Origin of the sequence: Pseudomonas sp. SG20052 (assembly GCF_031766055.1) — a bacterium.
Classification (GTDB): Bacteria; Pseudomonadota; Gammaproteobacteria; order Pseudomonadales; family Pseudomonadaceae; genus Aquipseudomonas; species Aquipseudomonas mandelii.
Genome location: NZ_CP134498.1, coordinates 6,527,174 through 6,583,390 on the forward strand (window position 1 = coordinate 6,527,174; position 56,217 = coordinate 6,583,390).

The window sequence follows — 56,217 nt, forward strand, 5'->3', positions numbered from 1 at the left end:
TGCCGGTGGTGCAAAACACCGATCTGCTACTGCGCGGCGCCTTGTTCACCCTTGAACTGACGGCCATCGGCGCAGTGCTGGGTGTGGGGTTGGGCATCGTCGGGGCGCTGGTGCGGGCGTGGAACATTCGCCCGTTCTCGGCGATCTTCGGGGTCTACGTCGAGTTGATCCGCAATACGCCGTTTCTGGTGCAGCTGTTTTTCATTTTCTTCGGCTTGCCGTCGCTGGGAGTACAGATTTCCGAATGGCAGGCGGCGGTGCTGGCGATGGTGATCAACCTCGGCGCCTACTCGACCGAAATCATCCGCGCCGGTATCCAGGCGATCCCCCGAGGACAGCTGGAAGCCGCTGCGGCCTTGGCGATGAGTCGATTCGAAGCGTTCCGCCACGTGGTGCTGCTGCCAGCGCTGGGCAAGGTCTGGCCGGCCCTGAGCAGCCAGATCATCATCGTCATGCTCGGCTCGGCGGTCTGTTCGCAAATCGCCACCGAAGAATTGAGCTTTGCCGCCAACTTCATTCAGTCGCGCAACTTCCGCGCCTTTGAAACCTATGCCCTGACCACGCTGCTGTACCTGTGCATGGCGCTGCTGATCCGCCAACTGCTGAACTGGATCGGCCGCCGCTATATATCGAGGAGCAGCCAATGAGCGATTTCACCTTCTGGGACATCGTGCGCAACCTGCTCACCGGCCTGCAGTGGACCCTGGCGTTATCGCTGGTGGCGTTTATCGGCGGCGGGCTGATCGGCTTGCTGATCATGGTCATGCGCATCTCGAAAAAGCCTCTGCCGCGTAACATTGCCCGCACTTACATCGAGCTGTTCCAGGGTACGCCGCTGTTGATGCAGCTGTTTCTGGTGTTTTTCGGCGTGGCGCTGGCCGGTGTGGAGATTTCGCCGTGGATGGCGGCGGCGCTGGCCCTGACGCTGTTTACCAGCGCCTATCTGGCGGAGATCTGGCGCGGCTGCGTCGATTCGATTCCCAATGGTCAGTGGGAAGCCTCGTCAAGCCTGGCGCTCAACCCGCTGGAGCAACTGCGCTACGTGATTCTGCCGCAAGCGCTGCGGATCGCCGTGGCACCCACCGTGGGCTTCTCGGTGCAAGTGGTCAAAGGCACCGCCGTGACCTCAATCATCGGCTTCACCGAACTGACCAAGACCGGCGGCATGCTCGCCAACGCGACCTTCGAACCCTTCATGGTCTACGGCCTCGTCGCCCTCGGCTACTTCCTGCTTTGCTACCCCTTGTCCCTCAGTGCGCGCTACCTGGAAAGGAGACTGCATGCCTCTGCTTAGAATTTCCGCCCTGCATAAATATTACGGCGACCACCATGTGCTCAAGGGCATCGACCTGAGCGTCGAGGAAGGCCAGGTGGTGGCGATCATCGGCCGCAGCGGCTCGGGCAAATCCACCTTGCTGCGCACCCTCAACGGCCTGGAGTCGATCAACGACGGCGTAATTGAGGTCGACGGCGAATACCTCGATGCCGCTCGCGCCGATTTGCGCACCTTGCGGCAGAAAGTCGGGATGGTGTTCCAGCAGTTCAACCTGTTCCCGCACCTGACCGTGGGCGAGAACGTGATGCTCGCGCCGCAAGTGGTGCAGAAAGTGCCGAAGGCCAAAGCGGTCGAGCTGGCGCGGGAGATGCTGGAGCGGGTCGGGCTGGGCGAGAAGTTTGATGCCTTCCCGGACCGGCTGTCGGGCGGGCAGCAACAGCGCGTAGCGATTGCCCGGGCGTTGGCAATGTCTCCCAAAGTCTTGCTGTGCGACGAAATCACGTCAGCGCTGGACCCGGAATTGGTCAATGAAGTGCTGAGCGTGGTCCGGCAACTGGCCAAGGAAGGGATGACGCTGATCATGGTCACCCATGAAATGCGCTTTGCCCGGGAGGTTGGGGATAAGTTGGTGTTCATGCATCAGGGCAAGGTGCATGAGGTGGGGGATCCGAAGATTCTGTTTGCGAACCCGCAGACGGCGGAGCTGGCGAACTTCATCGGCACAGTTGAAGCAGCAGGCTAACCCTTTTGTGGCGAGGGAGCTTGCTCCCGCTGGGCTGCGCAGCGGCCCTAAAAATTATCACCTCGTTTTCACTGGATCGCATGTGCAGGTTTTGCGACTGCTGCGCAGTCGAGCGGGAGCAAGCTCCCTCGCCACAGGAACTCATGCCGTCCGTGCTCTGGATCAAGGCTTTGAACGCTGCGCGTTGGCGGCAGCGTTTGATCGTGGCAGGATGTCGAGGTTATCGACCGAGACCCCATGACCATGCCGCAATCCCAAGCCAAGAATCTGTCCCTGATCGCCGCAATCGACCTGGGCTCCAACAGCTTTCACATGGTCGTGGCCAAGGCCCAGAACGGCGAAATCCGTATTCTCGAGCGCCTCGGGGAGAAAGTTCAGCTGGCCGCCGGCATCGACGAAGAGCGTCAGCTCAACGAAGAATCCATGCAGCGCGGGCTCGATTGCCTGAAGCGTTTTGCCCAACTGATCAACGGTATGCCGCCCGGTGCCGTGCGGATCGTCGGCACCAACGCCCTGCGTGAAGCCCGCAACCGCGGTGAATTCATCCGCCGCGCCGAAGAAATCCTCGGCCACTCGGTGGAAGTCATCTCCGGCCGTGAAGAAGCGCGCCTGATCTACCTCGGCGTGTCCCACACCCTCGCCGACACCCCGGGCAAACGCCTGGTGGCCGACATTGGCGGCGGCAGTACCGAATTCATTATCGGCCAGCGCTTCGAACCGCTGCTGCGCGAAAGCCTACAGATGGGCTGCGTCAGTTATACCCAGCGTTATTTCAAGGATGGCAAGATCACCCCGGCCCGCTACGCCCAGGCGTACACCGCAGCGCGGCTGGAGATCATGAGCATCGAACACGCGCTGCATCGCCTGACCTGGGATGAAGCCATCGGCTCCTCGGGCACCATCCGCGCCATTGGCCTGGCGCTGAAGGCGGGCGGTCATGGCACGGGCGAGGTCAACGCCGAAGGCCTGGCCTGGCTCAAGCGCAAACTGATGAAGCTGGGCGATGTCGAGAAAATCGACTTCGAAGGCATCAAGCCTGACCGCCGCGCGATTTTCCCCGCCGGCCTGGCGATTCTCGAAGCGATCTTCGACGCCCTCGAACTGCAACGCATGGACCACTGTGAAGGCGCCCTGCGCGAAGGCGTGCTCTATGACCTGCTGGGCCGTCATCACCATGAAGACGTCCGTGAGCGCACGCTCAGCTCGTTGATGGAGCGTTATCACGTCGATCTGGAACAAGCGGCGCGGGTCGAGCGCAAAGCCCTGCATGCCTTCGATCAGGTGGCCAAGGATTGGGAACTGGATGACGGCGTCTGGCGCGAACTGCTCGGCTGGGCGGCCAAGGTCCATGAAGTGGGCCTGGACATCGCTCATTATCAATACCACAAGCACGGCGCCTACCTGATCGAGCACTCGGACCTGGCCGGGTTCTCCCGTGAAGACCAACTGATGCTCGCGTTGTTGGTGCGCGGTCACCGACGCAACATTCCCCGGGACCGGTTTGCCGATTTCGGCGAGGACGGGATCAAGCTGATTCGCCTGTGCGTGCTGCTGCGCTTTGCGATCCTGTTCCATCACATCCGCGGCACCCAGGAAATGCCGCAGGTCGTCTTGCACGCCAAACGCGACAGCCTCGATGTGTTGTTCCCTGAAAACTGGCTGGACGAAAACCAACTGACCCAGGCCGACTTCGCTCTCGAAGCGGAATGGCTCACCCGAGTCAGCTTCACGCTGAACGTGCGCTAAAAACCGCAGCGAACACATTCCCTGTGGCGAGGGAGCTTGCTCCCGCTGGGGTGCGAAGCGCCCCCGTCTATCCCTGAAAAGAAGGGGACTGCTACGCAGTCCAGCGGGAGCAAGCTCCCTCGCCACAGGTAGGAAGCTGAAACCAAAAAGGGCGATCCATGTGGATCGCCCTTTTTTTGCCCAACCGAATCTGCGTCAGCGAACGGCGAGAATCGGGCTGCCCAGTCGCTCCAGCAAGGTCGCCTGCGCGCTGCGCGGGTTCTGGTTGCCGGTCGGCGTGTTGCGGATGTAGCGACCGTCCGCCTGCAGGCTCCAGCTGTGGGTATTGTCGGTCAGATAAAGCTCCAGCTCTTTCTTGACCCTCATGATCAGCTTCTTGCCCTCGACCGGGAAGCAAGTCTCTACGCGCTTGTCGAGGTTGCGCTCCATCCAGTCGGCGCTGGACAGGAACATCTGCTCTTCACCGCCATTGAGGAAGTAGAACACCCGGGTGTGCTCCAGGAAACGCCCGATGATCGAGCGCACATGGATGTTGTGCGACACCCCGGCGATACCCGGACGCAGGCAGCACATGCCGCGCACCACCAGATCGATACGCACCCCGGACTGACTGGCCTTGTACAGCGCGCGGATGATCTTCGGATCGGTCAGCGAGTTGAATTTGGCGATGATGTGCGCCGGTTTGCCATCGAGGGCGAACTGGGTTTCCCGGGCAATCATGTCGAGCATGCCCTTCTTCAACGTGAATGGCGCGTGCAGCAGCTTCTTCATGCGCAGGGTTTTCCCCATGCCGATGAGCTGGCTGAACAGTTTGCCGACGTCTTCGCACAAGGCGTCGTCCGAGGTCAGCAAGCTGTAGTCGGTGTACAGACGGGCGTTGGCCGCGTGATAGTTGCCGGTACCCAAGTGGGCGTAACGCACGATCTCGCCGGCTTCGCGACGCAGAATCAGCATCATCTTGGCGTGGGTCTTGAAGCCCACCACGCCGTAAATCACCACCGCACCGGCCGCTTGCAGACGGCTGGCCAGTTGCAGGTTGGACTCTTCGTCGAAGCGCGCACGCAACTCGATCACCGCGGTGACTTCCTTGCCGTTACGCGCGGCATCCACCAGCGCATCGACAATTTCCGAGTTGGCGCCGGAGCGGTACAAAGTCTGGCGTACCGCCAATACATGCGGGTCCTTCGCGGCCTGGCGCAGCAGGTCGACCACGGGAGTAAAGGACTCGAACGGGTGCAGCAGCAGGATGTCCTGCTTGCTGATCACGCTGAAGATGTTCTCGCTGTTCTGCAGCAGTTTCGGGATCTGCGGGGTGAACGGCGTGTATTGCAGCGCTCGCTGACTGTCCAGGCCGGTGATGCTGAACAGGCGGGTCAGGTTGACCGGACCGTTGACCTGATACAGCTCGGTCTCGTGCAAGTTGAACTGCTTGAGCAAGTAGTCGGACAGGTGTTTCGGGCACGTGTCGGCCACTTCCAGGCGCACCGCGTCACCGTAGCGACGGGAGAACAGCTCGCCACGCAGGGCGCGGGCCAGGTCTTCCACGTCTTCGGTATCGACCGCGAGGTCAGCGTTTCGGGTCAGGCGGAACTGGTAGCAGCCCTTGACCTTCATGCCCTGGAACAGGTCATCGGCGTGTGCGTGGATCATCGACGACAGGAACACATAGTTGTCGCCCGAGCCGCCCACTTCTTCCGGCAACTTGATCACGCGCGGCAGCAAGCGTGGCGCGGGGATGATCGCCAGACCGGAATCGCGACCGAAGGCGTCGATGCCTTCGAGCTCGACGATGAAGTTCAGGCTCTTGTTCACCAGCAACGGGAACGGGTGCGTCGGGTCGAGGCCGATCGGGGTGATGATCGGCGCGATCTCGTCGCGGAAATAGCGGCGCACCCAGGTCTTGATCTTGGTGGTCCAGTGACGCCGACGGATGAAGCGGACCTGATGTTTTTCCAGTTCCGGCAACAGAATGTCATTGAGGATCGCGTACTGACGGTCGACGTGACCGTGTACCAGCTCGCTGATGCGGGCCAGAGCCTGATGCGGTTGCAGACCATCGGCACCGGCCTGCTCACGGGCGAAGGTGATCTGCTTCTTCAGGCCAGCCACGCGAATCTCGAAGAACTCGTCCAGGTTGCTGGAGAAGATCAGCAGGAACTTCAGCCGCTCCAGCAACGGGTAGGACTCATCCAGCGCCTGTTCCAGCACGCGGATGTTGAACTGCAGTTGCGAGAGCTCGCGATGGATATACAGGCTGCTGTCATCCAGACCGGGAATGGCAATCGCTGGCGCCGCTGTTGCGGTTTCGGCCACCGCCGCGGGTGGAGCGGGTTCCAGCTCCGGCGGCGTCTCGGCGATTTGCTCGACCACGGGTTGAGCTTCTTTTACGGCAACTTCAGTGAGTCCTTCGGTATTCATGGAATGTTCCTGGGAGGGCTATTTCTGCTCTCGTAACAATTGAGCGGCGCGCACGGCAAAGTAAGTCAGGATGCCATCAGCTCCTGCACGTTTGAAAGCGGTCAGGGATTCGAGGATAACCCCTTCGCTCAACCAGCCATTTTGGATGGCCGCCATGTGCATGGCGTATTCACCGCTGACCTGATAAACAAAGGTCGGCACTTTAAATTCTTCTTTGACCCGGTAAAGGATGTCCAGATACGGCATGCCTGGCTTGACCATGACCATGTCCGCGCCTTCTGACAAGTCCGCCGCCACTTCGTGCAGGGCTTCGTTGCTGTTGGCCGGGTCCATCTGATAGGAGGCCTTGTTGGCCTTGCCCAGGTTCAGCGCCGAACCTACCGCATCGCGGAACGGGCCGTAATAGGCGCTCGCGTACTTGGCAGAGTAAGCCATGATCCGCACGTTGACGTGATCGGCCAGCTCCAGCGCTTCGCGGATGGCCTGGATGCGACCGTCCATCATGTCCGACGGGGCCACTACCTGTGCGCCGGCCTCGGCGTGGGATAGCGCCTGCTTGACCAGGGCATCGACGGTAATGTCGTTCTGCACGTAGCCCTCTTCGTCGAGAATGCCGTCTTGGCCGTGGGTGGTGAACGGGTCCAGAGCGACGTCAGTGATCACACCCAGTTCCGGGAACTGCGCACGCAAGGCGCGGGTGGCGCGTTGGGCGATGCCGTTCGGGTTCCAGGCTTCGGCGGCGTCCAGGGACTTGAGCTCCGGGGGCGTGACCGGGAACAACGCCACTGCCGGAATCCCCAGTTCGACCCACTTGGCCGCTTCTTCGAGCAACAGATCGATGGTCAGACGCTCAACCCCCGGCATCGACGCGACTGCTTCGCGACGGTTTTCACCGTCCAGCACGAACACCGGCAGGATCAGATCGTCGACGGTCAGAACGTTTTCACGGACCAGTCGACGCGAAAAATCATCACGGCGATTGCGACGCAGGCGGGTTGCAGGAAACAAACGGTTGGCGGGGGTAAAGCTCACGGCAGACTCCTGAGCCCGCTGGCGTGCGAGCGTGACAGTTATAAGCGGCCATTATGACCGTGGTATTACAGTTATGTGCACCCCTGCGGCAGGTAGTCGCATTCCATTGTCCTTGTAGGAAATGTTCACGTCGAGACACATTTGGACACTTTCATGAATGTTCACGAAGGGTTAGGCTGCGCGTTCATTTCGCCAGCATCCAGACAATGCTCCAACAATTTCTTCAGGAATTCGGCTACTTCGCCCTCTTTCTCGGCACGTTCTTCGAAGGCGAAACCATCCTGGTGCTCGCAGGCTTCCTCGCGTTCCGCGGATACATGGACATCAAGATCGTCACGATCGTGGCGTTCTGTGGCAGTTATGCCGGCGATCAGCTGTGGTATTTCCTCGGGCGAAAACACGGTCGCAAATTGCTGGCGCGCAAACCACGCTGGCAACTGATGGGTGACCGGGCGCTGGAACATATCCGCAAACACCCGGACATCTGGGTGCTGAGTTTCCGCTTCGTCTATGGATTGCGCACGGTCATGCCGGTGGCGATCGGCCTGTCGGGATATCCGCCGGGGCGTTATCTGCTGCTCAACGGGATTGGTGCTGCGATCTGGGCGACCGCACTGGCCGCAGCGGCGTATCACTTCGGCGCGGTGCTTGAGGGCATGCTGGGCAGCGTCAAGAAGTACGAGCTGTGGGTGCTTGGTGCCCTGCTGGTACTGGGCCTGGGCCTGTGGCTGCGCCGGCGTTTCAAGAATGCCCGTCTGGCGAAGAAGATCTACGCCGACGAGCAAGCCGAGCTGGCCAAGGCCGCCGAGACTAAGACGCCAACCGAGTGAAGCGGTCCCTGCAACAGTAGAGACCGATGCCGCTGAGCAAGCTGTAGCTGAACAGGCCGATCCAGCCCACCGCGCTGGCCGGCCACAGCCCGACTACCGGCGCCAGCCACACCAGCGGCACATTCGATGCCAGGCGCAGCAGCTCCAGTTTCAACGCCTGCGGGCGATTCTCCAGGGCCATGCCCAACGTAAACAAGCCGAATGCCACTGCGCCCCAGCCCAACACCAGCGCGGCAGTCGGCAAACGTGGCTCAAGGTTCATCAAATAGCTGCCCAGCGCGATGTAAACGCAGAACTGCAACGCCACATACACCTGCTGACGCCCGTCCAGCGGCACCTCGAATTTGCGGAACTGACTCAGGTCCGGTTTGTTCATCGGGTACTTGGCCGCCACATCCGCCGGCCGCCAGCCGGTGCGCATGAACCAGATCCGCAGCTTGTCCCATGTGCTTTCAGCCCGTCGCGCGTCATCCCAAAGCTGTGCGTAAAACTGCACGTTCGCCCACAACGGATTCCAGCTTGCCAACGGCGTGGTCACGCCGAAAATCACCGGCTCGTTGTCGTCCTCTTCCTGGAACGAGCCAAATAGACGGTCCCAAATAATGAACACCCCGCCGTAGTTGCGATCCATGTAGAGAGCGTTCTGTGCATGGTGAGCCCGATGATTGGACGGCGTGACAAAGAACCACTCGAACCAGCCGAGCTTGGGAATGTGTTTGGTATGCACCCAGAACTGATAGAGCAAGTTGAGTGCGGCAACGCTGATGAACACCAGCAACGGCACGCCGAGCACCGCCATCGGCAGGTAGAAAATCCAGCTCAGCAGAAAGCCGGTACTGGTCTGGCGCAGGGCCGTGGAGAGGTTGTAGTCCTCACTCTGGTGATGCACCGAGTGCGCGGCCCAGAGGATGTTGCGCTCATGGCCCATACGGTGCAGCCAGTAGTAGCAGAAGTCATAGAGGACAAAGGCAAACACCCAGACCCAAACGCTGTCGGCCGACAGTTCGAACAGCGCCAGGTGCTTGAGGGCAAACGCATAGGTCACCAGGCCGACACCTTTGGTCAACAGGCCGGTAGTGGTCGACAACACCCCGGTGCTGATGCTGTTGATCGCGTCCGCCAGCCGATAATTGCTCAACCCGCGCCAACGGTCCGCCAGCAGCTCGACGGCAATCAGCACAAAGAAAAACGGCACCGCATACAGAATGAAGTCCATTGACGCGCCCTGATCGGAATCTTGAGGACAGATGCTAGGTGTAGCCGCGAATTAACCCTATGGCAACGAGTGACAAATTAGTGGACATTTAACGCCATGAATCTGGAGAAAAACCCATGAGCAAAAAAATTGCAGTGATACTTTCCGGCTGTGGCGTGTACGACGGCGCCGAGATCCACGAAAGCGTGATTACCTTGCTGCGCCTGGACCAGCGTGGCGCCGAGGTGCAGTGCTTTGCCCCCAATATCTCGCAATTGCATGTGATCAATCACCTGACCGGCGACGAAATGCCCGAGTCACGCAACGTGCTGGTGGAATCGGCGCGGATCGCCCGGGGCAACATCAAGGACATTCGTGAGGCGAGCGTAGAAGACTTCGACGCGCTGATCGTGCCGGGCGGGTTTGGCGCGGCCAAGAACCTGTCGAACTTCGCCATCGAAGGCGCCGGTTGCACCGTTCAACCGGACGTCCTGGCGCTGACCGAAGCGTTTGCCGAAGCGGGCAAACCGGTGGGGTTGATGTGCATTTCGCCGGCGCTGGCGGCGAAAATCTATGGGCCAGGCGTGACCTGCACCATTGGCAGCGACGCCGATACCGCTGCCGCCATGAACAAGATGGGCGCCACTCACCAGGATTGCGCAGTGAGCGACATCGTCGAAGACAAGGCGCGCAAACTGGTCTGCACCCCGGCTTATATGCTGGCGCAGAGCATCAGCGAAGCCGCCTCGGGGATCAACAAACTGGTCGACCGTGTCCTCGAACTGACCCACGAAAACGACGTTTAACGCGGTCAAATTGTGGGAGTGAGCCTGCTCGCGCCCACCTTTGATTTGAGTAAGGCTCAGGCTTTACGGGTCAGCCGAGTGAGTATCCGGTCAAGCGCATTGGCGAACGCCTGCTTCTCGCGCTCACCAAACGGCGCCGGCCCGCCACTCATCTGGCCTTGTTCACGCAGATCGGTGAACAGGTTACGCACTGCCAACCGATCGCCCATGTTCTGCGCATCGAATTCCTTGCCCCGCGGGTCCAGCGCTGAAACGCCGTTTTTCACCAGCCGATCGGCCAGCGGCACATCGCTGCAAATCACCAGTTCACCTGGCACCGCGTGTTCCACCAGATAGTCATCGGCGGCATCCGGGCCGCTGGGCACCACGATCAGCTTCACCAGAGCCAGGCCAGGTTTGATCTGTGGCTGCCCCGCCACCAGCACTACTTCGAACTGGCGCTTGAGGGCGAACTTCACCACCAGATCCTTCGCCGCCCGTGGGCAGGCGTCGGCATCGATCCATACGCGCATTGTGTTTCCCTCCGTTAAAAGCTTCGCGGGCAAGCCTCGCTCCTACAGGATTCGCGCGTTATTTGGGGCCGCGTACAACCTGTAGGAGCGAGGCTTGCCCCCGAATATGAGCGCAGCGAATGCTCTTAAGAAACCTGCACCCGCCGCTTCTCCGCCATCCAGCTGCGGCCATACAGCACCACAATCGCAACGATCGCCACGCATTGGGCACTCAGCGAATACGCATCCGCGTGAATCCCCAGCCAGTCGAAGTCAAAGAACGGCACCGGCCGGGTACCGAAGATTCCGGCTTCCTGCAACGCCTTCACGCCATGCCCTGCGAACACCACCGACAGCGCGCACAGCAGACCGGCGTTGATGCTGAAGAACAACGACAGCGGCAGTTTCTGCGAGCCACGCAGGATCACCCAAGCCAGCCCGACCAGCAACACCAGCGCCGTTGCACCACCGGCCAACACTGCGTTATGCCCCGCAGGCCCCGCCTGCAGCCACAGGGTTTCGTAGAACAGAATCACCTCAAACAGCTCGCGATACACTGAGAAAAACGCCAGCGTCGCAAAACCGAAGCGTCCGCCGCCGCCCACCAGGCTGCTCTTGATGTAATCCTGCCAGGCTGCCGCGTGACGACGGTCGTGCATCCACACGCCCAGCCAGAGCACCATGACGGCGGCAAACAACGCCGTCGCACCTTCCAGCAATTCACGCTGCGAACCGCTGACATCAATCACATAGGCCGCCAGTGCCCAGGTCGCCAGACCCGCCAACAACGCCAGGCCCCAACCGACGTTGACGCTGCGAACCGCCGATTGCTGGCCGGTATTGCGCAGGAACGCCAGGATCGCCGCCAGCACCAGAATCGCTTCGAGGCCTTCACGCAGCAAAATCAGCAACCCGGAGATGTAGCTCAGTGACCAGCTCAAGCCGTCGCTACCCAGCAGCCCGGCGGACTCCTTCAACTTGGCCTTGGCCGCGTCCAGACGCTGCTGGGCCTGGGCCACCGGCAAGCCGTCCTGCAACGATTGACGGTACGCCATCAGGGACTTTTCGGTGTCCTTGCGCACGTTGGCGTCGACGTTGTCCAGCGAGCTCTCGACCAGTTCGAAGCCTTCAAGATACGCCGCTACCGACAAGTCATAGGCTTGATCATGATCACCGGCACGGTAGGCCGCGAGGCTCTTGTCCAGGGTGGCGGCGGTGTAGTCGAGCAACTGCGCCGGGCCGCGCTTGACCTGCGGCGGTTGCGCCCGCTGCGCACGGAACGTCGCGGCGGCTTGCGGGCCATCGGCGGCCTGCACTTCGGCTGGCGTCTGACGAGCGAGGTCGGCGATGTTGTAAGTCTTTTCGGATGTGGCGGCGGCCGGATCGGCGCTGAAACCGGCGATGTAGGTTGCCAGGTCCCAACGCTGGCGATCGTCCAGTTGATCGGCGAAGGCCGGCATGTCCGTGCCTTCGACGCCCAGGCCCACTGTTGTGTAGATCGCGTACAGACTCAGGTGATCCAGGCGCGCCGTGTCACGCAGATTGGCCGGCGGCGGCGTCAGACCGACACCGGCCGGGCCGTCGCCGGCCCCCGTATCGCCGTGGCAGACCGAGCAATGCTGGGCGTAAAGCGGTGCACCACGGGTCGGATCCGGGGTAATGATCGGCGCCTGACTGACTTCATAGGCCACGGCCAGTTTCGCGCCGAGTTGCCGAGCCTGACGGGCCACGTCCGCGCCGTCCTGACGGGCAGCGATGGCGCTGCGTAGCGTGCTGACGCCCTGCTCCAGCCCGGCTTTTTCCGGCTTGGCCGGCATCGCCACGATCAAGCCTTGCAGCACCTTGATGAATTCCAGCTGCTCGCGGTATTCGGACTCGTCGATGACCTTGCCCGCTTGCACCGTCTGCGGATAATCCGCGCCGATGTAATCGAGCAAATGCAGAGCTTGCGGCGCGCCTTCCACGGTGTCCGCCAGCAGATTGAAACTGCACAAGGCAAACAGCGGCAACACCAGCCAGGCCAGGAAACGGGACGGGGCAGTCATGAATGAATCTCAATTGGAAATACGAAGTAACACATTGTTCACTTCCAATGACTTTCACTCAAGCTTTGTTAGCAAGTACCGGCGTTTCTGCACGGGCTCCGGACATGAAAAAGGCGACCTCGGAGGTCGCCTTTTGTGTTCCTTGGTGCTTTAAACCGCAGCTTTGCGCAATGTCGCCATAAACGCCGCCGCACCGATGAACAGCCCGGCAAAGGTCCGGTTCATGCGTTTTTGCTGCTTGGGCGTGCGCAACAGACGCAGCACCTTCGACGCCAACCCGGTGTACCCGGCCATGACGATCAGGTCGACGCAGACCATGGTCACACCAATGATCAGGTACTGAGCGAGCAGCGGAGCGTGAGGATCAATGAACTGCGGCAACACGGCCAGCATGAACACCAGAGCCTTGGGGTTGCTGATATTGACCAGGAAACCGCGGAACACCAGGGCCAGCGGCTTGCCGATCTGACGCACGGCCGCGTCGTCACTCATGTCGCTGGGCAGCGCGCGCCATTGCTTGACCGCGAGATAAACGAGGTAGGCCACACCGAACCATTTGATCGCATAGAAAGCGGTGGCTGATGCCGTGAGAATCGCACCCACACCGGCGCCGACAATCGCGATCTGTACCGCCAGGCCCAATTGCAGGCCCAGGGCGTTCCAGTAACCGCGCCAGAAACCGTATTGCAGACCGCTGGACATCGACGCAATGGCGCCGGCACCGGGAGACAGACTGATCACCCAACAGGCGGCAAAAAACGCCAGCCATGTTTGAAGCTCCATTGCACACCTCGACTCAGACTTGTGACAGACGTCTAAGCTAATGCGGCTTTGGGCTGATGACTACCGATTTTTTGAAGGATAGAGCGACTGCCGACCAACGTTTTATGACTTTTGGTCCCATCGCGAGCCGGCTCACGCCCACAGTTGAAATACGTTCCCCTGTGGGAGGAGCCTGCTCGCGATAGCGGTGTGTCCGGCAACAGAAGGTTTACTTTTCGATCCCGCTCAACGGAAACACATCACTCCCGCGCCAGCGCCGAACCGAACGCTGGAAGAACAGACTGTTGGGCACTTGCACCATGGCGCTGCCGGTACCCAGTTCTTCCGCTTCAATCAGCGTGGTGTAAAGCAGATTGATCGCCACCACCCGGCCTTTGACGCCGGGTTTGTCGGTGGTGTCCACCAACTCGACGACGTCACCGATGCGGAACGGGCCGACGGTGAAGATCAGGATCGCGCACAGCAGGTTGGACAGCACGCTCCACATGGCGAAGAACGCCACTGCCGCGACCGCAACAAACCCGGACAACGCGGTCCAGAGCACGGTGGCCGAGACTCCGAGGCGTTCGAGTACGAAAATCAGCGCACTGCCCATGATCAGCCAGCGCAAACCTCCGCGCAGCGGCATCAGCAGTTGCGGTGGAAACGGGTAGCGCTCGCCCAGGCGCGTCAGGCATTTAGCGACGAAGCGCTGGGCAAAGTAACCCGCCAACAGAATCAGCAGGATTTGCGCAGCGAACCAGATCGGCTCGCCCCACCCCGCCGGCAGCGGCAGCTTGAAGGCTTCCATCAGGACAGCGCCTCCAGCTCCGCCTGCATGCTTTCGAGCAGTTCCAGGGCTTCCATCCAGGCTTCTTCGAGTTCGGCTTCACGCACCTTCAACTTGGCCTGTTCAGCCAGCAGATCGCGCAAATCGTTCTTGCGCGCCGGTTCGTAAATGTCACTGTCGCCGAGGCTGGTATCGATCTTCGCCAGTTTCTCGTGCAGCTTGCCCAACTCGGTTTCGAGCTTGTCAGCCTCACGCTTGTGCGGTGCCAGTTGCTGACGCAACGCAGCAGCGGCCTGGCGCTGGGCCTTCTTATCGGTCTTGTCCGGGTTGACCGGGGTGTTGCTGACCGGCGCATTGCGCTGACGGTAGTCGACCAGCCAGCGGGCGTAGTCTTCCAGATCGCCGTCGAACTCCTCGACCTTGCCGTCGGCCACCAGATAGAAATTATCGGTGGTGCTTTTGAGCAGATGACGATCGTGAGAGACCACCAGCACCGCGCCACTGAATTCCTGCAGGGCCATGGTCAGCGCCAGGCGCATTTCGAGGTCCAGGTGGTTGGTCGGTTCGTCGAGCAGCAACAGGTTCGGCCGATCCCAGGCAATCAATGCCAGGGCCAGACGGGCCTTTTCGCCACCGGAGAAATTCAGCACCGGCTCGTCGATACGCGCGCCACGGAAGTCGAAACCGCCGAGGAAGTCGCGCAGAGTCTGCTCGCGCTCGGTCGGTGCCAGACGCTGCAAGTGCAGCAACGGGCTGGCCTTGGAATCGAGGGAATCGAGCTGATGCTGGGCGAAGTAGCCGACGACGGTGTTCTCACCACGGGTCAGGCGCCCGGCCAACGGCGAGAGTTCACCGGCGAGGTTCTTGATCAGGGTCGACTTACCGGCACCGTTCGGGCCAAGCAAACCGATCCGCGCACCGGGGGTCAGTTGCAGCTTGACCTTCTCCAGCACGGCTTTGTCGCCATAACCCAGGCGAGCGTCCGACAGATCGATCAACGGGCTGGAGATTTTCTGCGATTCACGGAAGACGAAGTCGAACGGCGAATCGACGTGGGCGGCGGACAGCTCTTCCATTCGCTCCAGTGCCTTGATCCGGCTCTGGGCCTGACGGGCCTTGGTGGCCTGGGCCTTGAAGCGGGCGATGTAGCTTTCCATGTGCGCACGTTGCGCCTGCTGCTTCTCGTAGGCCTGCTGTTGCTGGGCCAGGCGTTCGGCTCGGGCACGTTCGAAGGCGCTATAACCACCACGGTACAAGGTGATCTTGCGCTGATCGACGTGGGCCACGTGATCGACCACGGCATCGAGGAAATCCCGGTCGTGGGAAATCAGCAATAAGGTGCCGGGATAGCTTTTCAGCCATTCTTCGAGCCAGATGATGGCGTCGAGATCCAAGTGGTTGGTCGGTTCGTCGAGCAGCAACAGGTCCGAGGGGCACATCAAAGCCTGCGCCAGGTTCAGACGCATCCTCCAGCCACCAGAGAAATCTCCTACCGGACGATCCATTTGCTCGTTAGTGAACCCAAGACCGGCCAGCAGCTTGCGGGCCCGGGCGTCGGCGGTGTAACCGTCGGCACTGTCGAGTTCCGCGTGCAGACGGGCCTGAGCGGCGCCGTCATGCGATGCTTCGGCAGCGGCGAGGTCGCGTTGCACCTCACGCAGGCGCAGGTCACCATCGAGCACGTAGTCGACCGCCAGGCGTTCGAGGGTCTCGATTTCCTGACGCATGTGGGCGATGCGCCAGTCGGCCGGCAGGAAGCAGTCACCCGAGTCCGGGTGCAGCTCGCCCCGAATCAAGGCGAACAGGCTCGATTTGCCGGCGCCGTTGGCACCGATGAGGCCGGCTTTGTGGCCGGCGTGCAGGGTCAGCTCAGCGTCTTCTAGCAGACGTTGAGGGCCACGCTGTAAAGTCAGGTTCTGAAGTCGAATCATAATGGCGGCGGAGTCTACCAGCTTCGCTCGCAACTGGCGCGAGTAGCACTATGTCCTCTGACCTGTGGAGCTTTTCCCTTACCACCTACGCGCGTCCCGGCATTGAAGACGCGTGCCTGACGTTGCAGTCGGCGGGTGTGAACGTGTGCTTGCTGCTATGCGCGTTGTGGCTGGGAGAACGGGGCGTCACCTGTAACGAACAACGCTTGCAGTTGCTTCGCGATATAGCCGGACCTTGGGACGCAGATGTCGTGCAACCGTTGCGCGCCTTGCGAATGCAATGGAAAGCCGCCGCCAGCGAGGATGCCGGACTGGATGATCTGCGCGAACAAGTGAAAGCACTGGAGATGGAAGCCGAACGGCATCTGCTGTTGCGACTGGAACGTGTGGCGCAGAGTTGGCCGCAGTATGAGGTGACCGATTCAACGGCCTGGCTGGAAGGTGTGGCGGCAGGCGCCGCCCACCTGAACCGCGACGCGCTGCATCAGCTGCGCGTCGCGGCAACCGGCACTTAAGAAGCGCTGGCTGGGGTGATGCTGGTGCTCGACGGTGCGGCTGGCGTTGGCGCAGTCGATGGGGTCGAGGGAGTGGCTGCTGCCGCTGGCGAAGCCGATGCAGCTGGAGTCGCTGGCTTGGTAACTGGCGCAGTAGCTGGCTTGGCAGCAGCGGCAGGCTTTTTCACGGCCGGTTTGGCGGCAGGTTTTGCAGCTGGCTTCGCGGCAGCAGGTTTTGCTGCAGCTGGTTTGGCTGCTGGTTTCGCTGCAGTAGCTGGCTTGGCGGCGGCAGCGGGTTTCGCGGCGGCAGCTTTGGCAGCGGGTTTAGCAGCGGGTTTCGCCGCAGCTTTTGCAGCCGGTTTTGCGGCAACGGTTTTAGCCGCGGCAGGTTTTGCGGCTGGCTTGGCGGTAGCAGTTCTTGCAGCGGCAGGTTTTGCAGCAGGCTTCGCAGCAGCCGATTTTGCAGCTGGTTTTGCCGCTGCGGTTTTCGCCACAGCCGGTTTCGCAGCAGCGGTTCTTGCAGCAGGTTTAGCGGCGGCCGTTTTGGCAGCAGCTGGCTTGGCGGCAGTTTTGGCAGCCGTCGATTTAGCCGCTGGTTTTGCAGCGCTGGCAGCAACCGGTTTTTTCGCCGCCGGTTTTGCTGCGGCTTTCACCGGCGCTTTGGCGACAGGTTTGGCAGCAGGCTTGGCCGGTGCTTTGGCAGCCGCCGGTTTGGCAGCGGCTTTCTTGGCAGGTGCCGCAGCAGGCTTGGCCGAACGCAGGGACAACGCCTTGCCGACAGCCTCTTGTACACGACCGATACCCTGGGCCAGTTTCAGGCTTTCTTGAGCATCGCGCTTGAGTTGCAGAATGTAGCTGCGCGTTTCGGATTGACGATCCTTGAGGGCATCGAGCAAGTCCTCAAGTTCTTTCACCGCACCCTTCGCTTTGGTTTGTGCCTTGGCTTTACCGGCAGTTGCGGCGTCCTGCAACTTGGTACGGGATTTGTGCAATTTCTCCTGCGCTTTTCCGCGCTGCTTTTCCAGTTTGGCGAGCAGTTTTTCAGCATCAGCCAAGGCTTGGGAACAAGCGTTTTCCAAATGTTCGAGCAGGCTGCCCGAGAGTTGTTGGAGTAAGTGCAACGGGGTATTTACAGGCTTCTTGGTGGCCGACATGGTTTACCTCCTGGCTGACGTGGGTGCGGCTCATACTAGACCTCTGATGACACCGCCGCTAGGGCATGTTGACAGTATCGAAAGCGCTGCGTTGCAACAGATTGAAATTCTTCTGCGCGGGTGCAAAACCAGTTCACCTTTGAGCGCGCTCACACTGGCATAATCCACCGCATCTCAGATCGGAGTGTGCCCATGTCGCGCTACTTTTTTTTATCGTTGTGTGTGTTTTTTTCCGTGGCCCAGGCCGCCGAAAAAACCACCCCGAACGAGGCTCACGATCTTGCTTACAGCCTGGGTGCGAGCCTGGGTGAACGCTTGCGCCAAGAGGTGCCGGATCTGCAACTCCAGGCATTGCTCGACGGTCTGCAACAAGCCTATCAAGGCAAGCCACTGGCATTGAAAGACGAGCAGATCGAACAGATTCTGGCCGAGCACGAAGCCCAGGTCGCCGAGCAACCCGCCCTGCCACAAAGTGAAGTCGCGCTGGAAAAAGAGCAGCGCTTTCTCACCGAGGAAAAAGCCAAACCGGGTGTTCGTGAATTGGCGGATGGCATTCTGCTGACCGAGTTGGCACCGGGCACGGGGGCCAAGGCAGGCCCTGATGGCAAGGTCGAAGTTTTATATGTCGGACGCCTTCCCGACGGCACCGTGTTCGATCAGAACAGCAAGCCGCAGTGGTTCAGTCTGGATAGCGTAATCAGTGGCTGGCGCAGCGCATTGCAAAACATGCCGGTCGGTGCGAAATGGCGCCTGGTGATTCCGTCGTCGCAAGCCTATGGCGCGGACGGTGCCGGCGACCTGATCGCTCCGTTTACGCCGCTGGTGTTCGAAGTCGAATTGCGCGGTGCCACAAGCTGAAAACCGAGAACGAAAAACGGCGCGCATAGCGCACCGTTTTTTAGTCTTGCAGGAGAGGTTCAGGCCTGAACCGAGTCCTCTTCCTTGTGAGCAGTGTGCAGCACTTCGATCAGGCAATCTTCCAGTTCGAAGCGTTCGTGCAACAGCCCGCCCAGCTCCTTGAATTTCTCTGCCACGCACTTGCCTGCATCACACAGGTCGTTGAACGCCAGCAGCTTCTCGGTGATGACGTCGATGCGCGGGTAAATCGTCTCGGCCAGCTCCAGCCCGCGAGTATCGCCAAAAGCCTTAGCTTCGCCGGTCAGCTGTTCGTAGATTTCGAAGTGCCCGGCAGACACGTAGTCGACCAGCACGCCGCAGAATTCCTGCAACGGCTTTCGGTTTTCGCCCAAAGCCTCTGGCTTGGCACCGAGAGCATCGTAGGCTCGAACCAGTTCGTGACGCTCCTGCAACCAGCGATCGATCAGCAGATGCACTCCACCCCAACGTTCCTGAGCATTCTGACAACTTTCGAGCATGGTGATCTCTCTTCCCTTGTGGGTCATGCTGCCCTACACCTGTCGCAGTCTTGATCATCAAGAATCGGCCAGGCAGAGCGCCATCGAGCAACATAATTCCAATGACACGTGCGGGCCAGATTATGCCCGCGCGACAATGGCTTCAAGGTACGCAGGAGATAAAGTTCATACAAGTGTTTAATCACCCGCCAGCCCCCGGTGCGACGACACGCCGCTGAGCGGTCGCTTGCAGGCAAGCCAGACAACGCGCAGCAGCAGATAAACACTCAGAATTGTCACCGCCATGAAGAGCAGCAGACTCCACTCCGGGATGCTCAGGTCAAACAGCGTCCAGGAGATTTCTGCGCAATCTTCGTCCCCTTTGAACATCCGCGTCACTTTGCACAGCCAGGGCACGTTCTCGTATAAGGCCTGCGGATTGGTAGAGCAGGTCGATAGCTGATGCGCCGGATCGCTTTGCAACAAGACTTGCCGCCACGCCGCGACCATACCGGCGAGACTGCATGACAAACCGAGCAGCCAATAAAGAAAAGTCCCGAAGCGGCCGGGGCCATGCACCGAAGCTGTCAGGCAGACACCGGTGAACAACGCCAGGCAGACTCGCTGCAAAAGGCATAACCCGCAAGGCTTGAGGCCGATTGCGTATTCCAGGTAATAGGAAACGCCCAAGGCCAAGGCACCTGCAATAAAAGCCATGAAAAACAAGGAGCGTGAGCAGGCCAAAAACATGGCTTATCCGTAACAGTAGAGACAGGCGGTTACGGTAGAGGAAAGCGCGCCAGCCTTTCAAGGCAGGCCGGCACGGACACTTCACCAGAAGTGTAGGGAATTCCCGACAGCGTCGGGAGGACTTGATGAAGTCCCGTGTAGGACAAAGCCGATCAGGGATTACAAAGCTAAACATTCAGCGAAATTCGAGCGGCCGGATCGCGCCCAGGAACGACTCCCGCCCCTGGCGCAGCCTGCATCCGGCTGCTGAGCAGTCGTCATACATTTAAACGCGATTGGCCTGATGAAACCGTGGTGCTCGCTTTACAACTGCTTCGCAGCCGGACGCAGGCTGCGCCAGCTGCTACAGAAGGAATACGTCAGGCGTAAACGGGCGCTGGGAGTGGTGCCGCCAGCAGGCGCTCATCCAGCAGGCCCAGACCTTCCTGAAACAGCTGATTGCTGCGCTCTGTGTCGCCGAGCTGAGCGAGCAACCGCGCCAGTTCCGCACAGGCTTCCGGGTTGCGCTGGACCCGCAAACTGCTTTCCAGATAGTCCCGCGCCTTGCCCCACAGACTGCTTTGCAGGCACAGGCGGCCGAGTGTCAGCAGAAGGCTTGGGTCGGCCGGATGATCCTTGAGCCAACCCTCGGCCGTTTGCAGTTGACGAGCCGGATCGCTACCACGCACCAGACCGTAGAGACGCGCCAGATGACTGTCGTACTTGCGCTTCAGCGCTGTGCGCAGAACCTCCTCCGCTTCGACCTGTGCTCCCAGTTGCCGCAGTTGCTCGGCATAGGCCAGCACCAACTGAGGCTCCTGGCGCTGAGCCGAAGTGAGTTGCTGCCAGGCGCGATTGAGCGATTGCAAACCCACCGTGCCGTCCGCTTCCTTATGCGCCGCCAGGGAAAGGTTTTCACCCCATGCCCGTCGCTCCAGATCGGCCAGCTCGGCGGGAGGCAAGACTTTATCCTTGCGCAGCTCCGGCAGCAGGCGAATCACTGCCGACCAGTCGCCGCGCTGCTGATGCAGACGCTGCAACTGGCGCAAGGTCTGGACGTTATGAGGATGACGCTCGTGCATGGCTTGCAGGGTCACCAGGGCGCCTTCGGTGTCGCCACGGTCGTTCTGCAACTGGGCGTGACTCAAGGCAATCGCCAACTCCGCCTGGGGCTGGCGTTCGAGGGCGCGCTCCAGCAAGTTGTCGCATTCCTCGTAGTGACCTTGTTCATTGGCGGCGCGTGCGGCGCCAAGGTAGTAGAGCAGCGGCTGGCGCTCGGCTTCGGCGGCGCGATGCAAATGACGCTGCGCACTGGCCCAGCGACCTTCCGCCAGGTCCAGCTGACCGTGTTCGATCGCCACTTGCACCCGACGGCTGCGATTACGCCGCGACCACGGATTGACCACGCCGCTGGACGTCATCACCAGCTCAACCAACGCCTTGATGCCCCAGAACACCAGCCAGAGCACTGCGACCAACGCCAGGGTGGCCCACAGACTCGCTTCATAACGGAAGGTCTTGTAGGCAATCAGCACGTAACCGGAATGCTCGGCGATCGCCAGGCCCAGTGCAGCGGCTGCGGCGATGACCAGAAACACGATCACATAGAGGCGTTTCATGGCGTGGCCTCCTGCGCAGTGTTCGCGGCCGGTTTTGCCATCGGTTTGATCGAGTCTTCGGCGTTGACGTTACGCCGCTCCAGATACCCCTGAACCGCACTCAATGTCCCGGTCAGGTCCGGCGTGACCACAGTGACCGGCTGCTTGCTCAACTCGCCCACCTGCTCAAGCATGACTTTGCTTTGAGGGTTGTCCGGGTTGAAGTTGCCCGTCAATACATCACGCGCCTCAGCCAGCGCCTGGGTGTAGACCGCTGCCTGGCCATTGAGCGCGGCCCATTGCGCCTGCTCCAGCGCCAGGCTCAGCGCCAGACGCACCTGACTGAGGCTCTGCCCTGCCAGCAATGGACGAACATTTTTGTCAGCATTGAAGTCGATGCGGATGTAGCGCGAAATCTGATCCCACCACTGCGCCCAACGACTGGCTCCGTCGCCATCGGCCGTCAGGCCCAACAGCGATTCGCCACGATCCTTGTACTCGGGGGCCAGCTCGGTGAGGTTGATGACCTGATCGCGCAGTGCGCCCAATCGCAGGAACAACCCGGTGCGATCCGGCTGTTCTGTGCTGCGCAACGCCACCAGGGTTTTGGCCACTTGCTCGCGAGCTGCGAAGGCACCGGGATCGTTCTGTTCACGCAGAATTTCATCGGCACCCTGCACCAGGGCCTGGGCGCTGCTGATGTCCTGCAGCGCAGAAAGGCGCAGGCTGGCCAGACGCAACAAGTGCTCGGCTTCGGCCAGACGCCAATCCTTGCGACTCGCACCGAGGACCGTCTCCAGACGCTGATTCAAGCGTTGCTGATCGCCTTGCAACTGCACCACCAAACGGCTGCGAGCGTCCAGTTCTTCGGCTGCAGGCATTTGTTCAAGGCGCGCGCTCAAGCGCTGTTCATTGAGTTTCAGGCTCTGCGCCTGATCGCTCAACGCCTGGACCTGGCTCAACTGCTGCTGAGTGTTGGCTTGCAGGTGACGCACCTGCCAGACACCCCAACCGCCCACGGCAACACCGGCGGCGCCCAACAGCAGCGCGACGATTGCCAGCCCATTGCCCCGGCGCTGCACTGTGGCAGGTGGTGGAGTTTCAACCGGCGCTTCAAGCACCGGCAGCACGTCATCTTTAGGCAAGGCTGTTTCGCTCACGTATCCATCCTTTGCATTAGAGAACGGGTTCGGGATGCTCCCGTAACGCCGTCAGCAAAGCCGTGGCACTGGCGCCACGACAATCCACAACTGTTTGGGCCCCGGCGGCACGTGCCAGCTCGGCGACCCTGGGGCTTGGAACAAACAACGGCAACCGCGCCATTTCAGGCCAGGCATCGCCTGCCAATTGGCGCAGGTGCTCAAAACCCTGTCCACTGCTGACCACCAGCCCGTTCAAGCGTTCCGCTTCGATCCGGTCAGGCAGCACCGTCGACGGGTAGTGAGGCAGTCCACGACGGTATAACTCCAGATACTCGACACTAGCACCAAGCTCGCGCAAACGCTCAGCCAGCAACTCGCGCCCGCCCTCCCCGCGCAAGATCAGCACCCGCGGATCGGGTCGGGCAATCGCCTCGCGCAACGAGGGCAACTCAAGCAAGGCTTCGCTGTCATCGCCCTCGGCGGGGAAACTCACGTCCAGCCCGTGATCCGCCAGGATCTGCGCAGTCGCCGCGCCCACGCTGAACCAGCGTGGGGACGGTGGCTGTGGCCAATACTGATTGAGCAGGTCAACGCCCATTCTCGCGGCCGGTTTACTGACCACGATCACCGCACAGTAACGATCCAGCCCCTGAATCACCTCGCGCATTGTGTCAGAGACAGCAATCGGCTCGATCTCCAGAAGCGGCAAACTGCTGCTGAAAATCCCCGCTTGCGACAAAACGCTGGCCAGCGCCGCCGACTCGTCTGCGGGGCGCGTCAGCAGCAGGCGCCAGCCCGTCACTCGTGACCTGCCTCGCCATAGACCGCTTTCAGAATGTCGGCGGCGCCCTGGCTCAGCAAGTCTTCAGCGACTTGCACACCCAAGGCTTCTGCATCGGCCCTTGGCGCACGAGCCTCGGCGTTGAGCAGCAGGCCGCCGCTCGGATCGCCCACCAGACCGCGCAACCAGATCTGCTCGCCTTCAAGCACGGCGTAGCAGGCGATTGGCACTTGGCAGCCACCATTCAGATGTTTGTTGAGAGAACGTTCCGCGGTCACGCGGGTGGCGGTGTCCTGGTGATGCAACGGCGCCAGCAGGGCGTGAATTACGCTGTCGGCGCTACGGCATTCGATGCCGACCGCGCCTTGGCCACCAGCCGGCAAGCTGTCGTCGACACTGATTGCCGAGGTGATGCGATCTTCGAAGCCGAGACGAATCAGGCCGGCAGCCGCGAGGATGATGGCGTCGTATTCGCCGGCATCAAGCTTGGCCAGGCGCGTGTTGACGTTGCCCCGCAGGAAGCGGATTTCAAGGTCCGGGCGGCGAGTCAGCAGCTGAGCCTGACGGCGCAGGCTGGAGGTGCCGACGATGCTGCCTTGCGGCAACTCATCCAGGCTGGCGTAGGTATTGGAAACGAACGCATCGCGCGGGTCTTCACGCTCGCAGATGCAGAAAAGACCAAGGCCTTCGGGGAAATCCATCGGCACGTCTTTCATCGAGTGCACGGCGATGTCGGCTTCGTTTTCCAACAACGCGGTTTCGAGTTCCTTGACGAACAGGCCCTTGCCACCGATTTTCGACAGGGGCGAGTCGAGCAGCTTGTCGCCACGACTGACCATGGGCACCAGCGTCACAAGCAAGCCCGGATGAGCCTGTTCCAGACGTGTCTTGACGTATTCGGCTTGCCACAGGGCAAGAGCACTTTTGCGGGTGGCGATGCGGATTTCGCGAGAGGACATGGATCAATCCGTACTGAATAGATACGGCGGATAATAACAGCTCAGCCAAATCCACTTTGACTTGTATCAGAAACTACGTGGCCTCCCTGGCCCCGGACTTCCAACAAACGGGTGTGAAGTTCGCTTCTGATCAACGAATCAAAGCTGTTGCATCATTTTTCGTACGCCGGCCACATGGCGACGGCTGACGATCAGGGCATCGCCATTGAGGCCTTTGAGGAACAGCTGGAAATGCCCCAGCGGCGTGCGCTGCAAGCGTTCGATGCGTTCGCGGGCGACCAGAGCGTTGCGGTGAATGCGCACGAAACGGTCGCCGAACTCATCTTCCAGGGCCTTGAGCGGTTCATCCAGCAGCACTTCGCCGCCTTCATGGCGCAAGGTCACGTATTTGTGATCGGCAATGAAGTAGACCACCTGACCCAACGGGATCAGCTCAATGCCTTTACGTGTTCGGGCACTGATGTGGCTGCGGGGGCCGCTGCCGCTTTCGGCGGCTGGACGGGTCAGGGCGGCGAGCTGGACGCGATTGGGCCGCTCGGCTTTTTTCAATGCATCATGTAAATGTTCGGTTCGCACAGGCTTCACCAGATAGCCCACGGCGCTGGCCTGCAGGGCTTCCACGGCAAATTCATCGGGCCCGGTGCAAAACACCACGGCGGGCGGGGTTTCGCGTTCGCACAACCGGGCAGCCACTTGCAGGCCATCAAGGCCTGGCATGCCGATATCGAGCAACACGATATCCGGCTTGTGACTGTCGATCAGCGCTAACGCCTCTTCGCCGTTCGTGGCACTGGGCTCCAGGACAGTGTATCCCTCGAGTTCGCCAACCATTCGGCTCAGGCGCTCGCGGGCTAGGGGTTCGTCATCAACGATCAGGACATTCATATTGCGCTGGATTCCTGCGTGAGTCTCGCACAAGGATAGCGTAGACAGGTGAAGTGACGTCCGTCACCGCGATCCACGCTAAGACTAGCGCGAGGGCCAAAAAGTGCCGCGAGACCGGCGGCTAAATTTTCATCTGCCAATTGATTGGAGGCTCTGGCCCGCATAAGCGAGGTATCGCCGTAGGGTTTGCCGATACACAATATGAACACCCCCTCTTCTTATAGTCAGCCGCAGCGCCGAGAAGTGCGCTGTTCCTATTGTCCAACTGTAGACGGTTGCAGGGACGATATTGCTCAATCGGAAAATATCGTTGCGCAATTTCCCACAAGGCATGTCCTGAGTATGGACCCCGCCTTGTGAAAAAAACCTGTCGACCAGCGTCAGCGACAGGATTGGCAACCCTGTTATTATCCGCGGCAGCTTCCACCGTCATTTTTTCTTCAGCCGACACGAGCGAATTCATGAGCACTGACAAGACCAATCAGTCCTGGGGCGGCCGCTTCAGTGAACCCGTCGACGCCTTCGTCGCCCGCTTCACCGCCTCCGTCACTTTCGACCAGCGCCTGTATCGCCACGACATCATGGGCTCGATCGCCCACGCCACCATGCTGGCCAAGGTCGGCGTGCTGACAGACGCCGAGCGCGACAGCATCACCGATGGCCTGAAGACCATCCAGGGTGAAATCGAGGCCGGTCAGTTCGACTGGCGCATCGACCTCGAAGACGTGCACATGAACATCGAGGCGCGCCTGACCGACCGCATCGGCGTCACGGGTAAAAAACTGCACACCGGGCGCAGCCGCAACGACCAGGTCGCCACCGACATCCGCCTGTGGCTGCGCGACGAGATCGACCTGATCCTCAGCGAAATCACCCGCCTGCAAAAAGGCTTGCTGGAGCAGGCCGAGCGCGAAGCCGGCAGCATCATGCCGGGCTTCACCCACCTGCAAACCGCGCAGCCGGTGACTTTCGGGCACCACATGCTGGCCTGGTTCGAAATGCTCAGCCGCGACTATGAGCGCCTGGTCGACTGCCGCAAGCGCACCAACCGCATGCCGCTGGGCAGCGCCGCGCTGGCCGGCACCACTTACCCGATCGACCGCGAGTTCACGGCTCAGTTGCTGGGCTTCGATGCCGTGGGCGGCAACTCGCTGGACAACGTGTCTGATCGCGACTTCGCCATCGAGTTCTGCTCGGCCGCGAGCATCGCGATGATGCACTTATCGCGGTTCTCCGAAGAGCTGGTGCTGTGGACCAGCGCCCAGTTCCAATTCATCGATCTGCCGGACCGTTTCTGCACCGGCAGCTCGATCATGCCGCAAAAGAAAAACCCGGACGTGCCAGAGCTGGTGCGTGGCAAGACCGGCCGTGTCTTCGGCGCGCTAATGGGCCTGCTGACCTTGATGAAGGGCCAGCCACTGGCCTACAACAAAGACAATCAGGAAGACAAGGAACCGCTGTTCGACGCGGCCGATACGCTGCGCGATTCGCTGCGAGCCTTTGCCGACATGATCCCGGCGATCAAGCCCAAGCACGCGATGATGCGCGAAGCGGCGCTGCGTGGCTTCTCTACTGCGACTGACCTGGCTGACTACCTGGTACGCCGCGGCCTGCCGTTCCGTGATTGCCACGAAATCGTTGGCCATGCCGTGAAGTACGGCGTGGAAAGCGGCAAGGACCTGGCGGAAATGAGCCTGGAGGAGCTGCGCAAGTTCAGCGACCAGATCGATCAGGACGTATTCGCCGTGCTGACCCTGGAAGGCTCGGTGAACGCCCGCGACCATATCGGCGGGACTGCGCCGGCGCAGGTGAAGAAGGCCGTGGCGCGCGGTCAGGCATTGCTCGCCAGCCGCTAAAAGCTTCGCGGGCAAGCCTCGCTCCTACGGGATCTGTGTCGCCCCGCAATTGCGCGAACGACACCGATCCCGTAGGAGCGAGGCTTGCCCGCGAAGACTGACTCAAGAACGCTACAAAACCCTACTTCTTGGAAGCGACCATCGCCATAAACGCTGGCATCGCCGCTTCCTTGTCCGCCGCAATCCGCTGCACGTTCGGGTTCTGCTCCAGTCGCTCCAACAGCGCCCTGGCCGCCGGCATCTCGGCCAGCAGATCGATATCGAACAGCTTATGCGCCACCGCACAGGCCAGTGGAACGCTGTACAGGAAGTACAAATCCGCAATGCTCAGACTGTCCCCCGCCACATAAGGGGCGAACTTGCCGTGCCTGCCCAACGCGGCAAAGCCTGCCAGCAGCTCGGTCTTGGTCTTGTCCTTGATCGCGTCCGGCACCTGCATGCCGAAAAATGCCTGGGGATAACAGGCGCGAGCCGGCAACTCGATGTACAACTCGATTTCCTTGGCCACTGCCAGCACTTGCGCCCGCTCGAACGGATCGCTCGGCAGGAGCGATATACCGTTCTGACTTTGCTCGATGAACTCGAGGATTACCGCGGTTTCGTTGATGAAACCCTGCTCGGTGCGCAAAACCGGCACCTTGCCGCGCGGACTGATGGCCAGCGAGTCCGGGCTTGTGCCGGCATAAAACGGTACTTCTTCAAACGGCACGCCCTTCTCCAGCAGCGCCAGCTTGACCATGTTGTAGTAGTTACTGACGGAAAATCCATAAAGCTTGAGCATCACAAAGCCTCCAGGCCGTGCGGGGTTGGCAGTGCCTGTTTATAGAACGCCTAAGCGATTCCTGCCAGCAGCATCACAGCGCTGAATGCAGGTAAACTGGCCGCCTTAAACTTGAGGAGCCTGCCATGAGCGAGCCAACTGATATCGATAGCGACGAAGAAGAATTCACCGAAACCACCCTGATCGAAGCCATCGAAAACCAGATCGAAAGCGACAACCCGCCCGCGGCCAAGGCCACGTTCAACAAGCTGACCCTGGTGGGTTACGAGCGCGAGGAAATCCTCAACCTGATGGCCCATGTGCTGGCGGTAGAAATCGACGCAATCCTCGAAGAAGACCGCGCGTTCAACACCGAATGGTATGAAACCGCCCTGCGTGCATTGCCAGAGTTGCCGCCGGAAAAGAAGTAACCCCGATTCCGTAGGAGCGAGGCTCGCCCGCGAAGGGTGCGCTGAAGTTTTTCCAGACAAACCGTGTCATCGTTCTTCGCGGGCAAGCCTCGCTCCTACGCACCCCGCTGGCGCACCACCCTGCGGGGAATGCATCCCGAGGCGAAAAAACCCTGTCGCGAGCACTGGACATGCCGCACGAGTGGGCTCACCTTAGGGGCGCTGTCGTCCAATTCCTAGAAAGTCTGGAGTCCTTATGTCGCTTACCCCTGAGTTGGTTGCCGAACTGGAAATCCTCGCACTCTTCAACCTGGACAGTTCCCAGGAAGGTTTGAAAATTCATCAGACCGCTGCCCCGAAAGCCATTGCTGCCGCCCAAAGACTGTTCGACAAAGAACTGATCACCCAGCCAGATGGTGGTTATCTGACCAGTCTGGGTCGTGACGCCGCGCAAAATGTGCAAACCGTTCTGACCATTCTCAACGTCCAGGAAACAGCCTGAGCATTACCGTAGCGCCCACGGAAACCCCTGCTACGGGATTTCCGCGGGCACACTTTGTGGCTTGACGTCGCCTCGCGGTAGAAATCTGGCGTCAAAAATACAAATTCAGCTTAAAAGTCCCGTGTCCGAGGCGCTAAACTGCCCCCATCCGCAGACCCCACGTCCGAGCTTCGCGAGCCGGTTTGAGCTGACATGACCCGCACCCATGAAATCCGCCCCGATCTGGACGAGGGAATCGACCGCAAGGTTCTCAGCCAGCTGCGCGCTCGCTTTCTGAAGCTCAACGAAGGCCGCATGGCCCGTGCCATGGAAGGGTTGTCGCCCCGCCAACAAACGGTGCTGACGCTGCTGCCGCTGTTTTTCCACGTGAATCACCCGCTGTTGCCAGGATATGTGTCAGGCAGCACGCCGGCCGGGCTGTCGAATTTCGAGCCTGACGCCAACGCCCTCGCCGAAGCCCAGCGCCTGACCCGATCGTTTTCCTATAAGCCACGCCACGGCAGCAATCCACCGCGACCGATCCACGGACTATTCCTGATGGGCAGTCTGGGCACCCTGGCCCAGGCCGATCAAAGCGACATGGACGTGTGGGTCTGTCACAGCCCGGACTTGAACGAGAACGAACTCGCCGAGCTGCGCAAAAAGTGCCAGTTGCTTGAGGCCTGGGCCGCCAGCCAGGGCGCCGAGGCGCATTTCTTCCTGATCGACCCGGCCCGCTTCGTGCTCGGCGAGCGCGATACGCAATTGAGTTCGGAAGACTGCGGCACGACCCAGCACTACCTGCTGCTGGATGAGTTCTACCGCACCGCAATTTGGCTGGCCGGCCGCACGCCAATCTGGTGGCTGGTGCCGGTCTACGAAGAAGCCGCCTACGACCGTTACACCCACACGCTGCTGTCCAAGCGCTTCATCCGTGCGGACGAGTCGCTGGATTTGGGGCATCTGGCCTATATCCCGCCGGGGGAATTCATCGGCGCCGGGCTCTGGCAGTTGTTCAAGGGCATCGAGTCGCCCTACAAATCCGTGCTCAAACTTCTGCTGATCGAGGTGTATGCCAGCGAACATCCCAAGGTCCATTGCTTGAGCCTGCGCTTCAAGCAGGCGGTATTCGCCAATCAACTGGACCTCGACGAGCTCGACCCCTACATCGTGGTCTACCGACGCATCGAGGAATACCTCACCGCGCGGGGCGAGCCGGAGCGCCTGGAGCTGGTACGCCGCGCGTTGTACCTGAAGGTCAACCGCAAGCTCACCGGCAGCAGTCGCACCCAGAGCTGGCAACGATCGCTGCTTGAGCGCCTGGCTCACGAATGGCACTGGGATCAGCGGCAGCTGGCGCTGCTCGACAGCCGCAGCCAATGGAAAGTCCGCCAGGTCAGCACCGAACGCCGAGCCCTGGTCAATGAACTGAACTACAGCTACCGCTTCCTGACCCAGTTCGCCCGCAACGAGCAAACCGCCAGCCTGATCAACAAACGCGACCTCAACGTGCTGGGTCGGCGGCTGTATGCAGCCTTTGAGCGCAAAGCGGGCAAAGTCGAGTTCATCAACCCCGGCATCGCTCCGGACCTGGCCGAAGACACCCTGACCCTGGTGCAGGCGCCCAACAAGAAAGAACCCGGGCAAACCCAGTGGGGCTTATACAACGGCAGCCTGGCAGCCCACGAGTGGGAACATTTCGCGCCAATCAAGCGCAGCCGCCAATTGCTGGAGCTGCTGACCTGGTGCCACCGCAACGGCGTGATCGACAGCAGCACCCGCCTCGCCTTGCACCCAGGCACCAGCGATTTGAGCGAGTTCGAACTGTTCAACCTGCTCGGCAGCCTGCAACAAAGCATCGCCCTGCCGTTGGCGACGGTTGCCGAAGAGCCCTTGCTGCGCGCCAGTGTGCCGAGTGAAGTGCTGATTCTGGTAAACGTCGGCGTCGATCCGCTCAAGCACCATCGCGACCTGAATATCCTGATGACCACCGAGCGCACCGACTCCCTGAGCTACGCCGGTGTCCGGGAAAACCTGGTGCTGACCCTGGACCAGGTCACGCTCAACAGCTGGAACGAAGTGCTGGTCAACCGCTACGACGGCCCCCACGCCCTGCTCGACTGCCTGCGCGATTACCTCAACAACTTGCCGAACGGTCCGCAACAACCCCGTTTGAGGGTGCGTTGTTTCTGCCACAACCGGGCGCAATTCATTGCTCGGCGGGTCGAAGAGGTCCTCGATACGGCGCAGAACCTGCTGCTGAGCCAGCTCAATCATCGCTACCTGCTACAGGTCCAGCAGCATTACCACGTGCTGGAGTTGGTGCCCGGCCAGGTCAATCACGTCACCCTCGCCACGCTGCCGGCGCTGTTCGATTACCTGGGCGAAGAACTGGCGAGCTACAGCCCGCTGCACTTGGACCCGATGGCACTGGAAGACCACGACCTGGCGCTGATCCTGCCCATGGGCCAGCCCGAATGCATTCAAGTGTTCTACCGAATCACCGAACAGCAGGCGGAGCTGTACGTACTGGATGAATTCAATGCCCTGTGGCAGCAGCGCTTGCCCTATCACGACGAACAAAGCCTGCTGGTGCCGCTGCAACGGTTCCTGCAATCAATCCAGTACCGACGCGACGCGTTGCTGCCGATGAACGCCGCCCAGCCCCTGAACCTCGACACGTTGTATTACCAGCTATTGCCGTCAGGTCCTGGCCGGGCGCGGCGCGTCGAAGCCCGGCCGGCGCCGCAAACCCCGATCAATAAACCGTTCTACGACGTGCAGGCGATCATCGGCAAAGCCGCGCCGGGACAGGTGCAGGTCACGTTGTATTGCAATCAGCGGGAATTTTCAGAGCTGGAGTATGGCGACCTATTGTTCAGCGTGGTCGCCCAGGAGATCGTCGAGCAGCGCCGGGAAATCGAGCGCTATCGCTGCTACATCACCGACCTGGACTTGTCGGGCCTGCTCGGTGATGGTCAGGGTTCAAGTAATTTGTACTTGCGCTACAAGGCCGACCTGGAGCGCGCGTTGAATGAGGCGCTCGAGCAGGTCTAAGCGGTTTACTCCGGAAAATGACCGCCCCCGGCCGGCTGGGATTCAACTTCCAGCAGGGTCAGTTTGAGGGTTTTGCCGCCTGGTGCTGGCCAGTCGATGTGCTGGCCAACTTTAAGGCCGAGCAGCGCGCTGCCGACCGGCGCCAGAATGGAAATCTTGCCTTCGTCGGCGTTGGCGTCCTTGGGATAAACCAGGGTCAGGTGATAGTCCTTGCCACTGCCTTCTTCGCGGCAATGCACACGGGAATTCATGGTGACGACATCGGCGGGCACTTCTTCGTGACCGACCACGGTATCGGCGCGATCCAGTTCGGTTTGCAGCGCAATGACGCCCGGCAGCGTGTCATCCAGGCTGTCGATCAGGCGCTCCAGACGTTGCACGTCCAGACGAGTAAGGGTGATGGAAGGTGTGGTCATGATTGAGGCAGACTCCTTTCTTCTGCACAAAAAAAGCAAAACCCCGCCAGAAAAAGGCGGGGTTTTCACGAGCCTCGATGGGTTGAGGCGTTTCTGGACACTATCACAGCTCAATAAATATACAAGTGAGCGGCGACCACGCACCTGCGCTGACATTTTTGAGAGAGGCTTGCCTGTGGCGAGGGAGCTTGCTCCCGTTCGGCTGCGCAGCAGTCGTAAGCTTTTTGGGGCCGCTTCGCAGCCCAGCGGGAGCAAGCTCCCTCGCCACAAAAGCTCTTATGCCAAGGCTTTGCGCTGGACTGCCTGGGCGCAAATAACCCGGCGACGATCATCATCCGCCGAGCGCCATTCGCGGATGTCTTCGACATGGCGAAAACAGCCGAGGCAGACCTTCTGTTCGTCCAGCCGACACACACCGCTGCACGGCGAAGGCACGGCCGGGCTGACATTGCTGTAGAGCGGTTTGGGCGGACGAACGGGCGCAGGCTGGGTCACGGTCTCACAGGCCTTCGAAATCGAGCTCGACGTCAGCTTGCTGCTTGACGATGCGCTCAAGCATCTCGCCCAATTGTTCTTCACTCTTGTCGCACATCCAGCGCTCGCTCTCTTCGTCGTAATCGAAGTGGAAACCACCGGACACGGCCGCAAGCCACAGCTGACGCAGGGGTTCCTGGCGGCTGAAGATCAACTGGCTGCCGTTTTCGAACTTGACGGTGAGCACACCGGCCGAGCTCTCCAGATCGATATCCAGGCCACTATCGTCAAAAATATCCTCCAGCGTCTGCTGGGTGGCATCGACCAGGTCATGGAAACGGGCTTCGGTCAAACTCATTACGGCAACCTCAAAAAGTGTCTGTTCACGCTCAAGCGCCGCAAGATACGGGCGAGCCCCGGTGATTGCAAAGGATAACGACCCACGGTGATCACGAAACCTGTGGGAGCGAGCCTGCTCGAGAAGGGCCCATCATATTCAACATCAATGTTGACTGACACTACGCCTTCGCGAGCAGGCTCGCTTGTATGGTAGGACTTGAAGGGAGGAGGAGGGACAAGGCTCGATTCTGACTGTTGACGCAGTACAGACTGTGGGAGATTTCGCCCCTCCTCCTTTCACCCAAGCGCCGATAAAGAATGCATCTGGCTAGACCGACGATAGGAACAAGCCTGCGCCTCTGGGTGAGCCCTTCAAGTGCTCAAACCTTATCTCGGAGGAAATCCTATGGCAATGCCGGTCTCTCTATCAAAACCGATCGTGGGCGTGGATGTCGCCAAGAATGAACTGGTGATTTATCAGGCTGATAACGATTTGCTTAAAGAGATTCCCAACACTAAAACATCCATCAAGCAGTGGCTGAATACGTTGCCGGGGACGGTGGCTATTGCCATTGAGGCGACCAACATCTATCACCTGGACTTTGCTGATCTGGCCTATGAGGCCGGATGTGCGATTTACATGGTGGGAGGCTATGAACTCAAACATTATCGCGAAGGCGTGAAAATCCGCGCCAAAACCGACGCGCTGGACGCCAAGTTGCTGGCCCGTTACCTGAAGAACGAAGCCGAGGAGTTGCGCCCCTGGACCCCTCCATCACCGCTGTACCGCCAGCTCCTGAGCCTCTTCCGCCGCCGGGCTGCCTTGGTCCAGGCTAGGGTTGGCCTGGTGCAGAGTTGGTCGAATGAGCCGCTGCTGAAAGCGGCTTTTGCAGAACAAGTGAAGTCCATGCAGCAGCTTGAAACGCTGATCGAAAAGACGATCAACGATCAGCTCAAAGAAGCCGGTTTACTCGGTCAACTGAAACGTTGCCTGAAAGTTGAAGGCATTGGATTTTTGACTGGGGCTCGCTTGATAACTGCATTTCAGCGCGGGGATTTTAGAAACGCGGATGCGTTTATCGCCTTCCTGGGCATGGATTTACGGGTGTCTAAATCAGGACAGAAGGACGGTCGCCGCAGTTTGACCAAGCGCGGTGACCCCGAGGCCCGCCGGCTTCTGCACAATGCAGCGATGTCGGCTAGCCGTACGAAAGCCTGGAAAGGGTTTTACGAAGCCCAAAGAGCCCGGGGCTTCAGCACTACTGAGGCGCTGGTGATGCTGGCTCGCAAGCTTGCGCGGGTGGCATTCGCCTTGCTGAAAGGGCAGAGCGAATATCAGTCAAAGGTCAGTTGAGGGTTTCCCCTCAACCATAGAATCTCCCACAGGGATTGCGCCCGGCTGACCAGCATCGTGCCAAGCCCCGCCGGACGGGAGCCCCGTCGCATAGGCAAGCTGACGGGTGGCCGGTATACTCCGGCGCAATTAATGCATTTTCAAGGATTTCGCCATGAAGCGCCTGATCTCTTCCCTTGCTGCGCTCGTCGCGGTTGCCTGCCTTGTGTCGGCCTGTGGTCAAAAAGGCCCGCTGTATCTGCCCGACGATTCCCAGGATCCCGCCGAGCAGGCTCAGTCCTCGCAAAAGCAGCCGTCCAAAGCACACAAGCACGACGTCTACCAATAAGGGAACGCCATGGACGCTTTTAATTACCGTGGCGGGGAGCTGTTTGCCGAAGGTGTGGCCCTGTCGGCCATCGCCGAACGTTTCGGCACACCGACCTACGTCTACTCCCGCGCGCACATCGAAGCCCAGTACCTGGCATACGCCGATGCGCTGGTCGGCATGCCGCACCTGGTCTGCTTTGCGGTCAAGGCCAACTCCAACCTGGGTGTACTGAATGTCCTGGCCCGTCTTGGCGCCGGTTTTGACATCGTCTCCCGTGGCGAGCTGGAACGCGTACTGGCCGCCGGCGGCAGCGCCGACAAGATCGTTTTCTCCGGTGTCGGCAAGACCCGTGACGACATGCGTCGCGCCCTGGAAGTTGGCGTCCATTGCTTCAACGTCGAATCCACCGATGAGCTGGAGCGTCTGCAAGTGGTCGCCGCCGAGCTGGGTGTTCGCGCACCGATCTCGCTACGTGTGAACCCGGACGTCGATGCCGGCACGCACCCGTACATTTCCACCGGTCTCAAAGAGAACAAGTTCGGCATCGCCATCGCCGACGCCGAAGACGTGTACATCCGCGCCGCCCAGTTGCCCAACCTGGAAGTGGTCGGCGTCGATTGCCACATCGGTTCGCAACTGACCACCCTGCCGCCGTTCATCGACGCCCTCGACCGCCTGCTGGGCCTGGTCGACCGCCTCGGCGATTGCGGGATCTACCTGCGCCACATCGATCTCGGTGGCGGTTTGGGCGTGCGTTATCGCGATGAAGAGCCGCCATTGGCTGCCGACTACATCAAAGCCGTGCGCGAGCGTCTCGACGGTCGCGACCTGGCGCTGGTGTTCGAGCCGGGCCGTTTCATCGTCGCCAACGCCGGCGTGCTGCTGACCCAGGTCGAGTACCTCAAGCACACCGAACACAAAGACTTCGCCATCGTCGACGCGGCCATGAACGACCTGATCCGTCCGGCGCTGTACCAGGCCTGGATGGATGTCACCGCCGTGCGCCCGCGCACTGCAGCGGCGCGCGCCTACGACATCGTCGGCCCGATCTGCGAGACCGGCGACTTCCTGGCCAAGGATCGTGAACTGGCCCTGGAAGAAGGCGATCTGTTGGCCGTGCATTCGGCCGGCGCCTATGGGTTTGTCATGAGTTCCAACTACAACACCCGCGGCCGTGCCGCTGAAGTGTTGGTGGACGGTGATCAGGCATTTGAAGTGCGTCGCCGTGAGACGGTAGCCGAGTTGTTTGCTGGCGAAAGCCTGCTGCCGGAGTAATCCCATGCTGCTGCGTTTTACCAAGATGCACGGCCTGGGCAACGACTTCATGGTCCTCGACCTGGTCAGCCAGCACGCGCACATCCTGCCCAAGCACGCCAAGCAATGGGGCGATCGGCACACCGGCATCGGTTTCGACCAGTTGCTGATCGTCGAAGCGCCGAGCAACCCGGACGTGGACTTCCGCTACCGGATCTTCAACTCCGATGGTTCCGAAGTGGAACAGTGCGGCAACGGTGCGCGCTGTTTCGCCCGCTTCGTGCTCGACAAACGCCTGACCGCCAAGCGGCAGATTCGCGTCGAGACCAAAAGCGGCATCATCGAACTGGATATCCGCAGCGACGGCCAGATTGGTGTCAACATGGGCGCACCGCGTCTGGTACCGACCGAGATTCCATTCGACGCGCCAGAACAGGCCTTGAGTTATAAGCTCGATGTCGAGGGTACGACCGTCGAACTGGCCGCCGTGTCCATGGGAAACCCCCATGCCGTGTTGCGGGTCAGCGACATCAACAACGCACCGGTGCATGAACTGGGACCGAAAATCGAACACCACCCGCGCTTCCCGGCGCGGGTCAACGTCGGTTTTCTCCAGGTCATCGACCGGAACCGTGCGCAGTTGCGCGTCTGGGAACGTGGCGCCGGGGAAACCCAGGCCTGCGGCACCGGCGCCTGCGCTGCCGCAGTGGCCGCGATCAGCCAGGGGTGGATGGATTCGCCGCTATTGATCGACCTGCCCGGCGGGCGTCTGTCCATTGAATGGGCAGGCCCTGGCCATCCGGTCATGATGACCGGCCCGGCAGTCCGCGTTTATGAAGGACAAGTGCGTCTTTGAGAGAGTCGAATCCATGAAAGATAAGCCCCAGGTTCCCGCCCCACAGCCCGACGAATCCCCTTCCGAAAGCCTTGAGGCGGCGGCGATTGCCGCGTACCTGGAGGCTCATCCGGATTTCTTCGTCGAGCACGAAGAACTGCTCCCGGCCTTGCGCATTCCGCACCAGCGCGGCGATACCGTCTCGCTGGTCGAACGCCAGATGAAGATCCTGCGCGACCGCAACATTGAGTTGCGTCATCGCCTCTCGCATTTGATGGACGTGGCCCGCGACAACGACCGCCTCTTCGACAAAACCCGCCGCCTGATTCTGGCGCTGATGGATGCCAGCAGCTTGGAAGACGTGGTGATCAGCGTCGAAGACAGTCTGCGCCAGGACTTCCAGGTGCCTTTTGTCAGCCTGATCCTGCTGGGTGACAACCCGATGCCGGTGGGCCGCTGGGTCACCCATGCCGACGCGCAAACGGCCATTGGCGGCTTGCTCTCGGAAGACAAAAGCGTCAGCGGCAGCCTGCGCGATCACGAACTGGACTTCCTGTTCGGCGAAGAACAGCGCAAACAGATCGGCTCCACCGCCGTTGTCGCCATCAGCCATCAAGGCATCCACGGCGTCCTGGCCATCGCCAGTCGCGACCCGCAACACTACAAAAGCTCGGTCGGTACGCTGTTCCTGAGCTACATCGCCGAAGTCATGGGTCGCGTGCTGCCTCGGGTCAACAGTTCCCTGCGCTCGGTACGCTGACCATGGAACGGCAACTGGACGCTTACTGCGAACACCTGCGCAGTGAGCGGCAGGTGTCGCCCCACACGCTGCACGCCTACCGCCGCGATCTCGACAAAGTGCTGGGCTGGTGCGTCAAACAGAACATCAGCAGCTGGGCCGCGCTGGACATTCAGCGTCTGCGCAGCCTGATCGCGCGCCTGCATTCCCAGGGTCAATCTTCGCGCAGCCTGGCGCGACTGCTGTCGGCCGTCCGTGGGCTCTATCATTATTTGAACCGCGAAGGTCTTTGCGATCACGACCCGGCCAACGGCCTGGCACCGCCCAAGGGCGAAAGACGGCTGCCGAAAACCCTCGATACCGACCGCGCGCTGCAACTGCTTGAAGGCGCGGTGGAGGATGACTTCCTGGCACGTCGGGATCAGGCGATTCTGGAGCTGTTCTATTCCTCGGGTTTGCGCCTTTCGGAGCTGACCGGGCTTAATATGGATCAGCTGGATCTGGCCGACGGCATGGTTCAGGTACTCGGCAAGGGCAGCAAGACTCGCCTGCTGCCGGTCGGCAAAAAAGCGCGTGAAGCCCTGGAACTGTGGCTGCCGTTGCGGGCCATGACTAACCCGGCGGACGATGCGGTGTTCGTCAGCCAGCAAGGTCGGCGCCTTGGCCCCCGGGCGATTCAGTTGCGGGTCAAAGCTGCTGGTGAGCGCGAGCTGGGGCAGAACCTGCACCCGCACATGTTGCGGCATTCCTTTGCCAGCCATTTGCTGGAATCCTCGCAGGACCTGCGCGCCGTACAGGAATTGCTCGGCCACTCGGACATCAAGACCACCCAGATCTACACCCACCTGGACTTCCAGCACCTGGCCACGGTCTACGACAGCGCCCATCCACGGGCCAAACGCATTAAAGGCGATGATTCATGACCATCCAATTGATCACCTTCGACCTCGACGACACCCTGTGGGACACCGCCCCGGTGATCGTCAGCGCCGAAGCCATACTGCGTGAATGGCTGACCGAGCACGCACCGAACCTGGGCGCGCTGCCGGTGGACCATTTGTGGGCTATTCGGGAACGGGTCCTGACCCTCGAACCGAGCCTCAAACACCGTATCAGCGCGCTGCGACGCCGGGTGTTGTTCCATGCGCTGGAAGAGGCCGGATACGACCACGGCGAGGCTTCGGACCTGGCCGACAAGAGTTTTGAAGTGTTTCTGCATGCCCGGCACCAGATCGAAGTGTTTCCCGACGTCGAGCCGACGCTGGAAACCCTGGCCAAGCATTACGCCCTGGGTGTGCTCACCAATGGCAACGCCGATGTGCGCCGGCTGGGGCTGGCCGATTACTTCAAGTTTGCGTTGTGCGCCGAAGACATCGGCATCGCCAAGCCCGATGCGCGCCTGTTTCATGAGGCATTGCAACGGGGCGGTGCGACGGCGGAGACGGCGGTGCATATCGGCGATCATCCGGGGGATGACATTGCCGGGGCGCAGCAGGCGGGGTTGCGGGCGATCTGGTTTAACCCGGCGCGCAAGGCCTGGGAAGCCGAGAAGGCACCGGATGCCGAGATTCGCAGTTTGACCGAGTTGCCGGCGTTGCTGGCTCGGTGGAATTCCCAGCACCAATCCTGAGATCACCGATATTCCCTTGTAGGAGTGAGCCTGCTCGCGATTGCGGTGTGACATTCAGCATTTATGTTGCCTGACACACCGCAATCGCGAGCAGGCTCACTCCTACAGGGGATCGCCGCAGGCCCAGAGCTTTTTACCGCCCATGAAAAAGCCCGCAGCGACGGCGGGCCTTTTCAGCAAGCCAATAGCAGACGCTTAGATAGGCCGGCTGCCGTACTTGTTGTCAGGCTTCTTGGGCGGATCGGCGACCACATTGGCCTCCACTTCCTGCACCTTGCCGCCCCGTGCCAGAAACTCTTCCATGGCCTTGGCCAGGGCGTCGCGTTCCTTGTTCTTGGCTTCGACGCTCGGCAGCTCATCGACCGATACCGCAGCCTTGGCTTTGCCTTTGGCGGTCGGAACGGGCGTTTCACCGCCGTCGTCTTCAGCGACGTCTTCGGCCGCTGCTTCCAGACCTTCTTCGGTTTCGTCGTCGTCGCCTACTTCGAGGTCGTCGTTTTCCAGATCATCGTCGCTCATGTTCTACCTCATGACTTGCGAAAAGCAGATTAGTTATAGCCCAGCTTCACCGTCTGTCGACAGCCGCCGGAAAAATTCAATAACCGCTGGTGACCAGCGGTTCATGCCTCTTCACCGTGCACGGTGGCGAGGACTTTACGGGCACCGCCAAAATCACGGTGCTCGCCCAGATAAACACCTTGCCAGGTCCCCAGCGCCAGTCGGCCTGCCGAAATCGGCAAACTGAGCTGACAGCCAAGCACGCTGGCCTTGAAGTGCGCCGGGAGGTCGTCCAGGCCTTCGTCGTTATGCTCATAGCCGTCTGTTCCTTGTGGGATCAGACGATTGAAAAATCGTTCGAAGTCGCGACGTACCGCCGGATCGGCGTTCTCGTTGATGGTCAACGACGCCGAGGTATGCTGCAGCCACAAATGCAACAGACCGACCCGGCACGCCTTGAGTTCAGGCAGGCCGGCGAGTAACTCGTCCGTTACCAGATGAAAGCCCCGGGGCCGTGCCCGCAGGGTAATCAGAGTCTGTTGCCACATACAGTTCTCCGCACGTTCGGGGCGCATTCTAGCGCGCTCTGGGAAAAAACAAAGGCCCTAATATTCCTTCAATCATGTAAGCCATTGGCCGCAGAAAAACGCCCGTCGTAAACGCCACCAAACGTGTACGAAAAAACCTTTCAGCAGTCTCTTCACTGACAAACGCCAGACAAAAAAATGCCCGGCAAGCCGGGCAAGTTTTTTATGCGCGTGCTTACAAGTTGTAGCCGCGTTCGTTGTGGAGTGCCAGGTCGATGCCGACGGCCTCTTCTTCTTCCGTGATACGCAGACCCATGACAGCGTCCAGTACCTTGAGAATGATGTAGGTGACGATCGCGGTGTAGATCACCGTGAAGCCCACGCCTTTGCACTGAATCCAGACTTGAGCGGCGATGTCGGTGACGGTGCCGAAGCCACCCAGGGACGGTGCGGCGAACACACCGGTCAGGATCGCGCCGAGGATACCGCCGATGCCGTGCACACCGAAGGCGTCCAGGGAATCGTCATAACCGAGTTTGCGTTTCAGGGTGGTGGCGCAGAAGAAGCACACCACGCCCGCTGCCAGGCCGATGACCAGCGCGCCCATCGGGCCCACGGTGCCAGCGGCCGGGGTGATGGCGACCAGACCGGCCACAACACCCGAAGCGATACCCAGTGCACTTGGTTTGCCGTGAGTGATCCACTCGGCGAACATCCAGCCCAGTGCAGCGGCGGCGGTTGCGATCTGGGTCACCAGCATTGCCATACCGGCCGTGCCGTTGGCCGCAGCGGCGGAACCGGCGTTGAAACCGAACCAGCCGACCCACAGCATCGCGGCGCCCATCAGGGTGTAACCGAGGTTGTGCGGTGCCATCGGGGTGGTCGGGAAGCCTTTGCGCTTGCCGAGCACGATGCACGCAACCAGACCGGCCACACCGGCGTTGATGTGCACCACGGTGCCGCCCGCGAAGTCGAGCACACCCCAATCCCACATCAGGCCGCCGTTGCCGGACCAGACCATGTGCGCAATCGGTGCGTAAACCAAGGTGAACCACACGCCCATGAAGATCAGCATGGCGGAGAACTTCATCCGCTCGGCGAAGGCACCGACGATCAGCGCAGGGGTGATGATGGCGAAGGTCATCTGGAAGGTGATGAACACCGCCTCAGGGAACAGCGCCGCAGGACCGGTCAGGCTCGACGGCGTGACACCGGCGAGGAATGCCTTGCCCATGCCACCGAAGAACGAGTTGAAGTTGACGACGCCCTGCTCCATGCCGGTGGTGTCGAACGCGATGCTGTAGCCATAAATGACCCACAGAATGCTGATCAGACCGGTAATGGCGAAGCACTGCATCATCACGGAAAGAATGTTTTTGGAGCGAACCATGCCGCCGTAGAACAGGGCGAGGCCGGGAATGGTCATGAACAGCACGAGGGCTGTCGAGGTCATCATCCAGGCGGTATCGCCGGAGTTGAGGACTGGGGCCGCCACTTCGTCTGCCGCCATAGCCAGGCTGGGCATTACGAGGGACAACAGGGCTCCTAGCCCTGCGAATTTACGCAGAGTCATATTGTTTTCTCCTGGGGCGTTGGGTTTGTGGCGGCGTTTAAATCGCGTCGGTATCGGTTTCGCCGGTACGGATGCGAATCGCCTGTTCCAGATTGACCACGAAGATCTTGCCGTCACCGATCTTGCCGGTGTTGGCGGCCTTGGTTATCGCCTCGATAACCCGGTCCAGATCCTTGTCGTCAATGGCGACATCGATCTTTACCTTAGGCAGGAAATCGACCACGTATTCCGCGCCGCGATACAGCTCGGTGTGACCCTTCTGCCGACCGAAGCCTTTGACTTCAGTAACGGTAATGCCCTGCACGCCGATCTCGGACAGCGACTCGCGCACGTCGTCCAGTTTGAACGGCTTGATGATGGCAGTGACTAGCTTCATGAAAACTCTCTCCCGAATTGGTGGACTTGCCCCAGGAAAACAAACCCGACTCAAGTCTAAGCGCAGTGCCTGGCTTTGTAACGCATCGTCGACCTTACCTGCCCGTCCGACGCCAGCTAACCGCTCCTCACGAAACAACTCCCCGTTCCGCTTGGCGCACTGCATTCGTCACAGCGACTGCATCAGTGCATGGGTTACGACTGACTAAGCAGAAAGCTTGCCATCTCGCCAAAACCCACTGAATTCAACCCCTTGACCGCTGCCAACAGCCCCTTTCCTCAATCGGCCCCACGGTTACGCACAACAACAGTGCGCAGCCGTCTGTCCACATGCGCGAAAAGCGTGCATCCCTGCTGACGGAATTGACTATAGACACTGCGTGATACACTGCCCGCCATTGTTGACAGGACATTTCCCATGCTCGCACCCAAAGATTTCCTCGACGCCCTGAGCGGCACCGCCTCCCGCCTCTTCAGCGGCGAAACCCCATTGCCGAAAAGCGAAATCGAAAGCCAGTTCAAGGCGTTGTTGCAGAGCGGCTTCAGCAAGCTGGACCTGGTGAGCCGGGAAGAGTTTGATAGCCAGATGGTTGTGCTGGCGCGGACCCGGGCACGGCTGGAAAGCCTCGAAGCGAAGGTTGCGGAGCTGGAAGCGAAGCTGAATCCGCCTGCCGAGTAACCCTGCTGACAACGCAACCCCCTGTGGGAGCGAGCCTGCTCGCGATTAGAGTCACCTCGGTCTACCAGCCTTCCCACACTGGCCAGACCAACCCTGTAGGACCTGTCAAAGGCTGCAATCTTCTGATCTGCCGCCCCGCCACCATCTCGGCAACGTCCTACAAAGATCACCACCGCCGTCCGATAGCGCCGTGAAGCCCAGGCTCCTAAGCTCATTCTCAGCTGAATATTCAGCACTGGGTTTGGCGACCTGGAAGCTTAAGGCGTACGACGACCATCTCTCGAGTCATGGCGGCTGTGCGTGGGAGACCTTCGGGTCTGCCGGGTTCCTTTTGCTCCGGTTCGCCAACCCGCGTACAGCTGCCACCCAATTGTTTGGCGACGATTGACGGCAGCCTCTTTAGCAAAAGGAGCTGTATTAATGAGTTGCGATAACGCTTATCTAGTCCCTCACGTCTTCACCCGCCACAAACTCCACCTCCACGCGCTTTTGATCGAAAACCAGCCTTGGTTCAGCGCCCGAGACCTGGGCCGTCTGCTTCGCCTTTTCCTCGACGAACGCGCCGTCCGAAAACTCGATCCCGATCAACATCAATCCGCGCGAGTCGTCATCCACGGCACCCTCGAAAACACCCTGCTAATCAGCGAATCCGGCGTCTACGCCCTGCTTATCTACCACTACTGCCCCGAATACCGAGGCCTGCGCGAATGGCTGACCCACAACGTAGTGCCAGCCCTCAGAGACGCCCAACAACCGACGTCAAGCGAACGCCCGGTCCTGAGTCTGTTGAACTGGCCGGAGATGTCGCTGAGTTTGCTGCACTGGAATAACCAGCCGTGGATTCGGTTGCAGGATGTTCCGCAGATGCTTGCGGAGGGTGAACGGGCGCAACGGACGGTCAATGCGCCTTGGTGGAAGCGTGCTTCGCGGATCTTGCAATCGCTTTAAGTATTTAAAGCCCTACCACGTTCGATTCCAGCTTCCCGCAAATCGTAAGTCGCTTGCAGGTTCAGCCAGAACTCGGGCGTGGTGTTCAGGTGACCAGATAGCTTCTTCGCCAGACCCGCACTGACACCGACCTGCTGACTCACAACATCGCCTATTTCCGCCTCTGGCTCGTTCAGCAATCGAGCCAAAGCCGCGGTTGCAATATCCAGCGGCTTCAAAAACTCTTCGCTGAGAATTTCACCTGGATGAATCGGGCGCATTCCATTCCTTTTCATTCGCGTCTTCTACGGCTGTTTCAGCGAGATCATAAGCAGCAACCTTCTGATCGCAAGACCATCCACGCTCTTTCACCGTCGTCCTTCAACTTTTTAGGCACGGTCCTACAAAAAGCAGCTCTCCAGCCTGATTTAATAGTTCGCACCCGCTCCTCTACGCTTTCCGCCAAACAAACATCCAATCCCAGGAGGTTCTAATGAGCCCGAAAAAGCGAAAGGCGAAGCTCTTACAAATTGCCGAGTTTCACGCCGAAGCACGTCGCTTGGCTGGAAGTTTATCGGCCAATCAACGACGCTTTATTGAAGTCGCCATCGCGTATGGCAAAGAACTTGAGCCAAGCGGTTGGTTGGCCGGTGGACGAAGCTGAATTTTTTCGAGATAGAAACCGTCTAGTGGCGGTTTTTTTGTACCTCGCCGATGCTCTTGTTCTTAGCCGTAACATCCCGCGAAAGTTTGCTCGCGTAACCGCCCCACCAATTTCCTCTCCCCGTCTACCCTTAAAAAACCCGCAGGAAGCGGCCTCTCGTTTAGCTCAAGGAACGACCATGTCCCTCTCCATCGTCCACAGCCGCGCCCAGATTGGCGTGGATGCGCCCGCCGTCACCGTCGAAGTCCATCTGGCCAATGGCTTGCCGTCCCTGACGATGGTCGGTTTGCCCGAAGCGGCAGTGAAGGAAAGCAAGGACCGGGTGCGTAGCGCGATCATCAATTCAGGCCTGCAATTTCCGGCGCGGCGCATCACGCTGAATCTCGCGCCTGCGGACTTACCTAAAGATGGTGGACGGTTTGATCTGGCGATCGCCTTGGGGATTCTGTCCGCCAGCGTGCAGGTGCCGACATTGACACTGGATGACATTGAATGCCTGGGAGAACTGGCACTGTCAGGCGCGGTACGTGCCGTGAGAGGCGTATTGCCGGCTGCGCTGGCCGCACGCAAGGCCGGGCGGTCGCTGATGGTGCCGCGGGAGAATGCCGAAGAAGCCTGCCTGGCGTCGGGATTGAAGGTGTTTGCAGTGGATCACCTGCTGGAAGCCGTTGCGCACTTCAATGGACATACGCCGGTTGAACCCTACGTTTCCAATGGCTTGCTCTACGCCAGCAAACCCTATCCGGACTTGAATGAAGTGCAGGGGCAAATCTCGGCCAAGCGCGCCTTGCTGATTGCGGCGGCTGGGGCTCATAACCTGCTATTTAGCGGACCGCCGGGGACGGGGAAAACGTTGTTGGCGAGTCGTTTGCCGGGTTTGCTTCCACCGCTCGCCGAAAACGAGGCGCTGGAAGTCGCAGCCATTCAATCCGTCACCAGTTGCGTGCCCTTGAGCCATTGGCCGCAACGACCGTTCCGCCAGCCCCATCACTCGGCTTCCGGCCCTGCATTGGTGGGCGGTGGTTCTAAACCACAACCCGGCGAAATCACCCTAGCCCACCATGGCGTGCTGTTCCTCGACGAACTGCCGGAGTTCGATCGCAAGGTGCTGGAGGTTTTAAGGGAGCCGCTGGAGTCCGGCCACATCGTAATTTCCCGCGCCAAGGACCGCGTGAGGTTTCCGGCCCGCTTTCAATTGGTGGCCGCGATGAACCCCTGCCCCTGTGGATATCTCGGCGAACCCAGTGGCAAATGCAGCTGTACACCGGACATGGTCCAGCGTTACCGAAACAAACTGTCAGGACCGCTGCTGGATCGCATCGACCTGCATCTGACCGTCGCGCGGGAAGCCACGGCGTTGAATCCTGCGCTCAAACCCGGTGATGACACCGCCACTGCTGCGGAACTGGTCGCCGCCGCCCGGGAGCGTCAAAACAAACGCCAAGGTTGTGCCAACGCATTCCTTGATTTGCCGGGCCTGCGTCGACACTGCGAGTTATCCACAACCGATGAAGCCTGGCTGGAAACCGCCTGCGAGCGTTTGACCTTGTCACTCCGGTCGGCCCACCGCCTGCTAAAGGTAGCCCGTACATTGGCAGATCTTGAACAGGTAAATGCAATTACACGCGAGCATTTGGCGGAAGCGCTGCAATACCGACCGGCCTCAGCGTAATCGATGACTATCACAGCAAATCATTCAGATAATATTCAGAGAGAGCGTCAGTAATACATGAAGTTATTAAGAAGTCATTGGATCAGATTCGTCTATTGCCTGATAAGCATTGCTATCGTATGGGCGGCGCTATTGCAGCAGGAAATTGTTGTTGGCTCTCCGACAACCCTGAACAACTTTTCCTACATTGGCACAGTCATTACGATCGTCGCGCTAATCATTTCAATATCCGAAGTTCTGCACAGTGTTCGTTACTCACGCAGCATCAGTGCTGAAGCCAACAGAATACTCAAGGACGCAAAAGCTGTAGAAGGCGCCTCGGCCGTCAGTGAATGCCTTGCGACGCTCAATGAAGCAGCAGGTTATGTGGACACCGAAAACTATCCATTGGCGCTGAAGTGCTATCAGCATTTCAGGATTCTGTTTGCCAAAATACCCGGTACAGGTCAGGAGTTCGAAAGGATTGACAATATCCTTGGAGAAACTGAAATCACCATCAGAAAAGGGGTTTTCGCGACGGCAAACGCTCCGCTCGAAAAGCCGATCAGAATCCTTCTTCACCACAATCTTGAAAACATCAAAGAAAACCTCGAAAAGGTTAACCCGGCCAGAGGGCGTCAATATGCTACCGCCTAGATTTCTCGATTTCATCAAAGCACTCACCGCGAGAACGGAGAGAGGCGAATTCTCCTGGAGTTATGACGACAACAACTCGTTTGTGAAACTCAAGGAAAATGACTTTTCTCTTTCATTGCGTTACAGCTTCAACGCCGACGAGAAATATGCGGAGTACGTTATCTATTACATCGACGAGATCGGAAATAAGGAGCATCGGTTTTATACCAACCAAACCTGGAACGACTGCGATTTCATCCGGCGTCTGTTTGATGCGGCACAAGCGTCAGAAATGAGACTTCCTTTTTAGCCTTTTGATGAGCGGTGAACACAGACTTCCACTGCTCATCTCGAAAGGCCGCTTACTCTTTGGTCAAATCCACCAGCGGCGCCTGCCTTACCTCAGTCTCCCGCCCACCTTGAATCTCACTCACACGCTTCAACGCCTTATCCACAGCCCCCTTATCTGCCAACAAGCTGTAATGGATTTGAAACTGCCTCTGCTCTTTAACGCCAATCATCGGCACCAAACCAATCGGCCGCTGATACCGACGGTTGTAAGAAAAACTCGTCCCCGGTTCCAACCCGGTCACATACCCCTGCCCTTGCGTATCCGTGTTCTTCCACAACGAAAACACCGGCAACTGCTGCGTATTGAACCCCACCGACACCCCAAGGCTCCCGGCCTTGTTATGCAACACAGTCAACGTATCGCCCTTGGCATCGCCATAAGGCACGACGTTGTAAACCGTCTCGTCGTAGTCCTTGGTCGGTGCACGGTAAGTCTGCCAATCCGGCAAATCCCCTTTGGCCTTGTCGTTGAACGGAGACACCTGTTTCACCGGCGCCGCAAAACGCGCGCCCTGCTCCAGGAATGGCGTGCTGAAGTTGCTGTGGTACAGCGCCTGGTATTCCTTCGGGTAGTCGCCGTTGTTGGTCAACGTGTCGTTCAGGGCGAACGCTACGCTGCCGGGCTCAGTGACCAACTCAGTCACCACCGAGAAATCGACTTTTTTGAACGCCTGCTCTTTCAGCTCGCCGCGCAGGCTGATGGCGTAAGGCGGTTTTTCGTCGATGTGCAGGGTGACTTTGCTGGCCGGGATGTTGGCGGCGCGGCCATGCAGGGTCAGCAGTTCGCCGTTGTCGATGCCGGGATGGCCGACCCATTCGTAGCCGCAGCGAGCCACCAGTTCGTTGAAGCCTTCGAGCCAGCCCAGTCCGCCGCGGCCGTTGAGTTCGATGAAGGACGGATTGACCACGTCCTTGACCGGAGAGTCCCAGCCCATGCGTACATCACCGACCGATGCTTGCAACACGTTCATGCCGCGAGTGGGCACCACCGAGAGTTTCATTGTGCCGTTATCGATGTCGACGATGCTGACGCCCTCTTGCCGGCCGCCGTGCAAGGTGCGCAGGGTCACGGAGAAGGGTTTGTCGGTTTTGACACCGAGTTGCTGGCTGGTGATCTGCCAGTTCTGGGCAGCCTTGTCACTGTCGAGCAGGACGTAGTCCCAAGCCATGGCGTGGGAGGCGGACAGCGCGCCAAGGGCAACGACTAATTTGAGCGGGGTCATGGGGAAGCCTTTCTTGGAGTTGTGCATTTTTTATAGCGCTGATGAAACGATTCAGCAAGCTTAAAAAAGCGGACGTCCGAGTCTTCCCAAATCAATTCACATTGCCCCCATGCAACCTCCGCACGCTTACGCTAGTCTCATACGGTTTTGGACCTCTGCTGATTGACGGCGACATCATTATGACATTAAGGTCGCCAGCTTAATGCAGGAGCAGGAACAGACGCCTTTGTCTGTCATTTTTGCGCAACGGAACATATGGAGTTTGAATGCGCGGGGCATTATTACGCAGCGGTAAGAGCGGGTCATTCACAGCCCTGGGCGAAACAGGTCAACCGGTTTATCGGGCTGCCCTGCAATTGCGCGAAGCCATTCGCCGCAAGAACCCCGACATGGTCGACCACCTGGCCATTCCTCAAAGCGATGAACTCGGCAACCAGATCGATTGGTACAGCGGTATCGAAGGCGATGTGATCCCGTGGAGCAGTGCGACCGAAGAAGAACGCGCTCCGGCCCGTCGCCAACTTGAAGCCCTAAAGACTGCGCTCGATGAGTTGAGCCAGCGTTTCCTGGGCACGGACCCGGCCGAACAGCAGCAAGGCGACAAAGCCGTGTTCGGCAAGCTGCTCAAGCGCGTCATTCATTTCCCTGACGAAAATTTCGTCTACCTGGTGCAAGGCAAGCCGGTGCTGACCTTCTGGGGTTTCGAGCACGCCGGTACCGGTAATCGCGATCCCCTGCACTGCCTTTATCAGGTTCCGCCCGTCTTCACGCTGCCACCCGTGGTTGAAGAACCGGTGGTGGCGCCCGTCGTGCCCGTGGTAGCTCGTCCGTGGTGGCGTCGCTGGTGGTGGCTGTTGCTGCTGCCGCTCCTGTTGCTGCTGTTGTGGCTGTTGCTCGGCCTGCGCGGTTGCGTACCGATTCCATTGGTGGCGGTGGACTTGCTGCCCGAGGGCATCGTGCCGGTGGAAAATCAGCTGGAAGAGCCACAACTGACCGGCAATGTCACAACGCTGAATGGCGTTCCCGTGACCGGCACGGTCGCTGGTTCCACCACAGGCACCGCCGTGACCGGCACCCAAGGCGCGGAAGCCCCGGCGCTCGCTGGCAACGAAGCTGACGCCGCGACTGCCGGCATCACGCAAGACCCGGCCGCCGAATCCCCAACCGCGCCTACCGCGCCACCCGACGCCGAAGCCAAAACCGAGGTGCCGGCCGTCACACCACCCGACGCACAAAAATCCGCCGCCGCAGCCGCAACCACAAAACCGGGCCCGGCCTTGAGCATTCCGCCTGACGCCGCCGACGGTGCCGCCAAGTTCCTCGACGGTCAGTACCGCGCCGGTGCCGGCATTCAGGATCGCCGGACCGGCAAGCCGCTGCGCCTGGAATACCAGCTCAAGGACGGTAAGGGCGAAGTCACCGTACACCAGGCCGACGGCACGAAATGCAGCGGGCCGGTGAGCGCTACCATGAAAGGCGGCAGCCTCGCCATCGACAGCCAGGGCCAGGCCGTGTGCGGCGATGGCAGCACTTACGACATGCCCAAGGTCAACTGCCGCAAAGGGGCGACCACGGTCGCGGACTGCACCGGCGGTTACGGAAAAGATCAATTCCCCATGTCCATGCGGCAAATGGGCGAATAAGACTGGAATAACCCGACATGTTGCCTGAAGTCACCCAATTCGAAGACACCGTCACGCTCGTCAGTGACACCGGTATCCAGTTCATGGATTTCGCCCTGCGCCTGGATCCTCGCAAGGAGCCGGCGGGCGAGTTCGCGCCGATGATCAGCGGGCTGATCTGCCGGCTGATGTACAACGAAGAGAAAGACTTCTACTTCTATGAGCCCGAACCGGAAAAGGTCGAGAAGGCCAAGCCGGCGTTCAGCGTCGACATGAAAAGCAGCCTCGAGCTGCTGGACGGTGTCTGGCTGCCGACGCCGTTTTTCCGTTTCATGCCGCCGCACCGCTTCGACGAAGGCCCGACCAACTGGTCGCGGATGCGCCTGGTGAAACTGGCCACGCCAGACATCGACGGCAACACCCATCGCCTGACGATGGCGTTCGACAGCCGCGTCATGCCCAAGCGTGACGGCACCGCCTACCTGGCGCCGAACGAAGAAGACATCAGCTCCGGCGTGTCCTTCAAACTGGCGACCAAGGCCAGCGAAACCCGTTGGTTCCTGGCCCAGCCATGGGTCAACGAATGGCTGCTCGAAGTGTTCAACGAAGGCAATGCCCATCGTTCCCGCGAAGAGCTGGACATCGACATCCGCGCCAACCATCACCTGGCGCACTACCTCAACCTGCTGAGCCTGTTGAGCACGCCGTCTGCGGCAGCGCAGTCGACCGCCAGGCCGAAGGTGGAAATCCCTGAGCTGAAAGTGGTGGCCAACGACAGCAATGGCCTGGTCAAACCGATTCCGGTGGACCTGGTGCTGGACGTCGGCAACTCACGCACCTGCGGCATCCTGATCGAGAACCACGGTCAGGCCGGCTCCGGGCTGAAGCAGAATTACGTGCTGGAACTGCGCGACCTGATCACCCCCGAACACACCTACAACCTGCCGTTTGAAAGCCGTGTGGAGTTTGCCCAGGCGTATTTCGGCAAGGACCACTGCTCGGTCAAGAGCGGCCGTCACGATGCGTTCCAGTGGGCGACGATCGCCCGGGTCGGCAACGAGGCCAGCCGTCTGGCCAGCCGCCGTCGCGGCACCGAAGGCTCGACGGGCCTGTCCAGCCCGAAACGTTACCTGTGGGATGAAAACGCCTACGGCCACGGCTGGCGTTTCAACTGCTCGTACATCAAGACCGACAACGAGCCCTACGCCACCGCCGCGCCGTTCTCGCACCTGATCAACGAAACCGGCGAGGCGCTTTACAGCCTCGAAGAAGACGATCGTCTGCCGGTGTTCATGCCGCGTTACTCGCGCAGCTCGCTGATGACCTTCATGCTCGCCGAGGTGCTGGCCCAGGCGCTGTCGCAGATCAACAGCCCGGCCCAGCGCTCGCGCCAGGGTCACACCCGCGTACCGCGCCAGCTCAACAGCATCACCCTGACCGTGCCGCCGGGCATGCCCCAGGCCGAGCGCAGCATCCTCAACGAACGCATGCAGCAGGCCATCGGCCTGGTGTGGAAAAGCCTTGGCTGGCACGCCGGCGAGGAAGATCCGCATCAGGATCAGGCCGTCAGCCCGCGCACGCCGATCCCGAGCATCCGCGTGGAATGGGACGAAGCCTCCTGCGGCCAGTTGGTGTACCTGTACACCGAGGTCAACGAGAACTTCGCCGGTCACCCGGAAGAGTTTTTCGACACCATCGCCCGGCCAGACAAGACCGACCGCGAACGCATCACCCTGGCGACCATCGACATCGGCGGTGGCACCACCGACCTGGTCATCACCGACTATCGCCTCGACCGCGCCGGCAACACCGGCAGCGGCAGCAACGTGCACATCGTGCCCGAGCAGCGTTTTCGCGATGGCTTCAAAGTGGCCGGCGACGACATCCTGCTGGACGTGATTCAGGACTTCATCCTGCCGAGCTTCGAGAAAGCCTTGCAGAACGCGGGCGTGAAAGCCCCGGATTCGCTGATGTCGCGGCTGTGCGGCGACGAATCGGTCAGCGCCCAGGACATGATTCTGCGCCAGCAACTGAACCTGCAGGTGTTCGCACCGCTGGGCCTTGCGTTGCTTAAGGCCTACGAGCATTACGACCCGCAAGTCCCGCAGGAAGTCAGCCCGCAAAGCTACCGCCAGTTGCTGGGCGACAACGCGATCAGCCAGACCGTCCTTGACTACGTTAACGCCGCCGTGCGCCGCGATGTCGGGGGTCAGAGCGGTTTCGACCTGTACGAATCGCAGATCGGCTTCGACCTGCAAAAGCTCCACGCCGCGTTCCTCAACGATCAGATCAACATCACCAAGATCCTCGGCGCACTCTGTGAAGTGGTCGCCCACTATCCGTGCGATGTGCTGCTGCTGACTGGCCGCCCTTCGCGTCTGCCAGGCATCCAGGCGTTCATTCGCAAGGTTCTGCCGCTGCCACCCGGGCGCATTCTGGCGCTGCAAAACTATCGCACCGGCGGCTGGTACCCGTTCCACAAGAACGGCCGCATTGACGACCCGAAAAGCACCGCTTCGGTGGGCGCGATGTTGTGCCTGTTGTGCGCCAACCACAGCGTGCCGAACTTCTACTTCCGCTCTTCGGCGCTCAAACCGTATTCGACGGTCAAGCACATCGGCGTCATCGACCTGAACAACGTGATCAAGGATGCCGACGTGCTGTACCGCGACATCCAGTCCGAAGACTACAAAATCAAGTTGCCGGAAATCGGCACGGGCGATGACGCCGATACGCCGCAGCTGGAAATGCGCGGCGACCTGCGTCTCGGTTTCCGCCAGTTGGCCGCTGATCGCTGGGCGGCTTCGCCGCTGTACACCCTGCGGTTCACCAAGGCCGGCCGGGAAAAGTTCTCCCGGGCGATTGGAGAAAACGGCAGCGCACCGCTGCTCAAGGTGCGCTTCGAGGTCAAGGCGGCCGACAAGTACACGCGCAAGCAGGATCTGGTCAGCGATCGCCTTTCGGTTCGCGACATCGAATCCAACAGTAACAACGTCAACTTCAACCCGCGCAGCGACCTCGAGCTGGAACTCAACACCATGCTCGACGCCGGCCTGAGCGAGACCAAGTACTGGCTCGACAGTGGAAGTGTGAAACGCAAATGAATGACCTGACCCCCGAACAAACTCAGCTTTCAGCCCGTTGGGCCGCTGTTTATGAAGGTGCCGGTCAGGCGCTGGAATGGATTGGCCAGACACGCGGCAACGCGCCACGGCTGGACAGCGAAGCCGACAACCTGAACATCCGCCTGCACCGCGCCCGCAACCTGGCTCACAGCCTCGGCCGCGTGGCCTGCACGCCGATGACCATTGGCTTTTTCGGCTTGTCCCAGGCCGGCAAGTCCTACCTGATTTCGGCCCTCGCGGCCGGTCAGAACGGCAAACTGGAAACCGATTTCGGTGGCCAGCGCCTGGACTTCATCAAGCACATCAACCCGGTGGGTGGCGGCAAGGAAGCCACCGGCCTGGTGACGCGCTTCAGCCGCCGCGCCACGCCGAGCCAGGATCCGCAGTTCCCGGTCGAACTGACGCTGTTCAAGGAAATCGAGCTGGCGAAGATTCTCGCCAACTCGTGGTTCAAGGACTTCGACCTTGAGCGGATCTCCTACGAGATCGACGAAGCGCGCATCCAGCGCGTGCTGAAGCCGTTTGAAGGGCGCGAGACCGGGCCGCTGCAACCGGGCGTCAGCGCTGACGATCTGGTGTCGCTGTGGGATTATCTGCGCGATAACTTCCGCAACTCGGTGAAGAAGCTTGAGCACCTGTATTGGCCCACGGCGTTGCAACTGGCGCCACGCCTGAATTTCCAGGAGCGTGCCGAGCTGTTTTCCATCCTTTGGGGTGAGCAAAGCGAGCTGACGCGCGTGTACCAGCAATTGGCCGGCGCGCTGCACAAGCTGGGCCTGCCCGAGACCGTCTTCGCGCCATTGAAGGCTTTGGTAAGTTTCGAAAACGACACCTATAGTCAGCGCGACAGCATCATGAACGTCGACATCCTCGAGCGCTTCGGCAGCCCGCGGGACTTGCCGATCGACGTGCGGCCCCGGGTCGACGGACGCCTGCAAAACAGCCAGGGCATCCCGGTCGCGCAACTGGCTGCACTGACCGCCGAGATGACTTTCGGGTTGATCGAAGCCCCGGCGGACGACATCGTCAACCAGGTCGACTTGCTGGATTTCCCCGGTTATCGCGGGCGCAAGAAGCTGCACGAGATAGCCGACTCCAACGACCCGGAATCCGCCACCAAGGACAACTCCGTCTCGCAGCTGATTCTGCGCGGCAAGGTCGCTTACCTGTTCGAACGCTACACCGACAACCAGGAAATGAACGCGCTGGTGGTCTGCACCGGCTCGACCAAACAGAGCGACGTCAACGACGTCGGCCCGGTGCTGACGCGCTGGATCGAAAAGACTCAAGGCGCCGACGCGGCCGCCCGCAGTAAACGCGACACCGGTCTGATCTGGGCCCTGACCATGCTCGACCTGCGCATCACCAACTCCCTGAGCCTGACGCCTGATCAGTACGACGAGAGTTGGAACGGCATGGTCAAGCTGACCATGCTCGAACGCTTCGGCAGCCTGAGCTGGATGAACGACTGGGCCGGCACGCCGTTCCAGAACACCTTCCTGGTGCGTAAACCGCGCATGGATGCCGCATTCATCGTGCAAGACGCCAGCGGCGCCGAAACCGGCCTCAACCCCAGCTACCTGGAGCGCGTCGACGCCCTGGGCACAAGCTTTGCCGGCAACGAACTGGTGTGCAAACACATCAACAATCCCGCCAACGCCTGGAAAGAAATGCTGCGCAACGATGACGGTGGCATCAGCCATTTCAGCGGCAGTTTCAAGGGCGTGGCCAACATTGAATTCAAACTGCAGCGCATCCGCGAGCAGCTCAGCGAATGCCTCGAAGGCCTGACCACTCACGGCCTGAGCACCTGGTATCACGCCGACGGTGACGGCGCCGCAGCCGCCAAAAAAGCCCAGGCGCAGATGATACTGACGGGCCTGGGCCGTCGTCCGGCCGTGCTCGGCGAGTTCATCGATGAACTCGACATGCCCAGCGAGTCGGTGCGCGACCTGTACCTCAGCGGTGTGTACGAAACCGATGACGCGCCCGCCGCCAGCGATGAGCCGGCCACGCCGACACCGAGCCAGAGCCTATACGGCAACGACGCCGGGTTCGATTTTGATTTCGGCGACGACCTGAGTCACGACACACCGGCCGCCAGTAAATCCAACACCCCGACGCCGGAACTGCAAAGCAACGAACACCGCTTCGCCAAAGCCGCGTTCAAGGCCTGGATTGCACACCTGCGCGAACTGACCACCCGGCAAAGCCTGCTCACCCTGCTAGGACTGGAAAAGGCGTTGATCGAAGCGGTGGTCGACGAATTGATCACGGCCGGTTACCGCCAGGACTTGCCCGGCCAACTGAGCCGTGCAGTGCTCAAGCGTGCACAAAGCGGCGCACGGCGCGATCAGCTGGTCGAACGCCAGGTGCTGGAAGTGCAACGCGTGCTGCGCGACTTCGTGTCCTGGTTCGGCTACCTGCAAAAACCGGTCAACGAGCGCCCGAACAGCCGTGCCGGCGCCAAGGCGCCCTTGTTCTCGTTCTATACCGACATCGGTCCGGGACAAGTGCCGGTGTTGCCGCCGCAACCGGCTAACCAGGCGCAGCGGTATCTGGGTGACTGGCTCTCGGGCCTGGCCTACATCACGCAGGACAACGCCGGCCATGGTGCCGGTCGCGAAATCACCCCTGAACAGAATGAACGGCTGGGCCATGTGCTCACAGCCTTCACAGCGAGATAAGCAATGCCAATTCGTGTCGACCTGCTCGCCTTAGAACCCAACGTGCCTGGCCAGGCGTGCCTCACTGTGAAGAAATGGCAGGGTGGCGAAGAACAGCTGGAGTTCTCCATTCAGCGTAACCAGGACGGGTTCTACCTCCAGGATCAGAAAGCCTGGAGCAGCAATCCGTTCTGGTTCAAGGTCTCGCGCTTCAGCGTTGCGACCAGTGGTGAAGCCCTTGAAGCCCAGGTCGGCCCGGAAGTAGTCGACCCGCTGCTCGAAGGCGGCACCAACTCGCAATTCATGATCGAGCTGCGCGAACAGAGCCAGGGGCACACCGACAAAGGCGTGGTCCGTCCAGGCGTCGGGTTGCTGCCGTCCACGGCCGGTGGCCAGACGCGTTCGACTTACGGTGGTGCAGACTTGAGCGCACCTGCTGCACCGGAACCCGAAATTCCAGAGCTGCCGGAATTGGTCCTGAACACCGCCGAGCCAGAAATCGAACTGGAATCGGTGCCAAACGAACCTGCTTACACACCGCCTCCACCCCCGGTAAAGAAAAGCAAAAAAGGCCTCATCGGCCTCGCGCTCGTCGTGCTGTTGCTGGTGGCCGCAGCGGCCGGG

The 56,217-nt window shown here is 60.3% G+C and carries 54 protein-coding genes (2 of these 54 only partly in view); 28 read left to right on the forward strand and 26 right to left on the reverse strand.

The genetic code is table 11. The features are described 5' to 3' along the window. The 4 genes from RHP74_RS30040 to ppx form a co-directional block, all read left to right on the forward strand. Window positions 1–647, forward strand: the 3' portion of a protein-coding gene (locus RHP74_RS30040) for an amino acid ABC transporter permease (protein ID WP_010465033.1). Its footprint begins 22 nt before the window's first position; 647 of the gene's 669 nt are visible here — the last part of the coding sequence; its start codon lies beyond the left edge, outside the window; it ends in the stop codon at window positions 645–647. Next, on the forward strand, window positions 644–1,294 hold the full coding sequence (locus RHP74_RS30045; RefSeq protein ID WP_083375491.1) for an amino acid ABC transporter permease: 651 nt from the start codon (window positions 644–646) through the stop codon (window positions 1,292–1,294). The genes RHP74_RS30040 and RHP74_RS30045 overlap by 4 nt, the downstream gene beginning before the upstream one ends. Then, a complete protein-coding gene (locus tag RHP74_RS30050) occupies window positions 1,281–2,018 on the forward strand; it encodes an amino acid ABC transporter ATP-binding protein (RefSeq protein WP_010465037.1) in 738 nt (245 codons plus the stop codon). Before RHP74_RS30045 ends, RHP74_RS30050 begins: the two co-directional genes overlap by 14 nt. A gap of 243 nt (window positions 2,019–2,261) precedes the next feature. Continuing rightward, window positions 2,262–3,764: an exopolyphosphatase gene (ppx, locus tag RHP74_RS30055; protein WP_010465038.1), complete on the forward strand. Its 1,503-nt coding sequence runs from the start codon at window positions 2,262–2,264 to the stop codon at window positions 3,762–3,764. A 195-nt stretch (window positions 3,765–3,959) separates the two neighbouring features. Here the strand turns inward: ppx and ppk1 are convergent, their stop codons facing one another. Next, window positions 3,960–6,182 carry a polyphosphate kinase 1 gene (gene ppk1 / locus RHP74_RS30060; protein WP_311096865.1) on the reverse strand — a complete coding sequence of 741 codons (2,223 nt, stop codon included), beginning with the start codon at window positions 6,180–6,182 and terminating at the stop codon, window positions 3,960–3,962. Between the two features lie 18 nt (window positions 6,183–6,200). Beyond that, window positions 6,201–7,214 carry a porphobilinogen synthase gene (gene hemB, locus RHP74_RS30065; protein ID WP_010465043.1) on the reverse strand — a complete coding sequence of 338 codons (1,014 nt, stop codon included), beginning with the start codon at window positions 7,212–7,214 and terminating at the stop codon, window positions 6,201–6,203. 206 nt (window positions 7,215–7,420) lie between these two features. Here hemB and RHP74_RS30070 point away from each other — a divergent pair, with 206 nt between their 5' ends. Then, window positions 7,421–8,044 carry a DedA family protein gene (locus RHP74_RS30070; RefSeq protein ID WP_077747159.1) on the forward strand — a complete coding sequence of 208 codons (624 nt, stop codon included), beginning with the start codon at window positions 7,421–7,423 and terminating at the stop codon, window positions 8,042–8,044. Here the strand turns inward: RHP74_RS30070 and RHP74_RS30075 are convergent. After that, the gene (locus RHP74_RS30075; RefSeq protein ID WP_010465047.1) at window positions 8,025–9,260 is read right to left on the reverse strand and encodes a sterol desaturase family protein; all 1,236 of its coding nucleotides are present in this window, start codon (window positions 9,258–9,260) and stop codon (window positions 8,025–8,027) included. The genes RHP74_RS30070 and RHP74_RS30075 overlap by 20 nt on opposite strands. Before the next feature lie 116 nt (window positions 9,261–9,376). On the opposite strand from RHP74_RS30075, the gene elbB reads away from it, so the two are divergent. After that, window positions 9,377–10,045 carry an isoprenoid biosynthesis glyoxalase ElbB gene (gene elbB, locus RHP74_RS30080; protein ID WP_010465049.1) on the forward strand — a complete coding sequence of 223 codons (669 nt, stop codon included), beginning with the start codon at window positions 9,377–9,379 and terminating at the stop codon, window positions 10,043–10,045. Between the two features lie 56 nt (window positions 10,046–10,101). Here elbB and RHP74_RS30085 read toward each other — a convergent pair whose 3' ends face one another. The 5 genes from RHP74_RS30085 to RHP74_RS30105 all read right to left on the reverse strand — a co-directional run bounded on the left by RHP74_RS30085 (window position 10,102) and on the right by RHP74_RS30105 (window position 16,064). Continuing rightward, window positions 10,102–10,557, reverse strand: a complete 456-nt coding sequence (locus RHP74_RS30085) for a YaiI/YqxD family protein (RefSeq protein WP_010465051.1) — start codon at window positions 10,555–10,557, stop codon at window positions 10,102–10,104. A 125-nt stretch (window positions 10,558–10,682) separates the two neighbouring features. Continuing rightward, window positions 10,683–12,581 (reverse strand): FTR1 family protein, encoded by a 1,899-nt coding sequence (locus RHP74_RS30090; RefSeq protein WP_282411929.1) that lies wholly within the window; start codon window positions 12,579–12,581, stop codon window positions 10,683–10,685. A gap of 150 nt (window positions 12,582–12,731) precedes the next feature. Further along, window positions 12,732–13,364, reverse strand: coding sequence for a homoserine/homoserine lactone efflux protein (rhtB, locus tag RHP74_RS30095; RefSeq protein WP_010465055.1), 633 nt, complete (start codon window positions 13,362–13,364; stop codon window positions 12,732–12,734). A gap of 208 nt (window positions 13,365–13,572) precedes the next feature. Next, the gene (locus RHP74_RS30100) at window positions 13,573–14,154 is read right to left on the reverse strand and encodes a mechanosensitive ion channel family protein (RefSeq protein ID WP_077747155.1); all 582 of its coding nucleotides are present in this window, start codon (window positions 14,152–14,154) and stop codon (window positions 13,573–13,575) included. After that, the gene (locus tag RHP74_RS30105) at window positions 14,154–16,064 is read right to left on the reverse strand and encodes an ATP-binding cassette domain-containing protein (protein ID WP_077747154.1); all 1,911 of its coding nucleotides are present in this window, start codon (window positions 16,062–16,064) and stop codon (window positions 14,154–14,156) included. Before RHP74_RS30105 ends, RHP74_RS30100 begins: the two co-directional genes overlap by 1 nt. Before the next feature lie 50 nt (window positions 16,065–16,114). On the opposite strand from RHP74_RS30105, the gene RHP74_RS30110 reads away from it, so the two are divergent. Continuing rightward, a complete protein-coding gene (locus RHP74_RS30110) occupies window positions 16,115–16,579 on the forward strand; it encodes a TIGR02444 family protein (protein WP_010465061.1) in 465 nt (154 codons plus the stop codon). Here the strand turns inward: RHP74_RS30110 and RHP74_RS30115 are convergent. Further along, window positions 16,576–17,712 carry an AlgP family protein gene (locus tag RHP74_RS30115; RefSeq protein ID WP_311096866.1) on the reverse strand — a complete coding sequence of 379 codons (1,137 nt, stop codon included), beginning with the start codon at window positions 17,710–17,712 and terminating at the stop codon, window positions 16,576–16,578. The genes RHP74_RS30110 and RHP74_RS30115 overlap by 4 nt on opposite strands. Window positions 17,713–17,904: 192 nt before the next feature. Here RHP74_RS30115 and RHP74_RS30120 point away from each other — a divergent pair, with 192 nt between their 5' ends. Beyond that, the gene (locus RHP74_RS30120; protein WP_083375484.1) at window positions 17,905–18,570 is read left to right on the forward strand and encodes an FKBP-type peptidyl-prolyl cis-trans isomerase; all 666 of its coding nucleotides are present in this window, start codon (window positions 17,905–17,907) and stop codon (window positions 18,568–18,570) included. A gap of 59 nt (window positions 18,571–18,629) precedes the next feature. Here the strand turns inward: RHP74_RS30120 and RHP74_RS30125 are convergent, their stop codons facing one another. From RHP74_RS30125 to RHP74_RS30155, 7 genes are all read right to left on the reverse strand, one after another. Next, window positions 18,630–19,088 carry an Rsd/AlgQ family anti-sigma factor gene (locus tag RHP74_RS30125; protein WP_007899333.1) on the reverse strand — a complete coding sequence of 153 codons (459 nt, stop codon included), beginning with the start codon at window positions 19,086–19,088 and terminating at the stop codon, window positions 18,630–18,632. A gap of 177 nt (window positions 19,089–19,265) precedes the next feature. Beyond that, window positions 19,266–19,817, reverse strand: coding sequence for a disulfide bond formation protein B (locus RHP74_RS30130; protein ID WP_077747152.1), 552 nt, complete (start codon window positions 19,815–19,817; stop codon window positions 19,266–19,268). 359 nt (window positions 19,818–20,176) lie between these two features. After that, window positions 20,177–21,415 (reverse strand): heme biosynthesis protein HemY, encoded by a 1,239-nt coding sequence (locus RHP74_RS30135; protein WP_145306602.1) that lies wholly within the window; start codon window positions 21,413–21,415, stop codon window positions 20,177–20,179. Beyond that, complete coding sequence (locus tag RHP74_RS30140; protein WP_311096867.1) at window positions 21,412–22,554, reverse strand: uroporphyrinogen-III C-methyltransferase; 1,143 nt, start codon at window positions 22,552–22,554, stop codon at window positions 21,412–21,414. The genes RHP74_RS30135 and RHP74_RS30140 overlap by 4 nt, the downstream gene beginning before the upstream one ends. Before the next feature lie 16 nt (window positions 22,555–22,570). Then, on the reverse strand, window positions 22,571–23,338 hold the full coding sequence (locus RHP74_RS30145; RefSeq protein WP_311096868.1) for a uroporphyrinogen-III synthase: 768 nt from the start codon (window positions 23,336–23,338) through the stop codon (window positions 22,571–22,573). Next, window positions 23,335–24,276: a hydroxymethylbilane synthase gene (hemC, locus tag RHP74_RS30150; protein ID WP_010465075.1), complete on the reverse strand. Its 942-nt coding sequence runs from the start codon at window positions 24,274–24,276 to the stop codon at window positions 23,335–23,337. Before hemC ends, RHP74_RS30145 begins: the two co-directional genes overlap by 4 nt. A 138-nt stretch (window positions 24,277–24,414) precedes the next feature. Continuing rightward, on the reverse strand, window positions 24,415–25,161 hold the full coding sequence (locus RHP74_RS30155) for a LytTR family DNA-binding domain-containing protein (protein ID WP_010465077.1): 747 nt from the start codon (window positions 25,159–25,161) through the stop codon (window positions 24,415–24,417). Between the two features lie 461 nt (window positions 25,162–25,622). On the opposite strand from RHP74_RS30155, the gene argH reads away from it, so the two are divergent. Next, entirely contained in the window at window positions 25,623–27,017 is a 1,395-nt protein-coding gene (gene argH, locus RHP74_RS30160) for an argininosuccinate lyase (RefSeq protein WP_010465079.1), read from the forward strand. A gap of 121 nt (window positions 27,018–27,138) precedes the next feature. Here the strand turns inward: argH and RHP74_RS30165 are convergent, their stop codons facing one another. Next, window positions 27,139–27,798 (reverse strand): glutathione S-transferase family protein, encoded by a 660-nt coding sequence (locus tag RHP74_RS30165; RefSeq protein ID WP_288111040.1) that lies wholly within the window; start codon window positions 27,796–27,798, stop codon window positions 27,139–27,141. 125 nt (window positions 27,799–27,923) lie between these two features. Between RHP74_RS30165 and RHP74_RS30170 the strand changes: the two genes are divergently transcribed. From RHP74_RS30170 to RHP74_RS30180, 3 genes are all read left to right on the forward strand, one after another. After that, complete coding sequence (locus RHP74_RS30170) at window positions 27,924–28,208, forward strand: hypothetical protein (protein WP_010465083.1); 285 nt, start codon at window positions 27,924–27,926, stop codon at window positions 28,206–28,208. 235 nt (window positions 28,209–28,443) lie between these two features. Further along, window positions 28,444–28,689: a TIGR02647 family protein gene (locus RHP74_RS30175; RefSeq protein ID WP_010465085.1), complete on the forward strand. Its 246-nt coding sequence runs from the start codon at window positions 28,444–28,446 to the stop codon at window positions 28,687–28,689. A gap of 192 nt (window positions 28,690–28,881) precedes the next feature. After that, complete coding sequence (locus tag RHP74_RS30180) at window positions 28,882–31,725, forward strand: class I adenylate cyclase (RefSeq protein ID WP_311096869.1); 2,844 nt, start codon at window positions 28,882–28,884, stop codon at window positions 31,723–31,725. 5 nt (window positions 31,726–31,730) lie between these two features. Here RHP74_RS30180 and rnk read toward each other — a convergent pair whose 3' ends face one another. From rnk to cyaY, 3 genes are all read right to left on the reverse strand, one after another. Further along, window positions 31,731–32,141, reverse strand: a complete 411-nt coding sequence (rnk, locus tag RHP74_RS30185; protein ID WP_010465090.1) for a nucleoside diphosphate kinase regulator — start codon at window positions 32,139–32,141, stop codon at window positions 31,731–31,733. Between the two features lie 276 nt (window positions 32,142–32,417). Then, window positions 32,418–32,636: a DUF1289 domain-containing protein gene (locus tag RHP74_RS30190; RefSeq protein ID WP_010465092.1), complete on the reverse strand. Its 219-nt coding sequence runs from the start codon at window positions 32,634–32,636 to the stop codon at window positions 32,418–32,420. A 4-nt stretch (window positions 32,637–32,640) separates the two neighbouring features. After that, window positions 32,641–32,973: an iron donor protein CyaY gene (gene cyaY, locus RHP74_RS30195; RefSeq protein WP_010465094.1), complete on the reverse strand. Its 333-nt coding sequence runs from the start codon at window positions 32,971–32,973 to the stop codon at window positions 32,641–32,643. Window positions 32,974–33,360: 387 nt separating this feature from the next. On the opposite strand from cyaY, the gene RHP74_RS30200 reads away from it, so the two are divergent. From RHP74_RS30200 to RHP74_RS30230, 7 genes are all read left to right on the forward strand, one after another. After that, window positions 33,361–34,308, forward strand: a complete 948-nt coding sequence (locus tag RHP74_RS30200) for an IS110 family transposase (RefSeq protein ID WP_042932411.1) — start codon at window positions 33,361–33,363, stop codon at window positions 34,306–34,308. A 154-nt stretch (window positions 34,309–34,462) separates the two neighbouring features. Then, window positions 34,463–34,636: an LPS translocon maturation chaperone LptM gene (lptM, locus tag RHP74_RS30205; RefSeq protein WP_010465096.1), complete on the forward strand. Its 174-nt coding sequence runs from the start codon at window positions 34,463–34,465 to the stop codon at window positions 34,634–34,636. Between the two features lie 9 nt (window positions 34,637–34,645). Next, window positions 34,646–35,893, forward strand: coding sequence for a diaminopimelate decarboxylase (lysA, locus tag RHP74_RS30210; protein WP_010465097.1), 1,248 nt, complete (start codon window positions 34,646–34,648; stop codon window positions 35,891–35,893). Window positions 35,894–35,897: 4 nt separating this feature from the next. Continuing rightward, window positions 35,898–36,728, forward strand: coding sequence for a diaminopimelate epimerase (gene dapF / locus RHP74_RS30215; protein ID WP_010465099.1), 831 nt, complete (start codon window positions 35,898–35,900; stop codon window positions 36,726–36,728). Window positions 36,729–36,741: 13 nt separating this feature from the next. Continuing rightward, window positions 36,742–37,467 (forward strand): DUF484 family protein, encoded by a 726-nt coding sequence (locus RHP74_RS30220; RefSeq protein WP_010465101.1) that lies wholly within the window; start codon window positions 36,742–36,744, stop codon window positions 37,465–37,467. Window positions 37,468–37,469: 2 nt separating this feature from the next. After that, window positions 37,470–38,369 carry a tyrosine recombinase XerC gene (xerC, locus tag RHP74_RS30225; RefSeq protein WP_010465103.1) on the forward strand — a complete coding sequence of 300 codons (900 nt, stop codon included), beginning with the start codon at window positions 37,470–37,472 and terminating at the stop codon, window positions 38,367–38,369. Continuing rightward, window positions 38,366–39,076 carry an HAD family hydrolase gene (locus RHP74_RS30230; RefSeq protein WP_311096870.1) on the forward strand — a complete coding sequence of 237 codons (711 nt, stop codon included), beginning with the start codon at window positions 38,366–38,368 and terminating at the stop codon, window positions 39,074–39,076. Before xerC ends, RHP74_RS30230 begins: the two co-directional genes overlap by 4 nt. A 195-nt stretch (window positions 39,077–39,271) precedes the next feature. Here the strand turns inward: RHP74_RS30230 and sutA are convergent, their stop codons facing one another. The 4 genes from sutA to glnK form a co-directional block, all read right to left on the reverse strand. After that, on the reverse strand, window positions 39,272–39,595 hold the full coding sequence (gene sutA / locus RHP74_RS30235; protein ID WP_010465107.1) for a transcriptional regulator SutA: 324 nt from the start codon (window positions 39,593–39,595) through the stop codon (window positions 39,272–39,274). Between the two features lie 101 nt (window positions 39,596–39,696). Further along, window positions 39,697–40,122 (reverse strand): secondary thiamine-phosphate synthase enzyme YjbQ, encoded by a 426-nt coding sequence (locus tag RHP74_RS30240; RefSeq protein WP_008030499.1) that lies wholly within the window; start codon window positions 40,120–40,122, stop codon window positions 39,697–39,699. A 214-nt stretch (window positions 40,123–40,336) separates the two neighbouring features. Then, the gene (locus RHP74_RS30245) at window positions 40,337–41,674 is read right to left on the reverse strand and encodes an ammonium transporter (RefSeq protein WP_010465110.1); all 1,338 of its coding nucleotides are present in this window, start codon (window positions 41,672–41,674) and stop codon (window positions 40,337–40,339) included. A 37-nt stretch (window positions 41,675–41,711) separates the two neighbouring features. Continuing rightward, entirely contained in the window at window positions 41,712–42,050 is a 339-nt protein-coding gene (gene glnK / locus RHP74_RS30250; RefSeq protein ID WP_002555808.1) for a P-II family nitrogen regulator, read from the reverse strand. A 417-nt stretch (window positions 42,051–42,467) separates the two neighbouring features. Here glnK and RHP74_RS30255 point away from each other — a divergent pair, with 417 nt between their 5' ends. Together RHP74_RS30255 and RHP74_RS30260 are read left to right on the forward strand one after the other, a co-directional pair. Continuing rightward, the gene (locus RHP74_RS30255; protein ID WP_010465113.1) at window positions 42,468–42,728 is read left to right on the forward strand and encodes an accessory factor UbiK family protein; all 261 of its coding nucleotides are present in this window, start codon (window positions 42,468–42,470) and stop codon (window positions 42,726–42,728) included. A gap of 420 nt (window positions 42,729–43,148) precedes the next feature. Beyond that, on the forward strand, window positions 43,149–43,676 hold the full coding sequence (locus tag RHP74_RS30260) for a Bro-N domain-containing protein (protein ID WP_145306588.1): 528 nt from the start codon (window positions 43,149–43,151) through the stop codon (window positions 43,674–43,676). On the opposite strand, the gene RHP74_RS30265 is transcribed toward RHP74_RS30260, so the two are convergent. Beyond that, window positions 43,673–43,951 (reverse strand): HigA family addiction module antitoxin, encoded by a 279-nt coding sequence (locus RHP74_RS30265; protein WP_311096871.1) that lies wholly within the window; start codon window positions 43,949–43,951, stop codon window positions 43,673–43,675. The genes RHP74_RS30260 and RHP74_RS30265 overlap by 4 nt on opposite strands. A gap of 197 nt (window positions 43,952–44,148) precedes the next feature. Here RHP74_RS30265 and RHP74_RS30270 point away from each other — a divergent pair, with 197 nt between their 5' ends. From RHP74_RS30270 to RHP74_RS30280, 3 genes are all read left to right on the forward strand, one after another. Next, the gene (locus tag RHP74_RS30270) at window positions 44,149–44,319 is read left to right on the forward strand and encodes a hypothetical protein (RefSeq protein ID WP_311096872.1); all 171 of its coding nucleotides are present in this window, start codon (window positions 44,149–44,151) and stop codon (window positions 44,317–44,319) included. 178 nt (window positions 44,320–44,497) lie between these two features. Beyond that, window positions 44,498–45,991, forward strand: a complete 1,494-nt coding sequence (locus RHP74_RS30275; RefSeq protein ID WP_311096873.1) for a YifB family Mg chelatase-like AAA ATPase — start codon at window positions 44,498–44,500, stop codon at window positions 45,989–45,991. Window positions 45,992–46,048: 57 nt separating this feature from the next. After that, window positions 46,049–46,627: a hypothetical protein gene (locus RHP74_RS30280; RefSeq protein ID WP_083375476.1), complete on the forward strand. Its 579-nt coding sequence runs from the start codon at window positions 46,049–46,051 to the stop codon at window positions 46,625–46,627. Between the two features lie 341 nt (window positions 46,628–46,968). On the opposite strand, the gene RHP74_RS30285 is transcribed toward RHP74_RS30280, so the two are convergent. Continuing rightward, entirely contained in the window at window positions 46,969–48,180 is a 1,212-nt protein-coding gene (locus tag RHP74_RS30285; RefSeq protein ID WP_077748592.1) for an aldose 1-epimerase family protein, read from the reverse strand. A 266-nt stretch (window positions 48,181–48,446) separates the two neighbouring features. Between RHP74_RS30285 and RHP74_RS30290 the strand changes: the two genes are divergently transcribed. The 4 genes in view from RHP74_RS30290 to RHP74_RS30305 are tightly spaced (at most 17 nt apart) and all read left to right on the forward strand, a layout consistent with a single transcriptional unit that may run on beyond the window. After that, window positions 48,447–49,823: an SrfA family protein gene (locus tag RHP74_RS30290; protein ID WP_311096874.1), complete on the forward strand. Its 1,377-nt coding sequence runs from the start codon at window positions 48,447–48,449 to the stop codon at window positions 49,821–49,823. A 17-nt stretch (window positions 49,824–49,840) separates the two neighbouring features. After that, window positions 49,841–52,906 carry a virulence factor SrfB gene (locus RHP74_RS30295; RefSeq protein ID WP_154502197.1) on the forward strand — a complete coding sequence of 1,022 codons (3,066 nt, stop codon included), beginning with the start codon at window positions 49,841–49,843 and terminating at the stop codon, window positions 52,904–52,906. Beyond that, window positions 52,903–55,614, forward strand: a complete 2,712-nt coding sequence (locus tag RHP74_RS30300) for a putative virulence factor (RefSeq protein ID WP_102595403.1) — start codon at window positions 52,903–52,905, stop codon at window positions 55,612–55,614. The genes RHP74_RS30295 and RHP74_RS30300 overlap by 4 nt, the downstream gene beginning before the upstream one ends. Before the next feature lie 3 nt (window positions 55,615–55,617). Next, window positions 55,618–56,217, forward strand: partial view of a hypothetical protein gene (locus tag RHP74_RS30305; protein ID WP_083375472.1) — the 5' portion only. It continues 417 nt past the right edge of the window; the window shows 600 of its 1,017 coding nt (coding positions 1–600); it begins with the start codon at window positions 55,618–55,620; its stop codon lies beyond the right edge, outside the window.

Coding starts and splice junctions, on each gene's coding strand:
- RHP74_RS30275 (WP_311096873.1), top strand. CDS start 44,498: ATGTCCCTCTCCATCGTCCACAGCCGCGCCCAGATTGGCGTGGATGCG.
- hemC (WP_010465075.1), bottom strand. CDS start 24,276: ATGTCCTCTCGCGAAATCCGCATCGCCACCCGCAAAAGTGCTCTTGCC.
- RHP74_RS30120 (WP_083375484.1), top strand. CDS start 17,905: ATGTCGCGCTACTTTTTTTTATCGTTGTGTGTGTTTTTTTCCGTGGCC.
- dapF (WP_010465099.1), top strand. CDS start 35,898: ATGCTGCTGCGTTTTACCAAGATGCACGGCCTGGGCAACGACTTCATG.
- RHP74_RS30220 (WP_010465101.1), top strand. CDS start 36,742: ATGAAAGATAAGCCCCAGGTTCCCGCCCCACAGCCCGACGAATCCCCT.
- RHP74_RS30115 (WP_311096866.1), bottom strand. CDS start 17,712: ATGTCGGCCACCAAGAAGCCTGTAAATACCCCGTTGCACTTACTCCAA.
- RHP74_RS30135 (WP_145306602.1), bottom strand. CDS start 21,415: ATGAAACGCCTCTATGTGATCGTGTTTCTGGTCATCGCCGCAGCCGCT.
- RHP74_RS30070 (WP_077747159.1), top strand. CDS start 7,421: ATGCTCCAACAATTTCTTCAGGAATTCGGCTACTTCGCCCTCTTTCTC.
- glnK (WP_002555808.1), bottom strand. CDS start 42,050: ATGAAGCTAGTCACTGCCATCATCAAGCCGTTCAAACTGGACGACGTG.
- ppx (WP_010465038.1), top strand. CDS start 2,262: ATGCCGCAATCCCAAGCCAAGAATCTGTCCCTGATCGCCGCAATCGAC.
- RHP74_RS30130 (WP_077747152.1), bottom strand. CDS start 19,817: ATGTTTTTGGCCTGCTCACGCTCCTTGTTTTTCATGGCTTTTATTGCA.
- lysA (WP_010465097.1), top strand. CDS start 34,646: ATGGACGCTTTTAATTACCGTGGCGGGGAGCTGTTTGCCGAAGGTGTG.
- RHP74_RS30280 (WP_083375476.1), top strand. CDS start 46,049: ATGAAGTTATTAAGAAGTCATTGGATCAGATTCGTCTATTGCCTGATA.
- RHP74_RS30170 (WP_010465083.1), top strand. CDS start 27,924: ATGAGCGAGCCAACTGATATCGATAGCGACGAAGAAGAATTCACCGAA.
- xerC (WP_010465103.1), top strand. CDS start 37,470: ATGGAACGGCAACTGGACGCTTACTGCGAACACCTGCGCAGTGAGCGG.
- RHP74_RS30075 (WP_010465047.1), bottom strand. CDS start 9,260: ATGGACTTCATTCTGTATGCGGTGCCGTTTTTCTTTGTGCTGATTGCC.
- RHP74_RS30240 (WP_008030499.1), bottom strand. CDS start 40,122: ATGTGGCAACAGACTCTGATTACCCTGCGGGCACGGCCCCGGGGCTTT.
- RHP74_RS30230 (WP_311096870.1), top strand. CDS start 38,366: ATGACCATCCAATTGATCACCTTCGACCTCGACGACACCCTGTGGGAC.
- RHP74_RS30285 (WP_077748592.1), bottom strand. CDS start 48,180: ATGACCCCGCTCAAATTAGTCGTTGCCCTTGGCGCGCTGTCCGCCTCC.
- RHP74_RS30295 (WP_154502197.1), top strand. CDS start 49,841: ATGTTGCCTGAAGTCACCCAATTCGAAGACACCGTCACGCTCGTCAGT.
- RHP74_RS30155 (WP_010465077.1), bottom strand. CDS start 25,161: ATGAATGTCCTGATCGTTGATGACGAACCCCTAGCCCGCGAGCGCCTG.
- RHP74_RS30105 (WP_077747154.1), bottom strand. CDS start 16,064: ATGATTCGACTTCAGAACCTGACTTTACAGCGTGGCCCTCAACGTCTG.
- RHP74_RS30090 (WP_282411929.1), bottom strand. CDS start 12,581: ATGACTGCCCCGTCCCGTTTCCTGGCCTGGCTGGTGTTGCCGCTGTTT.
- RHP74_RS30260 (WP_145306588.1), top strand. CDS start 43,149: ATGAGTTGCGATAACGCTTATCTAGTCCCTCACGTCTTCACCCGCCAC.
- ppk1 (WP_311096865.1), bottom strand. CDS start 6,182: ATGAATACCGAAGGACTCACTGAAGTTGCCGTAAAAGAAGCTCAACCC.
- RHP74_RS30175 (WP_010465085.1), top strand. CDS start 28,444: ATGTCGCTTACCCCTGAGTTGGTTGCCGAACTGGAAATCCTCGCACTC.
- rnk (WP_010465090.1), bottom strand. CDS start 32,141: ATGACCACACCTTCCATCACCCTTACTCGTCTGGACGTGCAACGTCTG.
- elbB (WP_010465049.1), top strand. CDS start 9,377: ATGAGCAAAAAAATTGCAGTGATACTTTCCGGCTGTGGCGTGTACGAC.
- RHP74_RS30270 (WP_311096872.1), top strand. CDS start 44,149: ATGAGCCCGAAAAAGCGAAAGGCGAAGCTCTTACAAATTGCCGAGTTT.
- RHP74_RS30085 (WP_010465051.1), bottom strand. CDS start 10,557: ATGCGCGTATGGATCGATGCCGACGCCTGCCCACGGGCGGCGAAGGAT.
- RHP74_RS30255 (WP_010465113.1), top strand. CDS start 42,468: ATGCTCGCACCCAAAGATTTCCTCGACGCCCTGAGCGGCACCGCCTCC.
- argH (WP_010465079.1), top strand. CDS start 25,623: ATGAGCACTGACAAGACCAATCAGTCCTGGGGCGGCCGCTTCAGTGAA.
- RHP74_RS30100 (WP_077747155.1), bottom strand. CDS start 14,154: ATGGAAGCCTTCAAGCTGCCGCTGCCGGCGGGGTGGGGCGAGCCGATC.
- lptM (WP_010465096.1), top strand. CDS start 34,463: ATGAAGCGCCTGATCTCTTCCCTTGCTGCGCTCGTCGCGGTTGCCTGC.
- cyaY (WP_010465094.1), bottom strand. CDS start 32,973: ATGAGTTTGACCGAAGCCCGTTTCCATGACCTGGTCGATGCCACCCAG.
- RHP74_RS30045 (WP_083375491.1), top strand. CDS start 644: ATGAGCGATTTCACCTTCTGGGACATCGTGCGCAACCTGCTCACCGGC.
- RHP74_RS30125 (WP_007899333.1), bottom strand. CDS start 19,088: ATGCTCGAAAGTTGTCAGAATGCTCAGGAACGTTGGGGTGGAGTGCAT.
- RHP74_RS30180 (WP_311096869.1), top strand. CDS start 28,882: ATGACCCGCACCCATGAAATCCGCCCCGATCTGGACGAGGGAATCGAC.
- RHP74_RS30300 (WP_102595403.1), top strand. CDS start 52,903: ATGAATGACCTGACCCCCGAACAAACTCAGCTTTCAGCCCGTTGGGCC.
- RHP74_RS30200 (WP_042932411.1), top strand. CDS start 33,361: ATGGCAATGCCGGTCTCTCTATCAAAACCGATCGTGGGCGTGGATGTC.
- RHP74_RS30265 (WP_311096871.1), bottom strand. CDS start 43,951: ATGAAAAGGAATGGAATGCGCCCGATTCATCCAGGTGAAATTCTCAGC.
- RHP74_RS30245 (WP_010465110.1), bottom strand. CDS start 41,674: ATGACTCTGCGTAAATTCGCAGGGCTAGGAGCCCTGTTGTCCCTCGTA.
- RHP74_RS30165 (WP_288111040.1), bottom strand. CDS start 27,798: ATGCTCAAGCTTTATGGATTTTCCGTCAGTAACTACTACAACATGGTC.
- sutA (WP_010465107.1), bottom strand. CDS start 39,595: ATGAGCGACGATGATCTGGAAAACGACGACCTCGAAGTAGGCGACGAC.
- RHP74_RS30290 (WP_311096874.1), top strand. CDS start 48,447: ATGCGCGGGGCATTATTACGCAGCGGTAAGAGCGGGTCATTCACAGCC.
- RHP74_RS30050 (WP_010465037.1), top strand. CDS start 1,281: ATGCCTCTGCTTAGAATTTCCGCCCTGCATAAATATTACGGCGACCAC.
- RHP74_RS30110 (WP_010465061.1), top strand. CDS start 16,115: ATGTCCTCTGACCTGTGGAGCTTTTCCCTTACCACCTACGCGCGTCCC.
- rhtB (WP_010465055.1), bottom strand. CDS start 13,364: ATGGAGCTTCAAACATGGCTGGCGTTTTTTGCCGCCTGTTGGGTGATC.